Origin of the sequence: Bowdeniella nasicola (assembly GCF_001907295.1) — a bacterium.
In the GTDB taxonomy this organism is placed as follows: Bacteria; Actinomycetota; Actinomycetes; order Actinomycetales; family Actinomycetaceae; genus Bowdeniella; species Bowdeniella nasicola.
This window is the reverse complement of record NZ_MQVR01000006.1, coordinates 1-56,406: the sequence shown is the minus strand read 5'-3', so window position 1 is coordinate 56,406 and position 56,406 is coordinate 1. Positions and strand designations below refer to the sequence as shown.

At 66.8% G+C, this 56,406-nt stretch carries 52 protein-coding genes and 2 tRNA genes; 40 read left to right on the top strand and 14 right to left on the bottom strand.

The window, feature by feature from the left end:
• Positions 1 to 169: 169 nt before the first annotated feature.
• Genes BSZ39_RS02015 through BSZ39_RS02005 form a run of 3 tightly spaced genes read left to right on the top strand, consistent with a single transcriptional unit; the run spans position 170 to position 5,031 of the window.
• Positions 170 to 1,903, top strand: coding sequence for an ABC transporter ATP-binding protein (locus BSZ39_RS02015; protein ID WP_073715723.1), 1,734 nt, complete (start codon positions 170 to 172; stop codon positions 1,901 to 1,903).
• Positions 1,900 to 3,798 carry an ABC transporter ATP-binding protein gene (locus tag BSZ39_RS02010; protein WP_073715722.1) on the top strand — a complete coding sequence of 633 codons (1,899 nt, stop codon included), beginning with the start codon at positions 1,900 to 1,902 and terminating at the stop codon, positions 3,796 to 3,798. Before BSZ39_RS02015 ends, BSZ39_RS02010 begins: the two co-directional genes overlap by 4 nt.
• Positions 3,799 to 3,843: 45 nt before the next feature.
• Positions 3,844 to 5,031 carry an MFS transporter gene (locus BSZ39_RS02005; RefSeq protein ID WP_158025066.1) on the top strand — a complete coding sequence of 396 codons (1,188 nt, stop codon included), beginning with the start codon at positions 3,844 to 3,846 and terminating at the stop codon, positions 5,029 to 5,031.
• On the opposite strand, the gene BSZ39_RS02000 is transcribed toward BSZ39_RS02005, so the two are convergent.
• The 5 genes from BSZ39_RS02000 to BSZ39_RS01985 form a co-directional block, all read right to left on the bottom strand.
• Entirely contained in the window at positions 5,006 to 7,048 is a 2,043-nt protein-coding gene (locus BSZ39_RS02000; RefSeq protein ID WP_222842837.1) for a M3 family metallopeptidase, read from the bottom strand. The genes BSZ39_RS02005 and BSZ39_RS02000 overlap by 26 nt on opposite strands.
• Before the next feature lie 25 nt (positions 7,049 to 7,073).
• On the bottom strand, positions 7,074 to 8,084 hold the full coding sequence (locus tag BSZ39_RS01995; RefSeq protein WP_073715719.1) for a GNAT family N-acetyltransferase: 1,011 nt from the start codon (positions 8,082 to 8,084) through the stop codon (positions 7,074 to 7,076).
• Between the two features lie 60 nt (positions 8,085 to 8,144).
• Complete coding sequence (locus tag BSZ39_RS13815; protein WP_158025065.1) at positions 8,145 to 8,303, bottom strand: hypothetical protein; 159 nt, start codon at positions 8,301 to 8,303, stop codon at positions 8,145 to 8,147.
• 188 nt (positions 8,304 to 8,491) lie between these two features.
• On the bottom strand, positions 8,492 to 9,370 hold the full coding sequence (locus BSZ39_RS01990) for a DNA-3-methyladenine glycosylase family protein (RefSeq protein WP_083602861.1): 879 nt from the start codon (positions 9,368 to 9,370) through the stop codon (positions 8,492 to 8,494).
• Between the two features lie 88 nt (positions 9,371 to 9,458).
• Positions 9,459 to 9,544, bottom strand: a tRNA-Leu gene (locus BSZ39_RS01985).
• A gap of 111 nt (positions 9,545 to 9,655) precedes the next feature.
• Here BSZ39_RS01985 and BSZ39_RS01980 point away from each other — a divergent pair.
• Entirely contained in the window at positions 9,656 to 10,984 is a 1,329-nt protein-coding gene (locus BSZ39_RS01980) for a M20/M25/M40 family metallo-hydrolase (protein WP_073715717.1), read from the top strand.
• A gap of 49 nt (positions 10,985 to 11,033) precedes the next feature.
• The gene (locus tag BSZ39_RS14020; protein ID WP_083602860.1) at positions 11,034 to 11,393 is read left to right on the top strand and encodes a hypothetical protein; all 360 of its coding nucleotides are present in this window, start codon (positions 11,034 to 11,036) and stop codon (positions 11,391 to 11,393) included.
• On the opposite strand, the gene BSZ39_RS01970 is transcribed toward BSZ39_RS14020, so the two are convergent.
• Positions 11,390 to 12,322: an aldo/keto reductase gene (locus BSZ39_RS01970; RefSeq protein ID WP_073715716.1), complete on the bottom strand. Its 933-nt coding sequence runs from the start codon at positions 12,320 to 12,322 to the stop codon at positions 11,390 to 11,392. The two genes, BSZ39_RS14020 and BSZ39_RS01970, sit on opposite strands and share 4 nt — an antisense overlap.
• Before the next feature lie 57 nt (positions 12,323 to 12,379).
• On the opposite strand from BSZ39_RS01970, the gene BSZ39_RS01965 reads away from it, so the two are divergent.
• On the top strand, positions 12,380 to 13,231 hold the full coding sequence (locus BSZ39_RS01965; RefSeq protein WP_073715715.1) for an undecaprenyl-diphosphate phosphatase: 852 nt from the start codon (positions 12,380 to 12,382) through the stop codon (positions 13,229 to 13,231).
• A gap of 4 nt (positions 13,232 to 13,235) precedes the next feature.
• Complete coding sequence (mshC, locus tag BSZ39_RS01960) at positions 13,236 to 14,501, top strand: cysteine--1-D-myo-inosityl 2-amino-2-deoxy-alpha-D-glucopyranoside ligase (RefSeq protein ID WP_073715714.1); 1,266 nt, start codon at positions 13,236 to 13,238, stop codon at positions 14,499 to 14,501.
• Here mshC and BSZ39_RS01955 read toward each other — a convergent pair.
• Positions 14,415 to 15,326, bottom strand: a complete 912-nt coding sequence (locus tag BSZ39_RS01955; RefSeq protein WP_083602859.1) for a RecB family exonuclease — start codon at positions 15,324 to 15,326, stop codon at positions 14,415 to 14,417. The genes mshC and BSZ39_RS01955 overlap by 87 nt on opposite strands.
• Positions 15,327 to 15,384: 58 nt before the next feature.
• On the opposite strand from BSZ39_RS01955, the gene BSZ39_RS01950 reads away from it, so the two are divergent.
• The 6 genes from BSZ39_RS01950 to BSZ39_RS01925 all read left to right on the top strand — a co-directional run bounded on the left by BSZ39_RS01950 (position 15,385) and on the right by BSZ39_RS01925 (position 22,021).
• Positions 15,385 to 16,389, top strand: a complete 1,005-nt coding sequence (locus BSZ39_RS01950; RefSeq protein ID WP_342741792.1) for a tRNA (adenine-N1)-methyltransferase — start codon at positions 15,385 to 15,387, stop codon at positions 16,387 to 16,389.
• Positions 16,390 to 16,481: 92 nt separating this feature from the next.
• On the top strand, positions 16,482 to 18,035 hold the full coding sequence (arc, locus tag BSZ39_RS01945) for a proteasome ATPase (RefSeq protein WP_073715712.1): 1,554 nt from the start codon (positions 16,482 to 16,484) through the stop codon (positions 18,033 to 18,035).
• A 7-nt stretch (positions 18,036 to 18,042) separates the two neighbouring features.
• Positions 18,043 to 19,584, top strand: coding sequence for a depupylase/deamidase Dop (gene dop / locus BSZ39_RS01940; protein WP_073715711.1), 1,542 nt, complete (start codon positions 18,043 to 18,045; stop codon positions 19,582 to 19,584).
• A 9-nt stretch (positions 19,585 to 19,593) separates the two neighbouring features.
• A complete protein-coding gene (locus BSZ39_RS01935) occupies positions 19,594 to 19,773 on the top strand; it encodes a ubiquitin-like protein Pup (protein ID WP_073715710.1) in 180 nt (59 codons plus the stop codon).
• Complete coding sequence (pafA, locus tag BSZ39_RS01930) at positions 19,770 to 21,152, top strand: Pup--protein ligase (RefSeq protein ID WP_073715709.1); 1,383 nt, start codon at positions 19,770 to 19,772, stop codon at positions 21,150 to 21,152. The genes BSZ39_RS01935 and pafA overlap by 4 nt, the downstream gene beginning before the upstream one ends.
• Positions 21,143 to 22,021 (top strand): FKBP-type peptidyl-prolyl cis-trans isomerase, encoded by an 879-nt coding sequence (locus tag BSZ39_RS01925; RefSeq protein ID WP_073715708.1) that lies wholly within the window; start codon positions 21,143 to 21,145, stop codon positions 22,019 to 22,021. Before pafA ends, BSZ39_RS01925 begins: the two co-directional genes overlap by 10 nt.
• Here BSZ39_RS01925 and BSZ39_RS01920 read toward each other — a convergent pair.
• Positions 22,018 to 22,521, bottom strand: coding sequence for a uridine kinase family protein (locus BSZ39_RS01920; protein ID WP_073715707.1), 504 nt, complete (start codon positions 22,519 to 22,521; stop codon positions 22,018 to 22,020). The two genes, BSZ39_RS01925 and BSZ39_RS01920, sit on opposite strands and share 4 nt — an antisense overlap.
• A 39-nt stretch (positions 22,522 to 22,560) precedes the next feature.
• Between BSZ39_RS01920 and hisF the strand changes: the two genes are divergently transcribed.
• The 11 genes from hisF (at position 22,561) to BSZ39_RS01865 (ending at position 31,280) form a co-directional block, all read left to right on the top strand.
• Complete coding sequence (gene hisF / locus BSZ39_RS01915; RefSeq protein ID WP_073715706.1) at positions 22,561 to 23,325, top strand: imidazole glycerol phosphate synthase subunit HisF; 765 nt, start codon at positions 22,561 to 22,563, stop codon at positions 23,323 to 23,325.
• Positions 23,322 to 23,654, top strand: coding sequence for a phosphoribosyl-AMP cyclohydrolase (gene hisI, locus BSZ39_RS01910; protein WP_073715705.1), 333 nt, complete (start codon positions 23,322 to 23,324; stop codon positions 23,652 to 23,654). Before hisF ends, hisI begins: the two co-directional genes overlap by 4 nt.
• Positions 23,651 to 25,177 (top strand): chorismate-binding protein, encoded by a 1,527-nt coding sequence (locus BSZ39_RS01905; RefSeq protein ID WP_073715704.1) that lies wholly within the window; start codon positions 23,651 to 23,653, stop codon positions 25,175 to 25,177. Before hisI ends, BSZ39_RS01905 begins: the two co-directional genes overlap by 4 nt.
• A complete protein-coding gene (locus BSZ39_RS01900) occupies positions 25,174 to 25,749 on the top strand; it encodes a Trp biosynthesis-associated membrane protein (protein ID WP_083602857.1) in 576 nt (191 codons plus the stop codon). Before BSZ39_RS01905 ends, BSZ39_RS01900 begins: the two co-directional genes overlap by 4 nt.
• 29 nt (positions 25,750 to 25,778) lie before the next feature.
• Positions 25,779 to 26,033 (top strand): HGxxPAAW family protein, encoded by a 255-nt coding sequence (locus BSZ39_RS01895; RefSeq protein ID WP_073715702.1) that lies wholly within the window; start codon positions 25,779 to 25,781, stop codon positions 26,031 to 26,033.
• Between the two features lie 30 nt (positions 26,034 to 26,063).
• Complete coding sequence (trpC, locus tag BSZ39_RS01890) at positions 26,064 to 26,879, top strand: indole-3-glycerol phosphate synthase TrpC (protein ID WP_073715701.1); 816 nt, start codon at positions 26,064 to 26,066, stop codon at positions 26,877 to 26,879.
• 17 nt (positions 26,880 to 26,896) lie between these two features.
• Positions 26,897 to 28,138: a tryptophan synthase subunit beta gene (gene trpB, locus BSZ39_RS01885; protein WP_073715700.1), complete on the top strand. Its 1,242-nt coding sequence runs from the start codon at positions 26,897 to 26,899 to the stop codon at positions 28,136 to 28,138.
• A gap of 4 nt (positions 28,139 to 28,142) precedes the next feature.
• Positions 28,143 to 28,937, top strand: a complete 795-nt coding sequence (gene trpA, locus BSZ39_RS01880) for a tryptophan synthase subunit alpha (protein ID WP_073715699.1) — start codon at positions 28,143 to 28,145, stop codon at positions 28,935 to 28,937.
• 41 nt (positions 28,938 to 28,978) lie between these two features.
• Positions 28,979 to 30,409: a pyruvate kinase gene (gene pyk, locus BSZ39_RS01875; RefSeq protein ID WP_073715698.1), complete on the top strand. Its 1,431-nt coding sequence runs from the start codon at positions 28,979 to 28,981 to the stop codon at positions 30,407 to 30,409.
• Between the two features lie 74 nt (positions 30,410 to 30,483).
• A tRNA-Leu gene (locus BSZ39_RS01870) sits at positions 30,484 to 30,565 on the top strand.
• A 34-nt stretch (positions 30,566 to 30,599) separates the two neighbouring features.
• The gene (locus BSZ39_RS01865) at positions 30,600 to 31,280 is read left to right on the top strand and encodes an ANTAR domain-containing response regulator (protein ID WP_083602863.1); all 681 of its coding nucleotides are present in this window, start codon (positions 30,600 to 30,602) and stop codon (positions 31,278 to 31,280) included.
• A 28-nt stretch (positions 31,281 to 31,308) separates the two neighbouring features.
• Here BSZ39_RS01865 and BSZ39_RS01860 read toward each other — a convergent pair whose 3' ends face one another.
• Positions 31,309 to 31,773 (bottom strand): PaaI family thioesterase, encoded by a 465-nt coding sequence (locus tag BSZ39_RS01860; protein ID WP_143180325.1) that lies wholly within the window; start codon positions 31,771 to 31,773, stop codon positions 31,309 to 31,311.
• Between BSZ39_RS01860 and polA the strand changes: the two genes are divergently transcribed.
• Positions 31,763 to 34,438: a DNA polymerase I gene (gene polA, locus BSZ39_RS01855; protein WP_073715697.1), complete on the top strand. Its 2,676-nt coding sequence runs from the start codon at positions 31,763 to 31,765 to the stop codon at positions 34,436 to 34,438. The genes BSZ39_RS01860 and polA overlap by 11 nt on opposite strands.
• On the opposite strand, the gene BSZ39_RS01850 is transcribed toward polA, so the two are convergent.
• A complete protein-coding gene (locus BSZ39_RS01850) occupies positions 34,435 to 35,235 on the bottom strand; it encodes a class I SAM-dependent methyltransferase (RefSeq protein WP_073715696.1) in 801 nt (266 codons plus the stop codon). The two genes, polA and BSZ39_RS01850, sit on opposite strands and share 4 nt — an antisense overlap.
• Positions 35,236 to 35,409: 174 nt before the next feature.
• Here BSZ39_RS01850 and rpsA point away from each other — a divergent pair, with 174 nt between their 5' ends.
• The 6 genes from rpsA to rarD all read left to right on the top strand — a co-directional run bounded on the left by rpsA (position 35,410) and on the right by rarD (position 42,548).
• On the top strand, positions 35,410 to 36,876 hold the full coding sequence (rpsA, locus tag BSZ39_RS01845) for a 30S ribosomal protein S1 (protein ID WP_073715695.1): 1,467 nt from the start codon (positions 35,410 to 35,412) through the stop codon (positions 36,874 to 36,876).
• Between the two features lie 65 nt (positions 36,877 to 36,941).
• Complete coding sequence (locus BSZ39_RS01840; protein ID WP_073715694.1) at positions 36,942 to 37,769, top strand: siderophore-interacting protein; 828 nt, start codon at positions 36,942 to 36,944, stop codon at positions 37,767 to 37,769.
• A gap of 2 nt (positions 37,770 to 37,771) precedes the next feature.
• Positions 37,772 to 38,404: a dephospho-CoA kinase gene (gene coaE / locus BSZ39_RS01835; protein ID WP_073715693.1), complete on the top strand. Its 633-nt coding sequence runs from the start codon at positions 37,772 to 37,774 to the stop codon at positions 38,402 to 38,404.
• Positions 38,405 to 38,502: 98 nt separating this feature from the next.
• The gene (locus BSZ39_RS01830) at positions 38,503 to 39,504 is read left to right on the top strand and encodes a TerC/Alx family metal homeostasis membrane protein (protein WP_245792399.1); all 1,002 of its coding nucleotides are present in this window, start codon (positions 38,503 to 38,505) and stop codon (positions 39,502 to 39,504) included.
• 27 nt (positions 39,505 to 39,531) lie between these two features.
• Positions 39,532 to 41,625 carry an excinuclease ABC subunit UvrB gene (gene uvrB / locus BSZ39_RS01825; RefSeq protein WP_073715692.1) on the top strand — a complete coding sequence of 698 codons (2,094 nt, stop codon included), beginning with the start codon at positions 39,532 to 39,534 and terminating at the stop codon, positions 41,623 to 41,625.
• Positions 41,622 to 42,548 carry an EamA family transporter RarD gene (gene rarD, locus BSZ39_RS01820; protein WP_083602856.1) on the top strand — a complete coding sequence of 309 codons (927 nt, stop codon included), beginning with the start codon at positions 41,622 to 41,624 and terminating at the stop codon, positions 42,546 to 42,548. Before uvrB ends, rarD begins: the two co-directional genes overlap by 4 nt.
• On the opposite strand, the gene BSZ39_RS01815 is transcribed toward rarD, so the two are convergent.
• Positions 42,549 to 43,187, bottom strand: a complete 639-nt coding sequence (locus BSZ39_RS01815) for an MBL fold metallo-hydrolase (protein ID WP_073715691.1) — start codon at positions 43,185 to 43,187, stop codon at positions 42,549 to 42,551.
• 94 nt (positions 43,188 to 43,281) lie between these two features.
• On the opposite strand from BSZ39_RS01815, the gene BSZ39_RS01810 reads away from it, so the two are divergent.
• The 6 genes from BSZ39_RS01810 to BSZ39_RS01785 are packed head-to-tail and all read left to right on the top strand — an operon-like array spanning position 43,282 to position 52,214.
• Entirely contained in the window at positions 43,282 to 45,675 is a 2,394-nt protein-coding gene (locus tag BSZ39_RS01810; RefSeq protein ID WP_083602855.1) for a cation-translocating P-type ATPase, read from the top strand.
• On the top strand, positions 45,675 to 48,515 hold the full coding sequence (gene uvrA, locus BSZ39_RS01805) for an excinuclease ABC subunit UvrA (protein ID WP_073715690.1): 2,841 nt from the start codon (positions 45,675 to 45,677) through the stop codon (positions 48,513 to 48,515). Before BSZ39_RS01810 ends, uvrA begins: the two co-directional genes overlap by 1 nt.
• Before the next feature lie 44 nt (positions 48,516 to 48,559).
• Positions 48,560 to 49,441 carry an ABC transporter substrate-binding protein gene (locus BSZ39_RS01800; protein ID WP_073715689.1) on the top strand — a complete coding sequence of 294 codons (882 nt, stop codon included), beginning with the start codon at positions 48,560 to 48,562 and terminating at the stop codon, positions 49,439 to 49,441.
• Complete coding sequence (locus tag BSZ39_RS01795; protein ID WP_083602854.1) at positions 49,442 to 50,437, top strand: FecCD family ABC transporter permease; 996 nt, start codon at positions 49,442 to 49,444, stop codon at positions 50,435 to 50,437.
• Positions 50,434 to 51,429 (top strand): FecCD family ABC transporter permease, encoded by a 996-nt coding sequence (locus BSZ39_RS01790; RefSeq protein ID WP_073715688.1) that lies wholly within the window; start codon positions 50,434 to 50,436, stop codon positions 51,427 to 51,429. Before BSZ39_RS01795 ends, BSZ39_RS01790 begins: the two co-directional genes overlap by 4 nt.
• A complete protein-coding gene (locus tag BSZ39_RS01785; RefSeq protein WP_073715687.1) occupies positions 51,426 to 52,214 on the top strand; it encodes an ABC transporter ATP-binding protein in 789 nt (262 codons plus the stop codon). Before BSZ39_RS01790 ends, BSZ39_RS01785 begins: the two co-directional genes overlap by 4 nt.
• A 3-nt stretch (positions 52,215 to 52,217) precedes the next feature.
• Here BSZ39_RS01785 and BSZ39_RS01780 read toward each other — a convergent pair whose 3' ends face one another.
• Genes BSZ39_RS01780 through BSZ39_RS01770 form a run of 3 tightly spaced genes read right to left on the bottom strand, consistent with a single transcriptional unit; the run spans position 52,218 to position 55,056 of the window.
• Positions 52,218 to 53,306: an ABC transporter permease gene (locus BSZ39_RS01780; protein WP_073715686.1), complete on the bottom strand. Its 1,089-nt coding sequence runs from the start codon at positions 53,304 to 53,306 to the stop codon at positions 52,218 to 52,220.
• Positions 53,303 to 53,950 carry an ABC transporter ATP-binding protein gene (locus BSZ39_RS01775; protein ID WP_073715685.1) on the bottom strand — a complete coding sequence of 216 codons (648 nt, stop codon included), beginning with the start codon at positions 53,948 to 53,950 and terminating at the stop codon, positions 53,303 to 53,305. Before BSZ39_RS01775 ends, BSZ39_RS01780 begins: the two co-directional genes overlap by 4 nt.
• Positions 53,947 to 55,056 (bottom strand): peptidoglycan-binding domain-containing protein, encoded by a 1,110-nt coding sequence (locus tag BSZ39_RS01770; RefSeq protein WP_073715684.1) that lies wholly within the window; start codon positions 55,054 to 55,056, stop codon positions 53,947 to 53,949. The genes BSZ39_RS01775 and BSZ39_RS01770 overlap by 4 nt, the downstream gene beginning before the upstream one ends.
• A gap of 61 nt (positions 55,057 to 55,117) precedes the next feature.
• Between BSZ39_RS01770 and BSZ39_RS01765 the strand changes: the two genes are divergently transcribed.
• The 3 genes from BSZ39_RS01765 (at position 55,118) to BSZ39_RS14950 (ending at position 56,340) form a co-directional block, all read left to right on the top strand.
• Entirely contained in the window at positions 55,118 to 55,690 is a 573-nt protein-coding gene (locus tag BSZ39_RS01765; protein WP_073715683.1) for a hypothetical protein, read from the top strand.
• Positions 55,691 to 55,723: 33 nt separating this feature from the next.
• Entirely contained in the window at positions 55,724 to 56,008 is a 285-nt protein-coding gene (locus BSZ39_RS14955; RefSeq protein WP_073715682.1) for a transposase, read from the top strand.
• A gap of 140 nt (positions 56,009 to 56,148) precedes the next feature.
• Positions 56,149 to 56,340: a helix-turn-helix domain-containing protein gene (locus tag BSZ39_RS14950; protein WP_073715681.1), complete on the top strand. Its 192-nt coding sequence runs from the start codon at positions 56,149 to 56,151 to the stop codon at positions 56,338 to 56,340.
• The last annotated feature ends 66 nt before the right edge of the window (positions 56,341 to 56,406 follow it).

The window sequence follows — 56,406 nt, the reverse complement described above, 5'->3', positions numbered from 1 at the left end:
AACACCGGTGGTCGTCCCATGGTCAGGTCCTCCTGCTCTCAGACGCCGATCATGCCCTCATAACCGGTCTGCCAGAAAGCATGACGCGGGACAATGTCACCTTATCGAGCATGTGGGTTTAGACTGAGTCGACCTCCCTAATAGACATTTCAGAGAGTTCTTGTTGCGCATGCTCCTCAAGCTTTATCGCAGATATTTGGCCGAGCACCGTAACGCGTTGATCTTTATCGTCATCTTCCAACTGCTGCAGACGGCCTCCGCCCTCATGTTGCCCACGCTCAGCGCTGACATCATCGATAACGGTGTCCTGCAGGGCGATGTCGGCTATATCTGGCGAATCGGCGCCTGGATGCTTGCACTGTCGGCCGTGCAGATCGTCGCGACGGTCCTCGCGGTTCGGCTCGGCGCGCGCACCGCGGCCGAGGCTGGCCGGTCCACCCGGCGCGACGTCTTTGGGCACGTACAGAATTTTGCGACGCCCGATATCTCCGTCTTCGGCGCGCCCTCGCTGGTCACGCGCGCCACGAACGACGTCCAGCAGGTCCAGATGCTGCTGAACTTCCTGCTCTCGATCGTCGTCATGGCTCCGGTCATGGCGATCGGCGGCGTCATCATGGCGGTCCGGCAGGATGCGACGCTCTCCCTGCTGCTCGTCGTCGCCGTGCCGCTGCTCGCCGTCGTCATGGTCATCGGCATGATCAAGCTGCGCCCGATGTTCCAGGTGATGCAAAAGAAGATCGACGGAGTCAACCGCATCATGCGCGAACAGCTCACGGGCGTGCGCGTCATCCGCGCCTTCGTCCAGCAGCGCGAAGAGCACCAACGTTTCATGGGCGTGAACACCGAACTGCGCGACGTCGCGCTGAAGACCGGCTACGTCATGGCCTGGCTGTTCCCGTCGGTCAACGTCGTGATCGGGATTTCCTCGGTCGCCGTCGTCTGGTTCGGCGGGCTGCGGATCGACTCGGGCGATATGCAGATCGGTTCGCTCGTCGCGTTCCTGTCCTACATCATGCAGATCTTCATGGCCGTCATGCTCGGCTCCTTCATCCTCATGATGGCCCCGCGCGGCGAAGTCTCCGCCGGACGCATCCTTCAGGTGCTCGAGCACGAACCCGCGATCCACAACCCGAAGCAGACGAGGCCGCTGCCCGCTAAGCGGCTCACCTTCGAGCTCGCCGACGTCTCCGTGCGCTACCCGGACGCGCAACGCCGGGTCCTCGGCAATATTGATCTGACGCTCAAACCTGGCACGACGACCGCCGTCATCGGGGCGACGGGTTCGGGCAAGTCGACGCTCGTCAACCTCTTCCCGCGCCTCATGGACATCACCGCGGGGCGGATCTCGGCCGGCGGCATCAGCTACGCCGATCTCGACCTCGCCGAGCTGCGGCAGCGGATCGCGCTCGTGCCCCAAAAGGCATACTTGTTCTCCGGCACCGTGCGCTCCACGCTCAAACTCGCGAACCCCAATGCCAGCGACGAACAGCTCTGGGAGGCGCTGCGCATCGCGCAGGCCGATGACTTCATCGCCGCAAACGATGCGGGCCTCGACGCCGAAGTCGACCAGGGCGGCTACAACTTCTCCGGCGGCCAGCGCCAGCGCCTGACGATCGCGAGGGCGCTCGTGCGAGACGCCGACCTGTATATCTTCGACGACTCCTTCTCCGCGCTCGATACCGCGACCGAGGCGCGGCTGCACACGGCGCTGCGAGGCGCGATCGGCGATGCGGCCCAGCTCATCGTCGCGCAGCGCGTCTCCTCGGTGCGCACCGCCGATGCGATCGTCGTCCTCGATGAGGGGCACATCGTCGGCTACGGCACGCACGATGAGCTCATCGAGACCTGCGAGACCTACCAAGAGATCGCCAGTTCCCAGCACGCGATGGAGGAAAGCGCATGAGAGCCGTCGTCGACCCCATGCGCCGCTCGCGCGATGTGCGCGGCGCCGTCAAACGCACCGTCGCCTACCTGCGTCCCGAACGCGCGAAGCTGATCGTCGTCGTCGCCATCATGGTGGTCTCGGTGACCGCGCAAGTCCTTGGCCCGAAGATCCTCGGGCAGGCGACGAATATCGTCGTCGCGGGCATGATCGGCCGGCAGCTGCCGAAGGGAATGACCGCCGATCAGGTCATCGCGGGACTGCGCGGCGCGGGCCAAGACCGCATGGCCGACACCCTGTCGACGATGGACTTCACACCTGGCGTCGGGGTGGATACGAGCGCGCTCGGGCGCACGCTCCTGCTTGCGCTCGCCCTGTACGTCATCTCGGCGCTGCTCATGTGGCTCTCCTCGCGCCTCATCGCGCAGATCGTCCAAAACTCGGGCTTTCGGCTGCGTGCCGAGGTCAATCAGACGATCGACGAGCTGCCGCTGGCTTACCTCGATTCGCATGCGCGCGGCGACATGCTCTCGCGCGTGACGAACGATATCGACAACCTCACGCAGACGCTGCAGCAGTCGCTCAGCCAGGTCATCAATTCCCTTCTCGCGGTCGTCGGGATCCTGTCGATGATGCTCTGGATCAGCTGGGAGCTCTCACTGGTCGCGCTCGTCGTCGTGCCGCTTGCCATCATCTCCACGGCGATCATCGCCAAGCGTGCCCAGCCGCATTTCGGCACCCAGTGGCGCGCCACCGGCGAGGTCGGCGCAACGGTCGAAGAGTCCTTCACGGGCCACGAGATCATCGCCGCCTACGGTCTGCAGGCCGCCTCGGAGGCGGACTTTGCGAAGCACAACGACGAGCTCGGTCACGCGGTCTACCGCTCGCAGTTCATCTCCGGCACGATCATGCCGACAATGAGCCTGCTGTCGAACCTGTCCTACGTCCTCATCGCCGTCGTCGGCGGCATTAGGATCGCGAACGGGCAGATGAGCGTCGGCGACATTCAGGCGTTCTTGCAATACTCGCGCCAGTTCAACCAGCCGCTCGCGCAGCTCGGCTCGATGGTCAGCCTCATCCAGTCCGGCGCCGCATCGGCCGAACGCATCTTCGACCTGCTCGACGCTAAGCGGCAGCGACCCGACACCCACGCGGCACACCTGGCCGAGAACGCCCGCGGCGTCGAATTCGACCACGTGCGGTTTTCCTACGTGCCCGGCCGCGAGGTCATCCGCGACCTGTCGCTGTCCGTGTCGCCGGGCCAGACCGTCGCTATCGTCGGGCCGACCGGCGCGGGCAAGACGACGCTCGTCAACCTGCTCATGCGGTTCTACGAGGTCGACTCCGGCGAGATCCGGATCGACGACGTCAACATCGCCGACGTCGACCGCGACGAGCTGCGCGGCCGCTTCGGCATGGTGTTGCAGGACACGTGGCTGTTCGAGGGCACGGTCGCGGACAATATCGCCTTCGGCAAGGCCGGGGCGAGCCGCGCCGACGTCGAAGAGGCGGCCCGCAACACCGGCGTCGACGCGATGATCCGCACCCTGCCGGAGGGCTATGACACCGTCATCTCCGAGGAAGCCGAGACGATCTCGACGGGCGAAAAGCAGCTCATCACGATCGCGCGCGCGTTCCCCGCCGACCCGCAGATCCTCATCCTCGACGAGGCGACCAGCTCGGTCGATACGCGCACCGAGATGCTCGTCCAGCAGGCGATGACGACGCTGCGCCAGGGGCGCACGGGCTTCATCATCGCGCACCGCCTGTCGACGATCCGCGACGCCGATGTCATCGTCGTGATGAAAGACGGCGACGTCGTCGAGGCCGGCAACCACGACTCGCTGGTGAAGCAGGGCGGCCACTACGCCGCGCTCTACCAGGCGCAGTTCGCGGGCACCGGGGCCGACGAGTAGCACAGGCGGCCTGCCCCTCGAGGGCGGGTGTGCCAAGCTAAAGACGTGAGTTCACTAGGGTTGCGGCCGGGGCATTCAGATTACGCCCGCGCGACCCTCGCCCTGTTTTGCCTCGGGATCGCGGCCTTCGCGCAGCTGTACACCGTCCAGCCGCTGCTCGTGCCGATCGGTGAAGAGTTCGGCGTCGGCGCCGCGAATACGTCGTGGCTGATGTCGGCGGCGACCGCGGGCATCGCGCTCGCCGTCTTACCGATCGGGCACTATTCGGGCCGGTGGGGGCGCCGGCGCACAATGCTCATCGGCCTCGCCCTGGCCACGCTTGCCGGCCTCGGGCTCGTCCTGTCCCAGAACTTTCCGCTGCTCACCGCGATCCGTGCGCTGCAGGGTGCGGCGCTATCGACCGTGCTCGTCTCCGCAATGGCGTGGGTCATCGCGTCGGCGCATCCGTTTGCCGTCACCCGGCTCGGCGGGCTGTATATCGCGGGCACGACGGTCGGGGGCATGACGGGCCGACTCGTCGCGGGCTACGTCGCCGAGTTGGGCACGTGGCGCACCGGCGTCATCGCGGCGACGATCGTCGCGGCCGCGGCCGGGGGAGCGGCGCACCTGCTGCTGCCCGGCGGTGAGGTCTATGAGGATACGGGTGCCGTGGCCGACCAACCGGATCCGTATCGGCGCGCCCGGTTCGCGATGTATGCGATCGGCGGGCTCGGCATGGCGACCTTCGTCGGGATTTTCAACGTCATGGGCTACCGGCTCGCCGGGCCGCCATTCTTCGTCGGAACCGCGGTGACGTCGACGCTGTTTCTCACTTATCTCGCGGGAACCGCGACGTCGGCGGTCGCGGGTCGGGTGGCGGGGCGCATCGGGCTAAAGCCCGCTGTGCTCGTGGGGCTCGCTGTTGCGGCCGGTGGCGTCGCGCTCACGCTGGTCGACTCCATCGTCGTGATGTTTGCGGGGATGCTCGTCCTGTGCGCGGGATTCTTCCTCGCGCATGCGCTCGCGTCGTCGAACGCGGCGCGCTATTCGCTGCGGCCCGCGGCCGCATCATCGCGCTATTCGCTGTCGTATTACGCCGGATCCTCGATCGGTGGCGTGCTGCTCGGGTATGCGTGGGAGGGCGGCGGCTGGGTCGGAACCGTTGCGGGTGCCGCCGCCCTCCTAGCGCTCGCTGCGCTGATCGTCGTGGCTACCCCGAGGGCGGAGCCTAGTTCAGACCGCGCCGCGTCATAAGCGGGCCGACCTCGGGGTCGCGGCCGCGGAAGGCGAGGAAGGACTCGCGCGGGTCGCGGCTGTAGCCCCGGGAGAGGACCTCGCGACGCAACTGCTCGCCGGCTTCGGCGTTCAGGCCGCCGTCACCGTCCTTGTCGGCTTCGGTGCGGAACCACTCGTCGGTGTCGGCGTCGAGGACCTCGGCCCAGACGTAGGAGTAGTAGCCGGCGTCGTAGCCGCCACCGAACGTGTGATTGAAGAAGGCCGTGCGGTAGCGCGGCGGAACGACGTCGATCCCGAACTCGGAAAGGACACGCTCTTCGAAGGCCGCGACGTCCTCGACGCTCGTGGGGACCTCGTCGGGCGAGAGCCGGTGCCATGCCTGGTCGAGCAGGGCAGCGCCGAGGTATTCGCTCGTTCCGAAGCCCTCGCCGTAGGCGCCCATCGAGGTGAGCGTCTCGATGTATTCGGCCGGAATCTGCTCGCCGGTCTCGTAGTGGCGCGCGAAGTTTGCGATGACGTGCGGGTTGACCATCCACATCTCGTTCAGCTGCGAGGGGTATTCGACGAAATCGGCGGGGACCGACGTGCCGGACTGGCTCGGCCAGTGGACCTTCGACAGCAGGCCATGCAGGGCGTGGCCGAACTCGTGGAAGCAGGTGCGGACCTCATCCCAGGTCAGCAGCGTCGGGCCTTCCTTCGGCTTTTTCACGTTGAGGTCGTTCGTCACGACCGCGCAGTTATCGAGCAGCTCGGACTGGGAGACGAAGCCGCTCATCCACGCGCCGCCGCGTTTGCCATCGCGGGCGTAGTAGTCGGCGCTGAACATACCGATGCCGCTGCCATCGCGGTCGAAGACCTCCCACACCTTCGCGTCCGGCGTGTGGCCGGTGATATCCTCGCGCGGCGTGAACGTGAGGCCGTAGAGCTTGTTGGCGGCGAAGAAGACGCCCTTGTCGATGACGTTGTCCAGCAGCAGGTAGGGCTTGAGTGCCGCGTCATCGAGATTGAACTTTTCGGCGCGCAGCTTCTCCGAGTAATACGACCAGTCCGACGGCGCGAAGGCGCGGTCGGTATCGCGGGCCATGAGCTCGGCGAGTTCGGCGGCTTCCGCCTTGGCGTTACGGGCGGCGGGAGCGGCCATCGCGGTCAGGCGCTCCATGATCGCATCCGACCTGCCGGCGGCCGCGTCCTCGGCGTAATAGTCAGCGTGGTGCGCATAGCCGAGCAGCTGGGCACGCTCGGCGCGGGCGCGAGCGAGATCGAGGACGACCTGGCGCGTGTCGGTCTCCGCGTCGCCACCCCAGTTGCGGGTCGCCGAGGCTTCGAAGATCCGTGCGCGCGTCTCGGGGTTGTCGAGAGAGGCTGCGATCGGCTGCTGCGTCGTCGAGACGAGCGAAACCTTGTAGCTGCCATCGTCCTGTTTCAGTGCGGCGAGCTCAGCCTCGCTCAGGCCCGCGAGTTCGGCGGCGTCGGAGAACGTCGGGGCATGCGACTGGATGGCCTTGACGACCTTCTGGCCGAAGGCGGTCTGGAGCTTCGCGATCTGCGAGTTGAGTTCGCGTAGGCGGTCCTGGTCGGCGGCCTCGAGTTCGACGCCGTGGCGGCGGAAGCGCTTGAGGTAGGTGTTAAGCAGCCAGGAGGTTTCCAGGTCGAGGTCAGCGCCGGAGTCCGCGAGTTCCTCCAGGCGGGCGTAGATGCGCTTGTCCAGGTAGAACGCGTCCTGGTGGGAGCTCAGTTGCGGGAAGAATTCTTCTTCGAGCGCGTCGAAGGCATCGCCGCCGATGGATGATGCCTGGGAGAACAGGACGCCGAGGGCGCGCTCCAATAGCTGACCGGAGGCCTCAACCGGTTCCAGCACGCTTTCAACCGTCGCAGGCGACGTGTCGGTCGCGATTTTTTCCCATTCGGCGCGCTGCTCGGCGAAGCCTTCGGTGATCGCGGGAGCGATGTGCTCGATGCGGATCGCGGAAAAGTCGGGCATGCCGTACGGCAGCGAGGACGGTTGGGCGAGTGGATTCTCAGCAGAAAGTGACATGGGTCCCATCCTGGCATGCCACAGCTCACCGATCGAATAGCGCGCGTGGGTGTTCGCCCTCAGAGTGAAGAATCGCCGCGAGGTTCGGCGGCGTGAAGTTCGGCCCCTTGCCGACCTTGCCGTCGGAGCGCAGCATAGGCTTGCCGTCGGCGCCGAGTTTCGTGAGGTTGGAGCGGTGGATCTCGGCGATGACGTCATCGAGCGGGATATTGGCGAGGATCGCCATCCCGTAGATGACATAGGTGAGGTCGCCGAGCGCATCAGCGGTCGCGATGAGGTCGGCGTTCGTCGGGCCGATATCGATTGACTCGAAGGCCTCGCGTACCTTCTCACCGGCTTCGCGGCCCCGCACGGCCTCCACGAGTTCCGCGAACTCTTCGGCAATCAGGCGTAGCCGCATTGCCATATCGGGGTGGGTGACGGCCGGGGAGCCCGAGCCGATCACCATGGAGTAGACCTTGTGGAACTGGAGCACCATGTCGTACACCGTCGTCGGCATCGGTGGGTTCGTGGACGAAAAACTTTCCGGCGTGATCGATCCGATCCACGCGTCGAACTGCTGGTCCTTCAACGTCAGCAAGCCAGGGACGATCGCATGCATGGTGAACCCGAGCTTTTCGGCGACGCGGATCGACCCGACGTTTTCGGGGTTCACCTGGATGTGGACGTGGCTCAAGTTAAGTTCATCGAACGCGTGGGCGAGCAGGGCCCGGCCGGCTTCGACAACGTAGCCCTGGCCGCGAAAGTCGCGGTGACACCAGTACCCGATGCTGGCCGTCGAGCCGACCCGGTTGTGCAAATCGATCGCACACACGAGGTCGCCGTTGTTTGTGAACGCTAGAAATCCCGGTAGACCTTGGGCTTCGTTTTGCGGCACGAGCTCGCTAATGAAGTAGACCGCATCGTCCCGGGTGTAAGGATCGGGTACTTGAGTAAAACGTGCGATGGCCGGATCAGAGCAGGCATCGACGATCGCATCGACGTCATCAAGCGTCGGAGGACGTAGGGTCAATCGTTCGGTGCGTAGCTCGGTCATGAACCGAGCGTAGAGGAGATACGCAAAAGCGCGGACGATTTCTCGCCCGCGCTTCTTGCCTTAGGCCGCGACGGTCTTGATCTCGACGGCGTCGAGGTCCTCCCAGTCGAGGCCCAGCGGTTCACGCCATCCGCGTACCGCGTCCCGGATCGCCTGGTAGGCGATTCCCGAGGCGCGACGTCCGGTCGCGTGGTCAACGATTTGCACTGTGTTCGTCATCTTCATCATTCCTTCTGAGTCTTCGAGTCACACCACCGTGGTGTGCAGTGCGACAGGTACCGTCTTGTGGTGACGGGGGAGCCGGTCAGCCCGTTGTCCTCGGCTGCGCGGTGGGCTTCCGAACTAGCCAAATCGGCGCCAAGACAACTGTGACAATTTACCAGACCCTGCCGGTATCCGCAAGAGGGTCACGCCGACCACAGATGCGTCGAGAGATAGCTGCGCCACGGAGCGCATCGCTCAGCCCAGGCAGTGAGGCCTTTGGCGTCGTGCGGGAGACCAAGCCGCCTCGCCCCGGCTCTCAGTGCGCTATCACCGGCGAGGAGCACATCGGGCTCGCCAAGGACTCGCATCCGTACGTAGTCGGCGGTCCATGGTCCGATTCCCCGGCGATTCAGCAGCCGCGCGCGCAGGTCGTGGCTGTCATCGTCGCGCGTGATCGTGAGCGAGCCATCTGCAAGGGCGCGAGCGCTGTCAATGACTGCGTCGATCCGTGCGCGAGGCCCGCGAAGAACCTCGCTGCCTCGCTCCGCGATCGCCTCCATGGTCGGAAACATCCGGTGGAGATCGTCGTCCGCACCGGTCATGGGCTCTCCTAGGTGCGTTACTAGCGTGGTGAGGGTTGAGCGCGCTTGGGCGACCGAAATTTGCTGCCCGATGATGGTGCGGATCAGGAGCTCGTGTGGATCCACCGTGCCGGATAGCCGAATGCCGGGGCACCGGGAGATCAGGGGAGCGATCTCGGGTTGGGAACGAAGAGCGTAGTCGATGACGCGCGAGTCGGCATCGAGGTCGAACAGTCGGCGCACGCGAGTGATGAGTTCGGCTGTGTCGTGCGAATCCGACAGTACGGCGTCCAGTACCAGGTGGGTGGGAGACGAGGGGAGGACGCGCACCTCAAACCAGGCTGGCCCGCCTGGAAGCCGCACGGTTCGGCTGTAACGAGTCTGGCCGGCCTTCTCCATTCCTGTGATGGCACGATACGCGAGCCACTGGAACACGCCCCGGGAATCAGAGGGGGTGTGGGTCTGTAGCGTGCGCCGCACACGGATCGATGGTGGGCTCATACGTGGACACTACTTAATCCGCTGGGGCGGTGGTGAGAGGAGAAACACAAAAGGCCCGGAGTCAAATTCCGAGCCTTTTGTCGTGCTGTGCGCGAGGGGGGACTTGAACCCCCACCTTCTAATACGAAGACTAGCACCTCAAGCTAGCGCGTCTACCTATTCCGCCACCCGCGCGGGTTGCTTTGTTGCTTCAACAGCGTGATCGAATCTAGCACGTTATCGAGCCCGAAACGAAATCGAGTCCGCGTGATGCCCGCCACGACTTCGGGCGGCTAGGCTAACCGCATGACACACGCGAGTGAGCCGGTAGCGCGGCCCGAGGATGAAGTCGTCGAGATTTGCCGCCATCTCATCCAGATCGACACGTCGAACTATGGCGACAACGCCGGGATCGTCGAGCGGCCCGCTGCGGAATATGTCGCAGAGCTCCTCGAAGAGGTCGGACTGGAAACGACGGTCTACGAATCCTCCAAGGGGCGTACCTCCGTCTTTACCCGTTTCGAGGGCACGGACTCGTCGCGTCCAGCGCTCGTGCTGCACGGTCATACCGACGTCGTGCCCGCAGCCGCCGAGGACTGGCAGGTCCACCCGTTTTCCGGCGAGGTCAAAGACGGCCTGATCTGGGGCCGCGGCGCCGTCGACATGAAAAACATGGTCGCGATCATGCTCGCGGTCGTGCGATACATGAAGCGCACCGGCATCAAGCCCAAGCGCGATGTGATCCTCGCGTTCTTCGCCGACGAAGAGGCCGGTTCGAAGTGGGGCGGGCACTGGATCGTTGACCACCACCCGGAGATCTTCGACGGCGCGACCGAAGCGATCGGTGAAGTCGGCGGGTATTCGACGATGGTCGCGGGCAAACGCGTCTACCTGCTGCAAACGGCCGAAAAAGGTCTGCAGTGGCTGAACCTCATCGCGTCCGGCAGGGCGGGCCACGGCTCGCAGATCAACGAAGACAATGCGATCACCCGCCTCGCGGGCGCTATCCACCGCATCGGCAACCACGCGTGGCCCCTGCACCTGACAGACACCGTGCGCCAACTGCTCGATGGCGTCGCGGACCTCACCGGCATGACGTGGGATGAGGAAGATGAAGAGACGATCTGGCCGCTCATCGAGGCGCTCGGACCCGCAAAAACTTTTGTGGGCGCAACGCTTCGCACCGGGTCCAACCCGACGCAACTGTCGGCCGGGTACAAGGCCAACGTCATCCCGACCGCCGCGCAGGCCACCATTGATGTCCGGCCGATCCCCGGCACCGAAGAAGAGATGATGGCGACGCTCAAAAACCTCGCGGGCCCGGGCATCGATATCGTGCCCGAGACGCAAGACATCGGCCTCGAGGTGCCGTTCAGCGGCGAGCTCGTCGACACGATGGTCGACATGATCGGCCGACATGACCCGGACGCGACCGTCCTGCCGTACATGCTCTCGGCGGGAACGGACAACAAGTCGCTGTCGCTGCTCGGAATCCGGGGTTATGGCTTCACTCCGCTGCAGCTACCCGCCGACCTCGATTTTCCGGCGATGTTCCACGGCGTTGACGAGCGCGTGCCGATCTCGGCGCTGGAGTTCGGCTGCCGCGTCCTGCTGGATCTGCTGCAGGAAGCGTAAGCCAAGTAAAGCTCTCGCATTTCGCTTGCTGCCCGGATAGGCTCGGGTTATGGCTACAGATCCTCGCGCAGCACTAGATCGGCTCATCGCCGCCTTCGAATCGCACTTCCAGGCTGCTGCCGCAGCGCAGGACCCGGACGCAGCATCCGTCACCAGCGCAGCGAACACGTTGGAAGACGCGTTCCTCACCTACGACGATGCCCTCATGACGACGTTCGACGTCGACGTGCCGCTCGATACCTACAGCGACGCGGACGACTTCGACGATGATGACGACGATGATGACGATGATGACTTCGACGACGACGAAGACTTCGACGATGATGACCTCGACGATCTCGATTTCGACGACGAGGACCTAGTCGAAGAGGACTACGAGGACGATCAGTCTAAGGCGAAGAACCGCTAGAGTTCGGACGCCTCCGACAGCGCTTCGCGGATCTGATTGGGTAGCTCGAAATCTCCCGCCAACAGCGGACGCAACTGCGCTGCCGTGCGCGGTCCCACCAGGATCGAGGAGACGGCCTCGTGTGCCTGCGCCCACGCGGCAGCAACCTGCAGGGGCGGCACATCAAGGCCCTGCGCCGCCGTCGCCACTGCCTCGATAATTCCGGAATACCGCTGCGATAGGTACGGCTCGACATAGGCGGCCAGGTGCGCCGTCGCCGCCCGCGAATCTGCCGGCACCGTGTGACGGTACTTGCCCGTCAGCACGCCGCGGCCAAGGCCCGCCCACCCGATGAACCCGGCGCCAAGCGCCTGACACGCGGGCAGCAGCTCATCTTCCGCGGCGCGGTGCACGAGCGAGTATTCCGACTGGACGAGCGCGAGCGGGGTCGATAGCGCGCCGGCGAGGTATCCCACCTGCCACGCCGCAAAATTCGAGAGCCCGACGTAATGCGCGCGGCCCGAGGCAACAATATGCTCCAGGGCGCCCGCCACCTCGTCGAGCTCGGTGTACGGGTCCGGCGCCTGGACGAGGAACAGGTCGACGGTCGAGGTCCCGAGGCGCTGCAGGGAATCGTCGAGCGAATCGATGAGCGTTCGGCGGGAGGCATCGAGGCGGACCTTGCCCGAGCGGTCGACGCTCACCCCGCCCTTTGTCATAAGGATGACGTCGCGCCGGTCGACGACCTTACCGATGAGTTCACCGATGAGATCTTCCGCACCGCCCTGGCCGTAGCCGGGCGCGGTATCGAGCAGCGACCCGCCGACGTCGAGGAACTCGGTCAGCAGGTCCTTTGCCTCATGTTCGTCGGTATCCGAACCCCACGTCATCGTCCCCAGACCGAGGGCAGACAGATGTAATCCCGTGCGACCAAGTCGGCGATGTTCCATACCTTGTACGGTAGCGGGTGCGCGGCAATGCGGGGTAGCTGGCGTACCCTGAACTCCATGAGTTGGTTCGAAGCCATCATTCTTGGCCTGGTCCAGGGCCTCACGGAATTCCTCCCGATCTCCTCATCCGCGCACCTGCGGATCGTCGGCGACCTCATGGGCGGACGCGATCCCGGCGCGGCCTTCACCGCGATCACGCAGATCGGGACGGAGGCAGCCGTCGTGCTGTATTTCCGGCACAAGATCTGGGCCGTCATCAAGGCCTGGTTCGGGGCGCTGCCAATCGGGCCGTGGAAGAACACGGTTTCGCGCACCGATCCCGACGCCAAGATGGGCTGGTATGTCATCTTCGGCTCGATCCCGATCGTCGTCCTTGGCGTGCTGCTCGAGTCCTTCATCGACACCAACTTCCGCAACCTGTACATCACCGCGGCGATGCTCGCGATCTTCGGCATCTTCATGGGGCTCGCCGATAAGTTTTCGCGACGCGAAAAAGAACTGACGCAGCTGAACGCCAAGGACGCGACGATCTTCGGTTTCGCGCAGGCGCTCGCCCTCGTGCCCGGCGTATCACGCTCCGGCGGCACCATCACCGCAGGCCTGCTCATGGGCTATAACCGCAAGGCAGCCGCCGACTACTCCTTCCTCCTCGCGATCCCCGCAGTGCTCGGCTCGGGCTTTTACAAGCTGTTCAAAGACGGCCTATCCGAGGATGCGGCCGTCGGCCTTGGGCCGACGCTGGTGGCAACACTCGTGGCGTTCGTCGTCGCCTACGTCGTGATCGTCTGGTTCTTGAAGCTCATCCAAACGCACTCGTTCCAGCCGTTCGTCATCTACCGCGTCGTCCTCGCGATTGTCGTCGTGGTCCTCATCCTGGCAGGAGTCGTGCACGCCTACCCGGTAGGCTGAGGGCGTGGAATCTTGGCGCTCTCCTCACGTCCCTGACCTCGCCCATGAGGCACCCGCACCCGTCCGGCTCGGCCCGGATGGCGAAATCCCCGAGACGCAGGTGCGACTGTACGTCTGTGGCATCACGCCCTATGACGCGACGCATCTCGGGCATGCGGCCACGTATCTGACCTTTGACTCGCTCGTGCGGACGCTGCGCGCGGGCGGGCACGAGGTCACCTACGTCCAAAACGTCACCGATATCGACGACCCGCTGCTGGAGCGGGCCGAGAAGATTGGCGTCGACTGGCGCGAGCTCGCGACGAGTCAGATTGATTTGTTCCGCTCCGACATGACGAACCTGCGGGTGCTCGCGCCCGACCACTACGTTGGCGCCGTCGAGTCGATCGACCTCGTCGTGCAGGCCGTCGAACGGATGGGGGATACCTACCGCCTCGCCGATGCGGCCGCGGGATCCGATGACGTCTACGCCGATGTGAGCGCCGACGAGCGCTTCGGCGAGGTCTCGGGTTTCAGCCGCGAGGAGATGCTCGACGTCTTCGCCAAGCGCGGCGGCGATCCCGAGCGCGCCGGCAAGCGCGACGCGCTCGACCCGCTGTTGTGGCGCGGCAAGCGCGAGGGCGAACCCGACTGGGATGGACAGAGCCTTGTCGCGGGCCGGCCCGGCTGGCATATCGAATGTGCCGCGATCGGCGAGCACTACCTCGGCGGCGCGCCGACGATCGTCGGCGGCGGCTCCGACCTCCTGTTCCCGCACCACGAGATGAGCGCGATGCACCTGCGCTCGATGGGATACGAGGACAGCGCGCTGTACCTGCACGCCGGCATGATCGGCTACGAGGGCGAAAAGATGAGCAAATCGCTCGGCAACCTCGTGCTCGTCTCCAAGCTCGTCGAGCAGGGCGTCGACCCGCGCGTCGTGCGTCTCGCGATGCTTGACCACCACTACGCCGACGACCACCACTGGACGGATGCCGACCTCGAACGCGCCAGCGAGCGGCTCGCCGCCTACCAGCAGGCCGTGAAGGACCGTCGCGAAGGCGGCGCGATGACGGCGCTCGTCGTCCACGACTGTATGACCGACGACCTCGATACCCCGGCCGCCCTGTGGGCGCTCGATGCCTGGGCCGCGGGCGATGCCCCGCGCGTCGCGGGCGGCGATCAGCGCGAGGAAATCGCCGATCTACTCACGACCGTCGACGCGCTCCTCGGCATCTGCCTCATCGGCGGACCGTTCGATACCGCCTGCGGGTGCCTCGAGAGCCTCTGAGCCCGGCACGAGCCGCGCGGTAAGGAGGCGTTCGACGCCGCCCTGCGGCAACGGCAGCATGTCGCTGCCGAACTCGGGGCAGAACCGCTTAAACGAGCACCACGGGCACAGCGGAGTGCGGCGCGGCCGGAACTCGCCGCGCGTCGCCGCATCTTCGATGCTCGCCCAGATCCCGAGGATCTCACGCTCCATCGCCTCGAGATCGTCCTGCCACGGGTCGAGCGTGAGGATCTGGCCGTCAGCGAGGTAAACGAGCTGTAGCCGGGCCGGAATCGTGCCGGTCAGGCGCCAGACCATGAGAGCATAAAACCGCATCTGGAACAGCGCCTCGGACGTGTACTGCGGGCGCGGGGATTTGCCGGACTTATAGTCGACGATGCGCATGCGGCCATCGGGTGCGACGTCGACCCGGTCGATAAAACCGCGCAGCAACACGCCGTCGCCGACCCCGACCTCAAGAAAGCGTTCGCGCGCCGCGGGCGCGAGGTTTTCGGGGCGCTCGATCCGGAAATAGTTTTCCACCAGCGCGCGGGCCTCCGACAGCCACGTCGCGAGCTCATCGGGCGTCGCAAACAGGGCCTCGATGCGCGGGTTACGCGTGCGCAGTTCCTCCCACTGCGTCGGCAGCAGCGAGACCGCGTGGTCGACGGTGCGTTCGGGCGGCGGCGCGTCGTAGAGCCGCTCCAAGACGGCGTGCACGAGGGTGCCTTTGGCCGCGTCCGGTGAGGGCGGCTCGGGCAGGCGGTCGACCGTGCGGTAGCGGAACAGCAGCGGGCACTGCAAGAAATCCTTGGCGCGGGAAGGGGAGAGGGCCGAACGAGACATGCAGCCACCCTAACCCCCGGATGCGGCCAGGGCGGGTGCGATCTAGTAGCGTCGCCTTGTGAATATTTCCGATGCTCTCGATATGGCAGGCCGCCGCGGCCCGATCCGCGCCGGTGAACGCGTCCAGCTGACCGACTATAAGGGCAAGGTCCACACGATCGTCTTGCACGAAGATGGACACTTCCACTCCCACCGCGGGAGCTTCGCCCACGCGGAGATCATCGGCTGTGAGGACGGGTCGGTCATCACGACGTCGATCGGCTACGACTACCTCGTGCTGCGTCCGCTGCTCACCGACTATGTCCTCGGGATGCCGCGCGGCGCGGCCGTCATCTATCCGAAGGATGCGGCGCTCATCATCGGGCAGGCCGATATTTTCCCGGGCGCGACCGTCGTCGAAGCCGGCGTCGGCTCGGGCGCCCTGTCGATGAGCCTGCTGCGCGCGATCGGGGAGGGCGGGCGCCTCATCTCGGTCGAGCGACGCGCCGACTTCGCCGAGATCGCACGCCTGAACGTCGACCAGTGGTTCGGGCGGCGCCACCCGGCGTGGGACGTGCGCGAAGGCGACCTCGCCGACGTGCTCTTTGAGCTCGAGGAGCGCAGCGTCGACCGGATCGTGCTCGACATGCTCGCGCCGTGGGAGAACATCGACGCGGCCTCACACGCGCTCATCGCGGGCGGCCTCATCCTCGCCTATGTCGCGACGACGACGCAGCTATCGCGCTTCGTCGAAGAGCTGCGCGATACCGAGGGCTACACCGAGCCGCGCGCCTTCGAGACGATGCTACGCACGTGGCACCTGGAGGGCCTTGCCGTGCGGCCTGATCACCGCATGGTCGGCCACACCGGCTTCCTCGTCACCGCGCGCAAGCTCGCGCCCGGCACACTCACGCCCCGCCGCCACCGTCGACCCGCGAAGGGCGCGTATGCGGGCGAGGGCGTGTGGGATCCGGCAGAGCTCGGCGAAAAGCCCGTCGCCGAACGCAAGATCCGACGCGTCACCCGCGACCTGAAGGCACGCGGCGAGTTCCTCGAGTCGCTGCGTCGGGCCGACGAGACATAACCAACAGCCGCGAGCCGAGTAAGCCCGCGAAACGCCCACGGCCGCCGACTAGGATTGGACGTGGGGGAGTTTGACGCAGAATCGGAGGCGGCATGGCTGACTTTACGGAAGCGAAGGTACAAGAGCTCCAGCAGGAGGCGATCTCGCTCGCGCACAAAAACGAGCGACTCTCCGCCGCGCTTGCGACGGCCCGCCGCCGCCTCGAAGAACTCCAGGAGCAGATCGACACGCTCACCCGCCCGCCGGGCACCTACGGCACGTTCCTCGAAGGGGATATGGCGAGCCGCGAGGCCGACGTCATGGTTGGTGGTCGCCGGATGTGCCTGCCCGTCGTCCCGACGCTGCCGCTCGGCGCGATGCGGCGCGGCCAGCTCGTCCGCCTCAACGAACAGATGCTCGTGATCTCGGCGGCCGACTATGAGCAGACCGGCGCGCTAGTCTACGTCAAGGAAGTGCTTGCCGACGGCCGGATCGTCGCCACGGGCCGTTCCGATGACTCCATCGTGCTGCTGCCCGCCGGCGCGCTGCGCGGTCAGCGCATCCGCATAGGCGATGTCCTGCTCGCCGACCTGAAAAGCTCGACGGCCCTCGAGATCATCCAGCTGTCCGAGCTCGACGACCTGCTGCTAGAAGAAGAGCCCGACGTCGACTATTCGGACATCGGTGGCCTGAACGACCAGATCGTCGAGATTCGCGACGCGATCGAGCTGCCGTTCGCGCACCCCGAGACCTTCCGCGAACACGGGCTGCGCCCGCCCAAGGGAGTGCTGCTGTACGGCCCGCCCGGCTGCGGCAAGACCCTCATCGCGAAGGCCGTCGCGACCTCACTCGCGCGCAGCAAGGGCAGCGAAGGCGATAAGGCCTACTTCCTCAACATCAAGGGCCCGGAACTGCTCGATAAGTACGTCGGCGAAACCGAGCGGCACATCCGCACGATCTTCGCCCGCGCCCGCGAAAAGGCCACGTCGGGCATGCCCGTCGTCGTGTTCTTCGACGAGATGGAATCGCTCTTCCGCACCCGCGGCTCGGGCGTCTCCTCCGATGTGGAGACGACGATCGTGCCGCAGCTGCTGGCCGAAATCGACGGCGTGGAACAGCTCGCGAACGTCATCGTCATCGGTGCCTCCAACCGTGAGGACATGATCGACCCCGCGATCCTGCGGCCCGGCCGCCTCGACGTGAAGATCCGCATCAACCGGCCCGACCGCGAGGGCACGATCGACATCTTCCACAAGTACCTCACCGATAAGCTGCCCTACCACGAGGACGAAATCGCCCGCTACGGCGGCGTCGGCGGGGTCATCGAACACCTCATCACGCATGCGGTGACCGCGATCTTCGCGACCGACGATTCGGACCGGATGTTCATCGTGACATTCGCCGACGGGTCGCAGCACACGCTGTACTTCTCGGACTTCGTCTCCGGCGCTCTCGTCGCCAACATCGTCGACCGGGTCAAGACCGTCGCCGTGAAGGACTACCTCGCGCTCGGCGAGCGCGGCATCCGCACCGCGCACATGACGCAGGCGATCGCTCAGGAACGCCGCGAACACGAGAATCTGCGCGCGACCACCGACCCGGAGGAATGGGCCCGCGTGCTCGGCCGGGCCGGGGCCCGCGTCGTCGACGTCGCCGCCATCGATTAGGAGCCACATGTCCGTTATCCGCCCGATGGGGACCGAAACCGAATACGGTATCCTCGAGCGCGGCGCCGCCACGAACCCGATCGAGCTGTCGAACGCGATCGTGCGCGCCTACGCTGAGCAAGTCCCGCATGTGCCGTGGGACTACCGCGGTGAGGACCCGCTCGCCGATGCGCGCGGCTACCGGCTCCCGCGCGCCGCCGCCGACCCCTCGATGCTGACCGACGATCCGGAGCGGCATGCGCCGTCGGGCCCCGGCACGAATGTCGCGCCGCAGGCCCCGCACCTGGAGCGCTCCGGGCCCGCCAACGCCGTGCTCACCAACGGCGCGCGGCTGTACGTCGATCACGCCCACCCCGAATACTCCGGCCCCGAGGTGCTGACGCCGCTTGAGGCCGTGCGCTTTGACCGCGCGGGCGATGCCATCATGACGCGTGCGGCCGCGAACCTGAAAGCACAGGGGCGCGACGTCGGGATCTACAAGAACAACGTCGACGGCAAGGGCGCGAGCTACGGTACGCACGAGAACTACCTCATCGACCGCGACGTCGCCTTCGGCGATGTCGTCACGCACCTGACGACATTCTTCGCCGTGCGCCCGCTCATTTGCGGCGCGGGCCGCGTCGGCATAGGGCAGCGCAGCGAGGAGGCCGCATTCCAGATCTCCCAGCGCGCCGACTACATCGAAAACGAGGTCGGCCTCGAGACGACGTTCAACCGGCCGATCATCAACACGCGCGACGAGCCACACGCCGACGCGAGGCGCTGGCGCCGCCTGCACGTCATCGTCGGCGATGCCAACACGTTCGACGTCTCGACCTACGTCAAGCTCGGCGTCACCTCGCTCGTGCTGTGGTTCATCGAACGCGGCGAGGTCCCGCTCGACCTCGACGCGCTCAGCCTGTCCGCGCCCGTCTTCGACTGCTACGGCGTCTCGCGCGACCCGCTCACGCACACGCTGTCGACGGCCTCGGGGCGCCACACCGCGCTCGATATCCACTCGATCTTCCGCGACCTGATCGCCGACGCGCTCGCCGCCGACGGGATCACCGACGTGGCCACCGTCGACGTTATGGAGACCTGGAGCCGGCTGCTCGACGGGCTACGCACCGACCTCACGCGCGTCGAGACCGACATCGAATGGGTCGGCAAGCTCCACCTGCTTGAGCGGCTGCGCGAACGCGGGGGACTGGCCTGGGATGACCCGAAGCTCGCCGCCGCCGACCTGCAGTTCAGCGACCTCGATCCCGCCCGCTCGCTCTCGGGCGCGCTTGACCGCTCCGGCAAGGTGCGCCGCCTCGTCACCGAGGCAGAGATCAGTAGCGCGATCGAGGCCGCGCCGACGGACACGCGCGCCTACCTGCGCGGCCACTTCATCGCTTCCTATCCGCGCGATGTCGCCGCCGCGTCGTGGACGTCGCTGACGGTGCGCGATCCGGATAGCGAGGCGCTCGTGCGCATCGGCCTGCCCGACCCGTACGGTGGTAGCAAAAGCCGCTGCGGTGAGCTCCCGACTGATGATTTGTCGGCCAGCCTCGCGGCAGTGCAGTAGGAGGTAGTAATGAGGCGAGAACAGATCCGGCCGCAGTCCGCGAGCCAGGAAGTCGAAGAAGAAGAAATCGAGATCAGCGCGACGACCCAGACGTCGAGCGTTGACGACCTGCTCGACGAGATCGACGCCGTGCTGGAGACCAATGCCGAGTCCTTCGTCCAAGGATTCGTGCAAAAAGGCGGCCAGTGAGCCAGCGACGCATCTACGGGATCGAGACCGAGTACGGCATCACCTGCGCTAACACGGGCGTCGGCGAGCCGCCACTCGGTGCCGAGGAGGCAGCCCACGAGCTGTTTCGGCCGGTGCAGGCCTCCTCCCGATCCACCAATGCGTTCCTGACTAACGGCGGCCGGCTCTATCTCGACGTCGGCGCGCACCCCGAGTACGCGACCGCCGAATGCGATAACCTGCCCGACCTGCTCGCACAGGACCGCGCCGGCTCGATGATGATGGCCGACCTCGCCGCGCAGGCGAACAAGCGGCTGCGCCAGCGCGGGATCAGCGGCGCGATCCACCTGTTTCGCAATAACGCCGACTCGCGCGGCAACTCCTATGGCTGCCACGAGAACTACCTCGTGCGTCGCACGCCGCGCTTTCGACAGATGGTCGACTCGCTCATCCCGTATTTCGTCACGCGCCAGGTCGTCGTCGGCTCCGGCTATTTAAAACTCAAGCGCCGCCGCGCGAGCTACGGGTTTTCCCAGCGCGCCGACCAGACCTGGGATGCGATCTCCTCGGCGACTACGCGCTCACGCCCGATCGTCAACACGCGCGATGAGCCGCACGCCGATGCCGACAAGTACCGCCGCCTGCACGTCATCGTCGGCGACACGAACGTCTCGGAAGCGGCGACGCTCGCGAAGGTCGCCGTCACCGAACTGCTCCTCACGCTCGCCGAACGCGGCGAGCTACCCCGCTTCTGCCTCATCGACCCGATGCGCGCGATCCGCGAGGTCTGCCAGGACATTTCGGGCACGGTGCGCTGCGATCTCGACGACGGGCGGGCGCTCACCGCGGTCGATATCCAGCGGCACTACCTCGACGCGATCGCAGGCGCCGATCTCGAGTTCACGGACCTGCACCGCTACTCCCTCGACCTGTGGGAACGCGGCCTGAACGCCGTCGCGAGCCAGGACTCCTCCGCGGTCGATACCGAGCTCGACTGGGCCGTGAAGAAAAAACTCCTCGACTCCCTGAGCGCCCGGGGCTTCGGCCTCGACTCCTTCGAGGCCTCGCGCCTCATGCTCGCCTACCACGACGTGACCAGCGGCGGCATCTGGCAGCGCATGGAGCAGCGCGGCATGCTGCGCCGCTTCACGACCGACGCCGACGTCGATGCCGCGCGCACGACCGCCCCCACGACCACGCGCGCCCATCTGCGCGGCCAGTTCCTTACGCTCGCCGCGAAGTATCGCCGGGATCATACGGTCGATTGGACGCACATCCGGTTAAATGACGCGAACCACCAGGCGATCCGGCTCGACGACCCGTTCAGCGCGTCCGATGACCGCGTCGCCGCACTGTTAGCCGAGATCCCCCCCACGGAAAGCGAGTTGCCATGGGCGTAGCGATTTCCCGCCGCGTTGCGGCCGCCTGCGCCGCCCTCGCTCTGGCCGCCACGGCGCTGGCGGGCTGCAACACCCAGGAGAAGGAAACCGAGGCGAGCCCGCAGGTTCAGTCGGTCGTCGTCGACGGGTCGCTCGGCTCGATCCCGTCCGTCGCCCTGCCCAAGGGCATGTCCGTCACCTCGCGCGAAAAACTCCAGGCGGTCCCCGGCTACGGCCGCCAGCTCACCGAGGGCTCCAGCGCGATCCTCACCGTGACGACCTTCGATGGCGACGGCGCCCTCATCGAGGGCGAAGCACTCGGCGTCCCCAAAATCGTGAAGATCACCGATGAGGGCGTCGGCACGGAACTCGCGAAATCCCTCATCGGCGAACACGAGGGCAGCCGCATCGTCCTGCTCGAGCCGGTCCAGATCAAGAGCAAGGACACGACGCTCGTCACCGTCGTCGATATTTTGCCGACGGTCGCCGAGGGCACTGTCTCCGAGCTTCCCAAGGGCATGCCCGAGGTCAAGCTCGTCAACGAACGCCAGCAGGCGAGCGCGATGGGGGAGGCCGCGCCGCCCGCGAAGCTCGTCATCGCCCCGATGCTCACGGGTCAGGGCGCACAGGTCCTGGAAAACCAGCACGTCATGGTGACATTCACGCAGACGCACTGGTCCTCCGGCGAGCTCGTCGACGCGACGGAGCCGCACACGCCGATCACGCTCAACCTCAACGGCGTCATCCCGGGCCTTCGGGCTGGCATCCTCGACCAGCGCGTCGGCTCGCGCCTGCTGCTCGTCATCCCGCCGGATCAGGCGGCGGGCACCGACACGCTCGTCATGGTCGTCGATATCCTCGCCGCGTTTAACTCCGACGTCCAGAATTAGCCGACGATCACGCTCGGCACGTCGAGCGAGGCGGCGTAGGACAATGCGTCGTGCTGGGCCTGCCACGGCCCGCGGTGCTCGCTCCAGTCGTAGTCATCGCGCGCCGCGATCCGCGCCTCGCGCTCGCGCGTGCTCGCCTGCGCGAACACGACCGCATCCCAGATCGGTCCACCGGCCGCCGCCACGAATTCATCGCTCGCCGCACCACACCCGTCGACAATGAGGACGTGGCCACGCGCCTGAATCGGCGTCTCGCTAACGCGTGCGTTCACCCAGTCGTAGGGGCGATAGCGCAGCTCGCCGCTCGCCTTGAACTCGGCCGCGAGCGCGCCGCCGCGCGCGACTCCACCGGAGAGGTCAACCCAGCCGTGGCACAGCGAATCGAGCGAGAGCACGACGCCTCCCAGCTGGCGGGCGAGCGCGGTCGCGAGCGTCGTTTTCCCGGCGCCGGTCGCGCCATCGACCGCGATGATCGCGCGGGGCGGGTGAGGTCTGGTCACGATCCTCACCCTAGCCCGACCGCCGGTAGGCTAAGGCCCATGGCGCCTGCAATCCGGATTATTCCCTGCCTCGATGTCCTCGATGGCCGCGTCGTCAAAGGTGTGAACTTCACGAACCTGAAAGACGCCGGCGACCCCGTCGAACTCGCGCGCGCATACGACGCGGCCGGGGCCGATGAGATCACGTTCCTCGACATCTCCGCCTCCGCCGAAGGACGCGGCACGACCCGCGAGGTCGTGAAGCGCACCGCCGAAGAGGTCTTCGTGCCGCTCACCGTCGGCGGGGGAGTACGCAGCATCGACGACGTGGCCGAACTGCTCGCCTGCGGGGCCGACAAAATCAGCATCAACACGGCCGCGATCGCGCGTCCGGAACTCATCAGCGAGATCGCGCAGCGCTTCGGTTCGCAGGTCATCACGCTCTCGCTCGACGCGCGCGCCTGCGCGGACCAGCCCTCCGGTTATGAGGTGACGACCCACGGCGGCCGCAAGTCCGCCGGACTCGACGCGATCGCGTGGGCGACGCAAGCGGCCGACCGCGGCGTCGGCGAGATCCTGCTCAACTCGATGGACGCCGACGGCACGCGTGCGGGCTTCGACCTCGACATGCTCGCCGCCGTGCGCGACGCGGTGAACCTTCCACTGATCGCCTCGGGCGGCGCCGGCAGCGTCGAGCATTGCGTTGCGGCAGCGCGCGCGGGCGCGAACGCGATCCTGGCCGCCTCCGTCTTCCACTACGGCACGCTCAGCATCGCCGACGTGAAGGCCGGCCTCGCCGACGCCGGTTTCGAGGTCCGGTCGTGAATCCGGCGTTCAACGAGGCGGGCCTGCTGCCCGCGATCATCCAGGACGCGGCCGACGGACGCGTCCTCATGCTCGGCTATATGGACGCCGAGGCGTTCCACCGCACGTGCACGACGGGCCGCGTCTGGTTCTGGTCGCGTTCCCGGCGCGAATACTGGCGCAAGGGCGATACCTCCGGCAACGTCCAGTACGTCAAATCCGTCGCGCTCGACTGCGACGGCGATACCGCGCTCGTCACCGTCACCCAGGTCGGGCCATCCTGCCACACGGGCACGCCCACCTGCTTCACCGGCCGCGAGCTCGACGTCACCGTGGGAGGCCCCGCATGACCTGGGGAGAAACGACGCCCGACCTTGCTGGTTTCCGTCGGCTCGCCCAGGGCAGCCGGGCCGTGCCGATTACTCGGCGCCTGCTCGCCGAAGATCTCACCCCGGGGGCCGCCTACCGTACGTTCGTGAACGCACCCGGCTCCTTCATCCTCGAATCCGCCGAACACGGCGAATGGGGCCGCTGGTCCTTCGTCGGCGCCAACTGCCGCACCTTCCTCATCTCCGAGCCCGACGGCGAAGCCTACTGGCACGGCCAGGTCCCCGCGGGATTCACCGTCTCCGGCCCGGCGCTGGACCTCGCGCGCGAGGCCGCGGAACTCCTACGCCACGGTCCAGTCGGCGAGGACTGTCCGCCCTTTACCGGCGGTCTCGTGGGCGCGCTCGGCTGGGAGATCGTGCGCAGCCTCGAACACCTGCCGCCGCGCGTCGCCCCCGATGTCCCCGTGCCCGACGTTGCGATGGCGCTCGCCACCGACATCCTCGCCTTCGACCACCGCAGCGGCGACGTGTGGCTCATCGCCTCGGCCATTAACTATGACGGCAGCGACGAGCGTGTCGATGACGCCTACCGCGACGCGCTCGCCCGGCTGGATCAGATGGAGGCCGCGCTCGAGGACATCCCGACGCGCGGCATCGCCCGCCGCGAGGCGCCCGCCGAGTGCGCCGAGCCGACGTTCAATATGGCGCCCGAGGAGTTTATGGCCATCGTCGCGCGTGCGAAGGACGCGATCCGCGACGGCGAGGTCTTCCAGATCGTGCTCTCGCAGCGCGCCGAGCTCGCGTGCAGCGCCGAGGCGCTCGACGTCTACCGCGTCCTGCGCGCGACCAACCCGTCGCCCTACATGTTCTTGCTGCACCTGCCGACGGGAGAGGGCGAGTCCTTCCACATCGTCGGCTCCTCGCCCGAGACGCTCGTGGAGGTGCGCGAGCGCGCCGTGCGCACGTTCCCGATCGCGGGCTCCCGCCCCCGCGGCGCCACCCCAACAGCCGACGCCCGCATCGCCGACGAACTGCTCGCCGACCCAAAGGAGCGCGCCGAGCACGTCATGCTCGTCGACCTCGCCCGCAACGACCTGTCGCGCGTGTGCACCCCCGGCAGCGTGACGGTCCCGGACTATATGGCGATCAAGCGCTATTCCCACATCATGCACATCACCTCGACGGTGACCGGCACGCTCGCGGATGAGTGTGAGGCGCTCGACGCGCTCGCCGCGGCCTTCCCCGCGGGGACCCTGTCGGGCGCGCCCAAGGTGCGGGCGATGGAGCTGATCGACGAGCTCGAACCGACGCGCCGCGGCATCTACGGCGGCGTCGTCGGCTACCTCGACTGGCAGGGCAACCTCGACATGGCGATCGCGATCCGCACCGCCGTCATCGCACGCGGCCGCGCCTACGTTCAGGCCGGGGCCGGGATCGTGGCCGATTCCGACCCGCAAAGCGAACTGCACGAGTCGCGCACCAAGGCTGCCGCCGCGCTCGCCGCGGTCGCCCGCGCGAACCAACTGAGGGGAGAGGCCCAATGAGACTAAGCCGAAAACAGGTCGCGACGTTCTTGACGGTCCTCGGGGTCCTGCTCCTTGGCACGAGCGTCCTCGGCTGGCTGCAGGCCGACGTCACCTCGGTTGCGGGCACGACGAAAACGACGCTCACCGGCGTCCAGCTCGCGCCCGCCGGCGCCGCCGGGGCCCTCGCCCTCATCGCCGCGTCGATCGCGCTCGTATTCACGACGCGCCTCGGCTCGCGCATCGTGTGCCTCATCGCGGCCCTCGCCGCGGGCGTCAGCCTGTGGGCGTTATCGACACTGCTGTTCGCGACGCCGCGCGACCTCACCGAAACGTTCACATCGCTCACGTCGGGCACCGCAGAGATTTCCGCGATCCACACGCTGCCGACGATCTGGGTCGGCTCGCTGCTCGCGCTCCTCGCGATCGCGATCGCCCTGTTCAGCGCCGCGATCGCCGGCCATTGGACCACGACCGTCAGCCGCTACGACATCCGGACGATCCCCACGGACTCGCCGGTGTCGCCCGATCCGCGAGGCCAAGCAATCGACGATTGGGACGCTCTGGGACGCGGGGAAGACCCCACCAAATAATTCGGTAAGCTTGCCGCCAGGAGGACACCATGAACATTCAGTATTCCCTGCCCCCCGCCTCGCCTTACGAGAACCACGGTCGCACGCGCGCGTCGTGGATCTTCGTCTGGCTCACGATCCTCGGCTCGGCCGTGATCGCCGCTGGAATGGTGCTGTATTCCGTGCCGACGCAGATCGCCGGAGTCGCGCTCCTCGTCATCGGCGCCCTGACTGGAATCGGCCTGCGCGCCGCGGGGCAGGGCCAACCGCGGACAGTTGCCGTACGCGACTGGTACGAGGACTAGGCTGACGCTCAGCACGTGCTGGGAGGAAGAATGTCCGTACTCGATGAGATCGTCGGCGGCGTCCGCTTAGACGTCGCCAAACGAGAGGCGCGCGTCAGCCTCGATGAGTTAAAAGAGCGCGCCGAGCGCCGAGATAGCGCCATCGATGTGATCGCCTGTTTCCAGCAGCGCGACGCGGTCGTCTCCCTCATCGCGGAAGTCAAACGCCGCAGCCCCTCCAAGGGTGCGCTCGCCACCATTCCCGACCCAGCCGAACTCGCCCGCGCCTACGAAGCGGGCGGTGCCACCGCGATCTCGGTGCTGACCGAACAGCGGCATTTCGGCGGCTCGCTGCAGGACTTCGAAGCCGTGCGCAAGGCGGTCGACGTGCCGCTGCTGCGCAAGGACTTCATCGTCACGCCCTACCAAATCTGGGAGGCGCGCGCCTACGGCGCCGACATGGTCCTCCTCATCGTCGCCGCACTCGACCAGGTCGTCCTCACCTCGCTCATCGAACGTATCCATTCCCTCGGGATGACCGCGCTCGTCGAGGTCCATGACCGCGTCGAAGCGATGCGCGCCGTCAACGCGGGCGCGCGCCTCATCGGCGTCAACGCCCGCAACCTCCACACGCTCGACGTCGACCGATCGGTCTTCACCGACGTCGTCGAAGTCATCCCGTCCTCGGTGATCCGCGTCGCCGAATCTGGCGTGCGCGGCCCGCGCGACGTGTGGACGTATGCGAAGGCCGGCGCCGATGCCGTCCTCGTCGGCGAAGCCCTCGTGCGCGATGGCGACCCCCGCAAAGCCGTGGCCGACATGGTCTCGATTACCAAACATCCCGCGACGCATCAGCAGTGGGAGTAAGTGAGGAAGGAGGGGACGTGCCTCACCGTTCCCTGGCGAACCAGACCGGGCCGTACTTCGGGCCGTTCGGTGGCCGATTTGTGCCCGAAGCGCTCATTGCCGCGCTCGACGATCTCACGGTCGCGTGGGAAAAAGCGAAAGACGACCCGACGTTTCGCATCGAGCTTTCCGACCTGCACCGCGACTACGTCCACCGCCCCTCGCTGCTGACCGAAGTCCCGCGCTTTGCCAAGCACTGCGGCCCGGCCCGCGTCTTTTTGAAACGCGAAGATCTCAACCACACGGGCAGCCACAAGATCAACAACGTTCTCGGCCAAGCCCTGCTGACGCGCGCGATCGGCAAGACCCGCGTCATCGCGGAGACCGGCGCCGGCCAGCACGGCGTCGCGACCGCGACCGCGGCCGCGCTGCTCGGCCTGAAGTGCGTCATTTACATGGGCCGCGAAGACATGCGCCGCCAGGCCCTGAATGTCGCCCGGATGCGCCTGCTCGGCGCAGAGGTCGTGAGCGTCGATGCCGGCAGCGCCACCTTGAAAGATGCCATCAACGAGGCGTTCCGGGACTGGGTGACGAACGTCGAGACGACGAACTATATCTTCGGCACCGCCGCGGGGCCGCACCCGTTCCCGGCGATGGTGCGCGACCTGCAAAAGATCATCGGCGAGGAGGCGCGCGAGCAAATCCAGGACCGCATCGGCCGCCTGCCTGATGCTGTCGTCGCCTGCATTGGCGGCGGCTCGAACGCGATCGGCATGTTCCACGCCTTCCTCGACGACGAGGACGTCACGCTGCTCGGTATCGAAGCGGCGGGTGACGGCGTCGACACCGACCGTCACGCGGCCTCGATCGCGGGCGGCTCACTCGGCATCCTGCACGGCGCGAAGATGTACCTCATGCAAGACGAGTTCGGCCAGACGATCGAATCGCATTCCATCTCCGCCGGCCTGGACTATCCGGGCGTTGGCCCCGAACACGCCTACCTGCACTCGATCGGCCGCGCGACCTACTGGCCCGCCACCGATGCCGAAGCGATGGAAGCCTTCCAGCTGCTGTCGCGCACCGAGGGCATCATCCCCGCGATCGAATCCGCGCACGCGCTTGCCGGCGCGATGCGCTGGGGCCGCGAGAACGCCAACGGGATCTATGACGACGGCGACGAGCCCGTCATCATCGTGAACCTCTCGGGTCGCGGCGATAAGGACGTGGCCACCGCGGCCGCGTATTTCGACCTCGTCGACCCCGACCTCAGGCAGGAGTAAGCCCGTGACCTCACGCACCGAAGCGGCCATCGACGCCCGGCTCGCCCGCGGCGACGCCGCCCTCATCGGCTACCTGACCGCGGGCTATCCCGACGTCGATACGACCGTCGCCGCAGGCAAGCTCCTGCTCGAGCACGGCTTCGACATGCTCGAGATCGGCCTACCGTACTCCGACCCCGGCGTGGACGGCGCCGTCATCCAGCACACCGGAGCTGCCGCACTCGCCGCCGGCACCCGCACCCCGCACGTCTTTTCCATCGTGGAGCAACTCGCCGCGACGGGCGCGCCGATCCTCGTCATGACGTACTACAATCCGATCTTCCGTTACGGCGAACAGCGCTTCGCCCGCGACCTCGCGGCCGCCGGGGGAGCGGGCACGATCACGCCCGATCTCATCCCCGACGAAGCCGAGGACTGGATCGGCGCCGCCACGGACTTCGACCTCGACCGCGTCTTCCTCGTCGCCCCGTCCTCGACGAACGAGCGCCTCGCGATGACGGCCGCCGCCTGCCGCGGTTTCGTCTACGCCGCCTCGACGATGGGCGTGACCGGGGAGCGCCGCGAAGTCGACTCGACGGCCGAGACGCTCGTAGCCCGCACGCGCGAGGTCTCCGAGCAACGCGTGTGTGTCGGCCTCGGAGTGTCCTCGGGCACCCAGGCCCGCGAGATCGGATCGTTCGCTGACGGCGTGATCGTGGGCTCCGCGCTGCTGCGCGCGCTCGATGACGGCATGGATCGCCTCGCCCGTCTCGCGACCGAACTCGCGGCCGGGTGCGAGGGTGCCCGCGCGGGGGGCTAAGATCAGTCTCGAGAAAGCCCCCCACCCCGTAGACTGGAAACATGCGTAGAGCCAAAATCGTTTGCACGATTGGTCCGGCGACTGAAACCCCGGAAAAAGTCCAAGAACTCGTCGATGCCGGAATGGACGTGGCGCGAATCAACCGCTCCCACGGAACCGCCGAAGAACACGAACTCGTATACGCCAATGTGCGTGCCGCGGCCCAAACCTCCGGGCGCGCCGTCGCGGTCCTCGTCGACCTGCAGGGTCCGAAGATCCGCCTCGGCACGTTCGAATCCGGCCCCGTGTTTTTGGAAGAAGGCGCGACCTTCACCATCACCACGCGCGATGTCGTCGGCACGAAGGATCTGTGCTCGACGACGTTCAAGGGCCTGCCCGGCGACTGCCGCACCGGTGACCCCCTCCTGATCGACGACGGCAAGGTCGCCCTGCGAGTCCTTGACGTCACCGACACCGACGTCGTCACCCGCGTGGAGGTGCCCGGCCCGGTCTCCAACCACAAGGGCATCAACCTGCCCGGCGTCGCCGTGTCCGTTCCCGCACTGAGCGAAAAGGACAAGGAAGACCTGCGCTGGGCGCTTCAGATCGGCGCCGACTTCATCGCCCTGTCCTTCGTGCGCTCCGCACGCGATATCGAAGACGTCCACGAGATCATGGACGAGGTCGGCCACCGCGTGCCCGTCCTCGCGAAGATCGAAAAGCCGCAGGCCGTCCAGAACCTCACGGAAATCGTCGACGCGTTCGACGGCATCATGGTCGCCCGCGGCGACCTCGGCGTCGAGCTCCCGCTCGAGCAGGTGCCGCTCGTCCAAAAGCGCGCGATCGAGCTCGCGCGCCGCTTCGCCAAGCCGGTCATCGTCGCGACCCAGGTCCTCGAATCGATGATCACCAACCCGCGCCCGACGCGCGCCGAGGCCTCCGACTGCGCCAACGCCATCCTCGATGGCGCCGACGCCGTCATGCTCTCGGGCGAAACCTCGGTCGGTGAATACCCGATCGAAGCCGTGCGCACCATGAGCCGTATCATCGAAAACACCGAGGAAAACGGTGGCGACCGCATCGCCCCGCTCACCTCGGCTCCGCACACCCGCTCCGGCGTCATCACGAAGGCCGCCGCGGAAATCGGCGAAATGATCGAGTGCAAGTACCTCGTGACGTTCACCCAGTCGGGCGATACGGCCCGCCGCATGTCGCGGCTGCGTTCGCCCATCCCGCTGCTCGCCTTTACGCCGCTGGAAGCGACCCGCAACTCGCTCGCCCTGTCGTGGGGCGTGCACACCTATAAGGTGCCGGCCGTCTCCCACACCGACGACATGGTCGAGCAGGTCGACTACTACCTGCAGGAGTCGGGACTTGGCGAAAACGGCGACCGCGTCGTCATCGTCGCTGGCATGCCTCCGGGCACCGTCGGTTCAACCAACTCGATCCGCGTCCACAAGATCGGAGAGGTCCACCTCCCCGTCGAACGCTGAGTGATGGATCACGCTCTCAGATGTATCGGAGCACCACAACGCCGGTGGTACCGTAAAAGCTGCATCTGAAGCGAGCTCCTGTGGTGGAATCGGTAGACACACTGCACTCAAAATGCAGCGCTGAAAGGCGTGAGGGTTCGAGTCCCTCCGGGAGCACTTAGCCAAGGCCAACCGCGTGAAAGAAGCGAACATGAGCGAACAGAACGAGGTGACCGAAGACAAGGATTCGGCGCCCATCGAACTCGATGACATTGCGAGCGAATCGGCGAAGGAACCGACCGGTAAGCGCGCCGCCCGCCGCGTCGTCGTGGCTGAAGATGAGCCGCTGATCCGCCTCGACATCGTGGAATGCCTGACCGATTCGGGCTACGACGTTGTCGGCGAAGCTGGCGATGGACTCAAGGCCGTCGAACTCGTCACCGAGCTCGAGCCCGACGTCGTCATCATGGACATCAAGATGCCGGAAATGGACGGCATCACCGCCGCCGAACGCATCATCAAGGAAGGCATCTGCGCGGTCGTCATGCTCACGGCGTTCTCGCAGACCGAACTGGTCGAGCGCGCCCGCGATGCCGGCGCGATGGCCTACGTCGTAAAGCCGTTCAACCCCTCCGACCTGCTGCCCGCGATCGAGATCGCGGTCTCGCGCTTTAACGAGATCCAGTCGCTCGAGGCCGAGGTCGCCGACCTCACCGACCGCTTCGAGACCCGCAAGCGCGTCGACCGCGCCAAGGGCCTGCTCATGAGCAAGATGGGCCTGACCGAGCCGGAATCCTTCCGCTGGATCCAAAAGACCTCGATGGACCGTCGCCTCACGATGCGCGAGGTCGCCGACGCCGTCATCGAGCAGATCGGCACCAAGAAGTCCTAGCGACGTCCTAGCAACGGCGTCCCGCGAACTACTCGCGGGGCGTTGTCGTATCCGGGTTCGTGAAGACGACGGTGAGCTGCGCGGTCGCGACGATATCCCCGGGAGCAGCCAGATCGTCGCCGACGCGGCGCACCTCGATGCGGTAGGTCGCGAGCCGACGCGAGACGGCGAGCTGATAGACGTAACCGCCGACCATGCCCTCGCGCGCGCCGCTCACATGTTTGATCGAAAGGTCGACGCCGGCGGGGCGCCTACCCGGATGATCGATGAACGCCGCGACGCTGCCCGCCTGCTCGGCAAGGGCCGCGCTCGCACCGCCGTGTAAGAGCCCGAACGGCTGCGTATTGCCCGCGACCGGCATCGTCATAACGCAACGCAGGTCGCTTGCGTGATCCACAGCAACGCCCACTAGGCGCATCTCGAGGCGATCGGCGAGCGCACCCAGGTCGATCGAGTCCGAGGGGGGCTCTAGGCTGTATTCCATGAGCGACATGCGCAGACTCCTCCTCATTGACGGGCATTCGATGGCGTTTCGGGCTTTTTATGCCCTACCCGTCGACAATTTTGCCACGTCGACCGGCCAGCACACGAACGCGGTCCACGGCTTTACCTCGATGCTCCTCAAGCTCATCGCAGAGGAGAAGCCCACCCACGTGGCGGTCGCCTTCGACGTCGGCTCGGAGACCTTCCGCACCCGTGAATACTCCGATTACAAGGGCACCCGCGATAAGGCGCCCGAGGAATTTGCGAGCCAGATCCCGCTCATTAAAGAGGTGCTCGACGCGCTGCGCATCCGCCACCTCGAGGCGCCCGATTTTGAGGCCGACGATATCGTCGCGACGCTGAAGACCTCCGCCGAGGACTCCGGCTTCGACGATGTCCTCATCTGCTCCGGCGACCGCGACACCCTGCAGCTCGTCACGGACACGACGACGGTGCTCTACCCGACGAAGGGCGTCTCGGTCCTCAAGCGCTTCACGCCGGGAGCGGTGGAAGAAAAGTACGGCGTGCCGCCGGCACGCTACCCCGAACTCGCGGCGCTCGTGGGGGAGACCTCCGATAACCTGCCGGGCGTCCCCGGCGTCGGTCCGAAGACGGCCGCGAAATGGATCGGCCAGTACGACGGACTCGACAACGTCATCGCACGCGCGGACGAGATCGGCGGCAAGGCCGGCCAGTCATTCCGGGACAACCTCGAAAACGTCCTGCGCAACCGCAAGCTAAACCACCTGCTGGCCGACATGGATCTCGGCGTCGGCTTCGACGAGCTCATCGTCGAACCGGTCGACCGGGAAGCCGTCCACACCGTGTTCGACGCACTCGAATTCAACACGCTGCGCGACCGCGTCTTTGCCACCCTCGATGCTGATGCCTCCGCAAGTGCGAGCGATAAGCCGGACCTGTCCTTCGATATCGCCTCCTGGTCCGACGACGGTGACCTCGCCGCGTTCCTGCAGACGCACGCCGAAGACGAAAACGCGCAACGAATCGCTCTCGCGATATCGGAGGGCGCGACGGATGTCGACCGCTTCGCGCTCGCCACGCGCAGCCACGCCCTCGTGCTCAACCTGTCGGCCCTGCCCGAAGGCGAGGACGCGGTCCTCTCGGCCTTCCTTTCGGGCCCGGCGCCGAAGATCGCCCACGATGCAAAGCAGCTGTGGCACCGCCTGCGCGCCCTCGGCTATGAACTCGACTCCGTCGTGTTCGATACCGATATCGCGGCCTACCTCATCCACCCCGACCAGCGCCGCCATAGCCTCATCGACCTCGCCCAGCGCTACCTCGACCGCGACGTCGCCGCGAGCGATGCCGAGAGCGGGCAGCTCGCCTTCGAACTCGACTCCGATGCCGCGATCGATACGCTTGCCCAGCAGGCCCTCGCGATCGCCGAACTCGAAGTCCAGCTCACCGGCGAACTCGAAGATCGCGCCCTGTCCCACCTCATGACCAAGCTCGAGCTGCCGGTCCAGCGCATCTTGCAGGACATGGAATCAACCGGCATCGCCGTCTCGGCCACCGTCTTTAACGAGCTCTTCGACGAACTCGATGCCGACGTCAAGCAGGCCGCCGCCGACGCCTACGCCGCCATCGGCGAAGAGATCAACCTCTCGAGCCCAAAGCAGTTGCAGCGAGTCCTGTTCGAGGATCTGCAGATGCCCAAGACCAAGCGCACGAAGACCGGCTGGACCACCGACGCCGAAGCCCTGTCCGACCTGTTCGATAAGACCGGCCATCCGTTCCTCGCCGCACTCCTCGCGCACCGCGACCGCATCAAGCTGCGCCAGATCGTCGAGACGCTCCGCTCGGCGACGGCCGACGACGGCCGCATCCACACGACGTTCCAGCAGACCGTCGCCGCCACGGGCCGCCTGTCCTCGACGGACCCGAACCTGCAAAACATCCCCGCCCGCTCCGAAGCGGGCCTGCGCATCCGCGAGGCCTTCGTCGTCGGCGAGGGCTTCGAGACCCTCATGACCGTCGACTACTCGCAGATCGAAATGCGCATCATGGCGCACCTGTCGGGAGATGCCGGACTCATCGAAGCCTTCCGCAAGGGCGAAGATCTCCACAACTTCGTCGGCGCCCGCGTCTTCGACGTCGCGATCGACGAGGTCACGCCCCAGATGCGTAGCCGCGTCAAAGCCATGAGCTACGGCCTGGCCTACGGGCTGTCCTCCTTCGGCCTCTCGCGCCAGCTCGGCATCGAGGTCGGCGAAGCCAAGTCCCTCATGGACGAGTACTTCGACCGCTTCGGCCGAGTACGCGACTACCTGCGCACCGTCGTCGAACAAGCCCGCCGCACCGGCTTCACCGAGACGATGTTCGGCCGCCGCCGCTACCTGCCCGACCTCACGAGCGATAACCGGCAGCGCCGCGAAATGGCCGAGCGTGCCGCCCTCAACGCGCCGATCCAGGGCAGCGCCGCCGACATCATCAAGGTCGCGATGATCTCGATCGACGACGCCCTCACCCAAACCGGCCTCGCCTCGCGCATGCTGTTGCAGGTGCACGACGAACTCGTCTTAGAGATCGCGCCCGGCGAGCTCGAACAGGTCGAAGCACTCGTGCGTGAGCACATGGCGGGCGCCGCGAAGCTCAACGTGCCGCTCGACGTTTCCGTCGGCGTGGGCGAATCCTGGCGGGCCGCCGGCCACTAACGCCGGCGCGCCTGCACCACCATCGTCCCCGGGAACAGCCGCGAGCGTTCGGCCGACCAGCCGCCCCACGTCGTCTCGACGCCGGGCGCGAACTGCGGCTCACGCAAGGACTCGATTACGAACCCGCTCGCGGCCAGCGCCGCCACGTGGTCTTCGAGCGTGTGGTGGAACTCGGCGTAGCTGACCTGATCGCCGTGCCCCTCGAGATAGGGCGTGCGGTCAAAATACGACCGGATCAGCTCGGGCTCGACGTCGACCGGATCATCGGAAAACACCCAACGCATCGGATGTGGTGCCGAAAATACCCAGCGCCCACCGGGCCGCAGCACGCGCGCGACCTCGGCATACAGCGGCGCGACATCGGGCACGAACGCGATCGCACCGAACGCCGAAAACGCGAGGTCAACCACCTGATCGGCGAGCGGCAGCGCGCACGCATCGGCGGCGAGTAGCGGAAGGGGAGCGCGGCCCAGCTCGGCATCGATCCGGTGGGCCTCGCCCAGCATGCCGGGCGCGATATCGATCCCGACGACGTGCGCCCCCAGCGAGGCCAGATACCGCGCGCCCTGCGCGAGCCCGCACCCGACCTCGAGCACGCGCAAACCCGCGAGATCCTCGGGCGTCCCGAGCCACTGGACATCGGCTTCATCCCAGCCCTCCGGCCCCCAGATCAGGCGGTTCCGCGTGAGGAAGTCGACATGCTCATCGGCATAGTCTCTCGCGCCCCGATCCCAGTACTCGTGGGTGAGGTGGCTGCCTGCCGCAAGTGGCCGGTAACCAAAAAATTCGTCACCCATGAATCCCACGTTAAGCGAATCGTGACCGAAACGTGATCGGGCTATCGCGTAAAACCTGGCAAAATTGGTTGCTCCGGCTTGGTAAGGGTGAGTAGACTTGCCTACGGCGACGACTGCGTTGCCAACAACCTGTCCATCAATACCTACAATTGTCCGTATCGGAGTCATCACTCAATGACCACCACCTCCACCACCCCTTCGACCCCCCAGGTCGCTGTTAATGACATCGGCTCGGAAGAGGAACTCCTCTCTGAGATCGACAAGACCATCAAGTACTTCAATGACGGGGATATCGTCGAAGGCACGGTCGTCAAGGTCGACCGCGACGAGGTTCTCCTCGACATCGGCTACAAGACCGAAGGTGTTATCCTCTCCCGCGAACTCTCGATCAAGCACGACATCGACCCGGATGAGGTCGTTGAGGTCGGAGACAAGATCGAAGCCCTGGTCCTCCAGAAGGAAGATAAGGAAGGCCGTCTCCTGCTGTCCAAGAAGCGCGCTCAGTACGAGCGTGCCTGGGGCACCATCGAAAAGGTCAAGGAAGAAAACGGCGTCGTCACCGGCACCGTCATCGAGGTCGTCAAGGGCGGCCTGATCCTCGATATCGGCCTGCGTGGCTTCCTGCCCGCCTCCCTCGTGGAGATGCGTCGCGTGCGCGATCTGCAGCCCTACATCGGCCGCGAGATCGAAGCCAAGATCATTGAGCTCGACAAGAACCGCAACAACGTGGTCCTCTCGCGTCGCGCCTGGCTCGAGCAGACCCAGTCCGAGGTGCGTTCGCACTTCCTGCAGACCCTGCAGAAGGGCCAGGTTCGCTCCGGTGTGGTCTCCTCGATCGTCAACTTCGGTGCGTTCGTGGACCTCGGCGGCGTCGACGGTCTCGTCCACGTCTCCGAACTGTCCTGGAAGCACATCGACCACCCGAACGAGGTCGTCGAGGTCGGCCAGGAAGTCACTGTCGAGGTGCTCGACGTCGACATGGATCGCGAGCGCGTCTCCCTGTCGCTGAAGTCGACCCAGGAAGATCCGTGGCGTCTGTTCGCCCGCACCCACGCCATCGGCCAGGTCGTGCCCGGCAAGGTCACCAAGCTCGTCCCGTTCGGTGCGTTCGTGCGCGTCGAAGACGGCATCGAGGGCCTCGTGCACATCTCCGAACTGGCCGTGCGCCACGTCGAGGTGCCCGAGCAGGTCGCGAAGGTCGGCGACGAACTCTTCGTCAAGGTCATCGACATTGACCTCGACCGCCGCCGCATCTCGCTGTCTCTCAAGCAGGCCAACGAGGGCGTCGACCCGAACTCCGACGACTTCGATCCGTCGCTGTACGGCATGGCCGCCGAGTACGACGAGCAGGGCAACTACAAGTACCCCGAAGGCTTCGACCCCGAGACCAACGAATGGCTCGAAGGCTACGAAGCACAGCGCGAGGAATGGGAAGGCCAGTACGTCCAGGCCCAGGCCCGTTGGGAAGCCCACAAGGCTCAGGTCGCGAAGGCCATGGAAGATGACGCCGAGGCTTCGGCCGAGGGCGACACCTCCGTGCCCGCCCCCGCGTCTTACACCGCGGCTCCGGCTGACGCCGGCGGCACCCTCGCCTCCGATGAGGCGCTGGCTGCTCTCCGTGAGAAGCTCACCGGTCACTAAGACCCCATAAAGCTCCGCCCGTCCCGATCAAGGGGCGGGCGGAGCTTTTTTGATAGTCTGTGCCCATGACGCCTTCTCCGATCACGCGCGAGCGGATCCGCCACGATCTGAAAGCCCGACGGGTTCGCGTCGCCGACGTACAGCACGTGACGACGAACCTCATTCGCGTGACCTTCGAAAGTGAAGACCTCCTCGACTTCGTCTCCGCCGGCCCCACCGACCACGTCAAACTCGTGATCCCCGACGACGGCGTTGCGCCCGAACCCGTCGTGCGCGAGGACCGGCTCGTGCGCCCGTATGACGGCATCCTGCGTGATTACACGCCGCGGTGGTATTCGACGGCGATGCGCCCACCGCAGCTCATGATCGACTTCTTCGACCACGACGATCCCGGCCCTGCGACCGCCTGGGCCAGGCGTGTGCGCCCTGGCGAGGTGACGTGGATCCTCGGGCCGCGTGGCAGCAAGCCGGTCCCCAACGGCGCCGAATCGCTCATCCTGTTCGCCGACGAAACCGCGCTGCCTTCGGTCGCGCGCTGGATCGAGATGGGCCCGGGCCTTGCCATCAGCGCCCACCTCATCGCGCGCGGGGGAGACCGCGCCTACCTCGACTACCTGACCGGCGCCGCCGACCCCACCTGCGCGGCGAACCCCGACGCACCCGGTGCGCCGCGCCTGACCTGGCACGACGATGGCGACGCGCTGCTCGCCGCGGCCCGCGCGATCGACACCATCGCGCCCGACACGTTCGTGTGGGCCGGGGGAGAGGCGATGCTCCTCGCCCAGCTGCGCCGCCACCTCAAGCCCCGATGCGACCGCGAGCAGGCCGCCTTCGAGGGCTATTGGCGTAGCGGCGAAGCGAACTACGATCACCACGCGCCCCTGCCGGACTAGCCATGCCACGATTCCGCATCGCCCTGACCGGAGGCATCGCCGCCGGCAAGTCGACCGTCGCTGCCCACCTTGCCGAACTTGGCGCGCACGTCATCGACTATGACTCGCTCGCCCGTGAGGTCGTCGCCCCGGGAAGCGTGGGTAGCGAAAAAGTTTTTGCGCGCTTCCCCCCGGTACGCGCCGCCGACGGCAGCATCGACCGGGCAGCCCTTGCCGCGATCGTGTTCGCCGACGACGATGCCCGCGCCGACCTCGAAGCCATCACGCACCCACTCATCTGCGAGCGGGCCGCCGCGCTCGACGCAGCCGCGCCCGGCGTCGTCGTCCACGACATCCCGCTGCTCGCCGAAATCGGCGCCGGAAACCTGCCCTTCGACGCCATCCTCACCGTCGAGGCCGACGAAGACACGCGCATCGCGCGCCTCATCGAAAGCCGCGGCATGAGCCGGGCCGACGCCACCGCCCGCATGCGCGCGCAGGCAAGCGATGAGCACCGCCGCGCCATCGCCACCCACGTCATCGACGCCAACGTGCCGCGAGCCCAGATGGTCGCGAACGTCACCCAGCTCTATCGCGAGCTGGCCGATTCAACGGGTTATGATGACCTGCGAGGGGAGTATTCCCGCGATCGGTAACCCGCCATCACAGCGCCTAACGGTGGGGGCTCGGGTCCGATGCCCTCCGGGCGGAAGAGACCTCGGTCCCTTCACCGTCCCCGCATGAAAGGTCGCCCGTGGGTTCTGCACACCTGTCCTACACCTTTGAGGCCATCGCCCTTGGCATCATGTGCGCCGTCATCGTCTTCGACCTGCTGTGGGTCGTGCACCGGCCGCACATCCCGACGATGCGTGAGTGCACGATCTGGGTCGGCATCTACGTCACCGCTGCGCTGATCTTCGGTGGCGTCCTAGCCCTCGTCGCCAACGGCCAGGTCGCGACCGAGTTCTATGCCGGCTGGCTGACCGAGTATTCGCTGTCGGTTGATAACCTCTTCATCTTCGTCATCATCCTGTCGCGTTTTAGGGTGCCGCCGAACCGCCAGCAGGAAGTCCTGATGATCGGCATCATCATCGCGCTCGTGCTGCGCGGCATCATGATTCTCATCGGCGCGGGCCTCATCGCGCGCTTCTCGTGGATCTTCTTCCTCTTCGGCTTCTTCCTCATCTGGACCGCGATCTCGCTGATCCGCTCGCATGGCGAAGACGAAGAATACAAGGAAAACTTCGCCATCCGCGCACTGCGCAAGGTGTTGCCCATCCACAACGAGTACGACGGCATGAAGCTGCGCACCGTGATCGACGGCAAGAAGATGTGGACGCCGATGCTCGTCGTCATCCTCGCGCTCGGCTCGACGGACCTGCTCTTCGCCCTCGACTCGATCCCGGCGATCTTCGGCCTGACGAAGGACCCGTTCGTCGTGTTCTCGACGAACCTCTTCGCGCTCATGGGCCTGCGCCAGCTCTACTTCCTGCTCGGTGGCCTGCTCGACCGCCTCGTCTACCTGCCCTACGGCCTCGCGGTCATCCTCGCGTTCATCGGCATGAAGCTCATCTTCGAAGCGATGCACACGAACTCGCTGCCGTTCATCAACGGTGGCAAGCCGATCGAGTGGGCGCCGCACGTACCGATTGCGGTCTCGCTCGGCGTGATCGCGGGCGTCTTGCTCATCACGACGGTCGCCTCGCTCATCGCTTCGCGGCGCGAAAAGCATGTTCCATCGCTCTCGGATCGCTAAGTCCGCGCACTGAACTACCCTGGGAGCATGCGCCCCGAAACCGACCTTGTCCGCGCCGCCAATCGGCTCGAAGTCATCTCCGAATTCACGCCGTCCGGTGACCAGCCGACGGCGATCGCAGAGCTCACGAACCGCATCAACGCGGGCGAAAAAGACATGGTCCTGCTCGGGGCGACGGGCACCGGTAAATCGGCGACGGCCGCGTGGCTGATCGAGCAGGTGCAGCGTCCGACGCTCATCATGGCGCCGAACAAGACGCTCGCCGCTCAGCTCGCGGCCGAACTGCGCGAACTCATGCCGAATAACGCGGTCGAGTACTTCGTGTCCTATTACGACTACTACCAGCCGGAAGCTTACGTCCCGCAGACCGATACCTATATCGAGAAGGACTCCTCGATTAACGACGAGGTCGAGCGGCTGCGGCATAGCGCGACGAACTCGCTGCTCACGCGCCGCGACTGCGTCGTCGTCGCATCCGTGTCCTGTATCTATGGCCTGGGTACGCCGCAGGAGTACGTCGACCGCATGGTGCCGCTGCACGTCGGGATGCAGATCGATCGCGACGACCTGCTGCGCCAGTTCGTCGGCATGCAATACACCCGCAACGACCTCGCCTTCACGCGTGGCACGTTCCGGGTGCGCGGCGACACGATCGAGATCATCCCCGTGTATGAGGAACTCGCGATCCGGATCGAAATGTTCGGCGACGAGATCGACGCGCTCGCCACGCTCCACCCGGTCACGGGCGACGTTGTCGAATCCACCGAGCAGGTCTTCTTGTTCCCGGCCTCCCACTACGTCGCGGGCCCAAAGCGCATGGAACGCGCGATGAAGGACATCGAAGACGAGCTCACCGAGCGCCTCAAGGAACTCGAGACCCAGGGCAAACTGCTCGAGGCCCAGCGGCTGCGCATGCGCACCACCTATGACCTCGAGATGATGCGCACCGTCGGCACATGCGCCGGCATCGAAAATTACTCGCGCCACATCGACGGCCGCGGCCCCGGCACGCCGCCGCACACGCTGCTCGACTACTTCCCAGAGGACTTCCTCCTCGTCATCGACGAATCTCACGTGACCGTCCCGCAGATCGGGGCGATGCACGAGGGCGACGCCTCCCGCAAACGTACGCTCGTCGACCACGGCTTTCGGCTGCCGAGCGCGCTCGATAACCGGCCGCTGCGCTGGGACGAGTTTTTGGAGCGCATCGGGCAGACCGTCTACATGTCGGCGACGCCGGGCGACTATGAGCTCGGGCAGGCCGACGGCGTCGTCGAACAGATCATTCGCCCGACGGGCCTGGTCGACCCGAAGGTCGTCGTCAAACCCACCGAGGGCCAGATCGATGATCTGCTCGGCGAGATCAGCGCGCGCGTCGAGCGCGACGAACGCGTCCTTGTGACGACCCTGACGAAGAAGATGGCCGAGGACCTCACCGACTATCTGCTCGACAAGGGCGTGAAGGTCCAATACCTGCACTCCGACGTTGACACGCTGCGGCGCGTCGAACTGCTGCGCGAGCTGCGGCTCGGCCAGTTCGACGTGCTCGTCGGCATCAACCTGCTGCGCGAGGGCCTCGACCTGCCCGAGGTCAGCCTCGTCGCGATCCTCGACGCGGATAAAGAGGGGTTCTTGCGCTCCTCGAAATCGCTCATCCAGACGATCGGGCGCGCCGCCCGTAATGTCACGGGCGAAGTCCACATGTACGCCGATAAGGTCACCGAGGCGATGCGGATCGCGATCGACGAGACCGAACGTCGCCGCGCCAAGCAGATCGCCTACAACACCGAACACGGCATCGACCCCACGCCGCTGCGCAAGAAGATCGCCGACGTCACCGACATGCTCGCCCGCGAGGACATCGACACCGAGGAACTGCTCAAGGGCGGCTACCGCGGCGCCGGCAGCGGGCCGAGCGCGGCCGAGCGCAAGAAGGCGTGCGCGCGCGTGCGCGAGCAGGTCGCGACCGAATCCGAGGGCGAACTCGTCACTCTCATCGAGGACCTCTCCGAGCAGATGCGCGGCGCCGCCGCCGAACTGCAGTTCGAGCTCGCGGCCCGACTCCGCGACGAAATTTCCGACCTAAAGAAGGAGTTGCGCCAAATGAGAGCGGCGCAGTGAGCAGCTCCAACCTCATGACGCGCGGCATCGCCGCGTCGCTCGCCGCCTCTGTCCTGTTCGCGTTCCTCGCGTTCTACTCCGACATCCTCGCGCGCACCTTCGGCGGCTGGGAGATCTTCGGCTGGCGCCTCCTGCTCACGTTCCCGGCGCTCACGCTTGCGATGGTGGCAACCGGCCGCTGGCCGCGCGTCATCCGGTTTGTCACGACGCTCACCCACTCCTGGTGGCGGATCCCCGTTCTGCTGACCAACGCGAGCCTGCTCGCCGCACAGATGATGCTCTTCACCTGGGCGCCCGGCGCGGGCCGCGCCGCCGAACTCTCACTCGGCTACTTCCTCATGCCGCTCGTCATGATCGTCATCGGGCGCGTCGGATTCTGCGAGTCGATCACGCGCGGCCAAGGCATCGCGACGGTCCTCGCGCTCCTCGGCGTCGCCTACGAGGCCGTCCGTGCCGGCAGCCTCACGTGGGTGACGCTCGTCGTCGCGATCGGCTACCCGGCCTATTTCGTCTGCCGCCGCCTCGCCGACATGGCCTCCTCGTCCGCGCTCTGGGCGGAGATGGCGCTCATGGTGCCGCTCTCGCTCGCTGTCGTCGGTAACCCGACCGCGCTGCGTCACGCGGCAAGCGGCAGCGCGCTCGCGCTCATCATTGGCCTCGGCATCCTGTCCGCGGGCGCCATGGCCGTCTATACGGGCGCGCAGACCTGGCTGCCATTCGCCCTGTTCGGCCTGCTGAGCTACCTCGAGCCTGTCCTGCTCGTCATCGTCGCGTTCACGCTGCTTGGGGAGAGCATCACGGCCGCCGAGATGCCGACCTACGGCCTCATCTGGCTCGCCGTGCTCGTCCTCGCCGCCGAGGGCGCCTGGCGCGTGCTGCGCCGCAAGCGCCGCCACGACCTGTGGTGGCCCGAGATGAGCTAACTACCAGCCGCGCTCGCGCCACTGCTGAAGCGAACCCCGCTCGGCCCCGAGCGTCGTCGCATCCCCGTGTCCCGGCAGGACGACGGTCTCGTCGGGCAGCGCGTCGAAGAGCTTGCGCTCGACATCGCCGAGCAACTGCGTGAAGTCCTCGGGACTATGCGTCTTGCCGACGCCGCCGGGAAAGAGCGAATCGCCCGAGATCACGACGGGCGGATGCTCCTTCGGGCGCAAGATCAGCGCGATCCCGCCGGGGGTGTGGCCGACGAGCTCGACGATAGTGATCCGCACGTTGCCGAGAGCCACGAGGTCGCCGTCGGCGAGCGGATGCTGCGGCACGCCCGTCGCGTCCTGGATCGCCTGCGCGTCGTTGACCCCGGAGTAGGCCTTCACCGCCGACCGCGCCGCGACGTCGCCGAGCGCCTGCACGTGGTCGGCGTGGCGGTGCGTCGTGATGATGCGGTCGATGCGGACGTTGCCGAACTCGTCCTGGCCGGCCTCGAGGATCGCGTCGGCGTCGGCGGCGGCATCGACGACGATGACGCGGCCGCTGTCTGTCTCCCTGATGAGGTAGACCTTGTTGTCCATATCGCCGACGGTGAGGCGGGTGATGGTGAGCTCGCTGCTGCGCACAATATCCATGGCCCCATTGTGGCCGACCTCACCGCCGTGCGCGAGGCGTCCTCCACCGTTAGACGGAACCGCGTGAGGGCCCTTGCCAACTACGCTGGAGAACGTGACCACACCTACGACGACCCCTGAGCAGCTGACCGCCGATAACGGCCTTACTGCCGCGGAAGTCCAGCAGCGAATCGAAGCGGGACAAACCAACCGCGCCCCGACGCCGCGCGGACGCAGCACGCTCGATATCCTGCGCGCGAATATCTTCACGGTCTTTAACGCGATCCTCGCGACGGCCGTCGTCATCGTGCTGCTCGTCGGCCAGTGGCAAGACGCGGTCTTCGGGATCGTCCTCATCGTCAACACTCTCATCGGCACCATCGCCGAAATCCGCGCCAAGCGCGTCCTCGCGGACGTCGCGATCCTCGACGCGCCCAGTGCCCGCGTGACGCGCGGCGGCGACACGTACGATATCGCCGCGAAAGACATCGTCCTTGGCGACCTCGTCCACCTCTCGCTCGGAGACCAGATCCCCGTCGACGGCATCGTCCGCCAGGTGGGCGGGATCAGCATCGACGAATCGATCCTCACCGGCGAGTCCGACCCGCAGAAGAAGGCCGTCGGAGACTCGGTCATGTCCGGCACGTCCGTCATCGCGGGCTCGGCGCTCATCCAGGCGACGGCCGTCGGACCCGACTCGTATGCCAATACGCTCGGGGCGCAGGTGAAGAGCTATCGGAAGGTGCACAGCGAACTCGCCGACGGAATCGACTACATCCTGACGCGCCTGTCGTGGGTGATCGTCCCGCTCGCGCTGCTCGTCATGTGGGCCCAACTGCGCACGCACGGCGGGATCGACGGCGCGCTCGAATCCGGGCGTTGGAAGGTCGCCGTCGTCCTCGGCGTCGCGGCCGTCGTCGGGATGATTCCGCAGGGCCTCGTGCTGCTCACCTCGATGAACTTCGCCGTCGCGGGCGCGAAACTTGCGCGTCGCGGCGCGATCATCCAGGAGCTACCTGCCGTCGAGGTGCTAGCCCGGGTCGACACGCTCTGCCTCGACAAAACCGGCACCCTGACGACCGGCAATATGGCGGTGCGCCGAATCGACGCCGCCACGCCGCTCAGTAGCGAAGAAGAAGCCGCCCTCGCCGCGCTGTGCTGCGACCGGGCGAACGCGACCGCCGCCGCGATCGACGACTACCTGGCGGTCGGACGCGGAGGCGAGATGCGTACGCCCGAGGCTGAAGTCTCGCCGTTTAACTCCTCGCGCAAATACGGCACGGCCCGGATTGGCTCGACACTCTATGCGCTCGGCGCACCCGACGTGCTGCTGCGCGACGACGAAGTCGAGGCGGCGCGCGAGATTGCGGCCGAAGGCCTGCGCGTCGTGGCCTTCGCGGCCGGCACCAGCGAGCACGATCTCACCTCGCGAGCGCTCGTCGTGATCGGCGAAGAACTGCGCTCCGATGCCTCAGAGACCTTCGACTACCTGCACGAGCAGGGCATCCGCCTCCTCGTGATCTCCGGCGACCACGCCGCCACCGCGGGCGCCGTCGCGGGCCAGGTCGGCATCGCTGGCGGCAACCCCCGCGTCGGCGACGCGCGCGAACTGCCGAGCGAACCCGCAGCCCTCGTCGACCGCCTCGAAGGGGTCGACGTCCTCGGCCGCGTCACCCCGGAACAAAAACGCGATATTGTCCTCGCACTCAAATCCCGCGAGCACGTCGTCGGCATGACCGGCGACGGCGTGAACGACGCCCTCGCGCTCAAAGAGGCCGACCTCGGCATCGCGATGGATAACGGCGCGCGCGCCACGAAGGCCGTTGCCCGCCTCGTGTTGCTCTCCGGCAAGTTCTCAGTCCTGCCGCATGTCCTCGCCGAGGGCCGCCGCGTCATGGCAAACATGGAGCGCGTCTCCGTCCTGTTCCTCACCAAGACGATGTATGCGATCCTGCTCGCGGTCGCGACTTCGGGCCTCGCGTTCATGTACCCGTTTTTGCCGCGCCACCTCACGATCATCGGCTCGCTGTCGATCGGCATCCCCGCCTTCGCGCTTGCCATCGCGCCGAACACGCGCCGCTACCGCGAAGGCTTCCTGAAGCGCGTCCTGCGCGTCGCCGTCCCCGCGGGCATCGTCATCGCACTCGCCGTGCTGCTCGTTCAGGGCCTGGCGATCTCCGGCATCTTCCGCTTCACAATCGAGCAGTCCCAGGCGGCGACGACGCTCACCGCGCTCATCATTGCCCTCACGCTGCTCGCGAACTTCTCCCAGCCGCTCATGCGCGATGGGAAACCGACGTGGCGCGCGGGCCTGCTCGCCTCGATGATTGGTATCGTCCTCGCGATTGTCGCGATCCCGCCGCTGCGCCGCTTCGCCGCCCTCGAGCTGCCGACCCCCGCCGGTTGGGCGCTCATTCTCGGCGTCGGCGTCCTCGGCGCGGCCATCGTGTGGCGACTCTCCCATAGAACACGTGTGCGAAATGGGGAGGACGCGCATACCATCGAGTAGTGAGTGATCGACTAATCGTTAAGGGCGCACGAGAGCATAACCTCACCGGCGTCGACCTCGACCTCCCGCGCGACGAGCTCATCGTCTTTACCGGCCTGTCCGGCTCGGGCAAGTCCTCGCTCGCCTTCGACACGATCTTCGCCGAGGGCCAGCGCCGCTACGTCGAGTCGCTATCGAGCTACGCGCGCCAGTTCCTTGGGCAGATGGATAAGCCCGACGTAGACTTCATCGAGGGCCTGTCGCCCGCGGTGTCGATCGACCAAAAATCGACGAGCCGCAACCCGCGCTCGACCGTCGGCACCATCACCGAGGTCTACGACTACCTGCGCCTGCTGTTCGCGCGCGCAGGCACCCAGCACTGCCCGCAGTGCGGCGAGAAGATCGTCGCGCAAACCCCGCAGCAGATCGTCGACCGGCTCCTCACCGAAGAGGCCGGCACCCGCTTCCAGGTCATCGCGCCGGTGATCCGCGGCCGCAAAGGCGAATACTCCGAACTGTTCCGCGAACTCCAGTCGCGCGGGTTCGCCCGCGCCATCGTCGACGGGGAAGCGGTCCGCCTCGATAATCCGCCGACGCTCGAAAAGAAGCTCAAGCACGATATCGACGTCGTCATCGACCGGCTCGCGGTCAAGGACGGCATCAAGAACCGCCTGACGGACTCGGTGGAGACCGCGCTCGAACTCGCCGACGGCCTCGTCGTCGCCGATTTCGTCGACCGTGACGACGCCGACCCGGAGCGCCGCCGCCGCTTTTCCGAAAAGCGCGCCTGCCCGAACGACCACGTCCTCAGCCTGGAGGAGATCGAGCCGCGCACGTTCTCCTTCAACGCGCCCTACGGCGCCTGCCCGGACTGCACCGGCATCGGCAGCCGGCTCGAGGTCGACGCGGAACTCGTCGTGCCCGACCCGGAGGTCTCACTCGCCGACGGCGCGATCGTGCCGTGGACGCGCGGCAGCAGCGAATACCACCTGCGCCTCATGCGCGCGCTCGGCGAGGAGATGGGCTTTTCCGTCGACGTGCCCTGGCGCGAACTGCCGAAAAAGGCGCAGACTGCGCTACTGAAGGGTCGCAACCACAAGGTTCACGTGCGTTACCGCAACCGGTGGGGCCGCGAGCGGCAGTACTCGACAGGCTTCGAAGGCGTCATCTCGTTTATCGAACGCAAGCACGCCGAGACCGAATCTGACACCTCGCGCGAGCGCTACGAGGGCTTCATGCGCGAGGTCCCGTGCCCGACGTGCGGCGGTGCGCGCCTCAAGCCCGAGGTCCTCGCCGTGACGATCAACGACAAGTCGATCGCCGACGTCACCGCGATGTCGATCGAGAAGGCGCGTGACTTCCTCGCCACGCTCGAGCTCACAGGCCGCGAGGCCGCGATCGCGGGCCAGGTGCTCAAGGAGATCAACGCGCGCCTCGGCTTCCTCGTCGACGTGGGCCTCACCTACCTCACGCTCTCGCGCGCGGCGGGCACGCTGTCCGGCGGCGAGGCGCAGCGCATCCGGCTCGCCACGCAGATCGGCTCGGGCCTCGTCGGCGTCCTGTACGTCCTCGACGAACCCTCGATCGGCCTGCACCAGCGCGATAACCGCAAACTCATCGACACGCTCACGCGGCTGCGCGACCTCGGCAACACGCTCATCGTCGTCGAGCATGACGAGGACACCATCCGCACCGCCGACTGGGTCGTCGACATCGGCCCCGGCGCCGGCGAGCACGGCGGGCGCATCGTCCACTCCGGCACGTATGCGGGCCTGCTGAAGGCCAAAGAGTCGCTGACGGGGGACTACCTCGCGGGCCGGCGCGCGATCGAAACCCCGACGAAGCGCCGCCCGGTCGATAAGGACCGCCAGCTGACGGTCACCGGCGCGCGCGAAAACAACTTGAAGGACGTGACGGTCTCCTTCCCGCTGTCCACGCTGATTGCGATCACGGGCGTATCCGGCTCCGGCAAGTCGACCCTCATCAACTCGATCCTCTACCGCGTCCTCGCGCGCGAACTCAACCGCAACCGCACACCCGCCGGACGCCACACGCGCGTCACGGGCCTAGAGCACCTCGACAAGGTCGTCCACGTCGACCAGTCGCCGATCGGCCGCACGCCGCGCTCCAACCCCGCGACGTACACGGGGGTGTGGGATCACGTGCGCAAGCTGTTCGCGCAGACGCCGGAAGCGCAGATGCGTGGCTACGGGCCGGGGCTGTTCTCGTTCAACGTCAAGGGCGGCCGCTGCGAGGCCTGCAGCGGCGACGGCACGATCAAGATCGAGATGAACTTCCTGCCCGACGTCTACGTCCCGTGCGAGGTCTGCAACGGCGCGCGCTACAACCGCGAAACCCTCGAGATCCGCTTCAAAGGCAAGAACGTCGCCGAGGTCCTCGACATGCCGATCTCCGAGGCGGCGGACTTCTTCGCCAACGTGCCCGCGATCGCGCGCCATCTCACGACGCTCACCGATGTCGGCCTCGGCTACGTCCGGCTCGGCCAGTCCGCCCCGACGCTGTCGGGCGGCGAGGCGCAGCGCGTCAAACTTGCCTCCGAACTGCACCGCCGAAGCAACGGCCGCTCGATCTACGTGCTCGACGAGCCGACGACGGGCCTACATTTTGAGGATATTCGCAAGCTGCTGCTCGTCTTGCAGTCGCTTGTCGATAAGGGCAATACGGTCATCGTCATCGAGCACAATCTCGACGTCATCAAAAACGCCGACTGGGTGATCGACATGGGACCCGAGGGCGGCGACGGCGGCGGACAGGTCATCGCCCAGGGCACCCCCGAGGACGTCGCAAAGGTGAAGAAGTCGTACACGGGACTTTATTTGAAGGAGATTTTTCCTACCTAACCTCACCTTGTGAAAACCGTCGTCCGTCCTTTGTAATTAAGGTTATGCAAACCTACCTTTCCGGGCGCGGCCGCATCGCGGCCCTGCTCGCATCCCTTGTCTCACTCACGCTCACCCTCGCGGCGTGCGGCTCCTCGACGACGAAACCCGCGGCCGAGACGAGCGCCACCGCGGAGACGGCGACGCGCATCGTCGCCCTCGACTGGCGCTACGAAGAAATCCTTGAAGCGCTCGGCGTCAAGCCCGTCGGCATCGTCGAGATCGGCAAATCGAAAGAGCCCGAAACCCTAGCGGGCAAGCTCGAGGGGATCACCTCCGTCGGGCAGGCCAAGCAGCCCAACCTCGAGGTCATCCAGTCGCTCAAGCCGGACCTCATCCTCGCGAGCCCGACGCGGCACTCGGCGATCATGACACAGCTCGAGCAGATCGCGCCGACCGCGAGCTACTCCGATGCGACCTACACCGATGTCCTCGACGCGATGGACGATATCGCCGCGAAGGTCGGTGCCACCGATAAGGCCAAGGAGGTCCGCGCGCGGATCGAGGCGAAGATCGCCGACGCCAAGAAGGTCGTCAAGCCCGGCACCCGTGTCGCACTCGTCGGCTGGTCCAAAGAGACGCTGTACACGTGGATCGCCGCATCCTTCCCCGGCTCGCTGCTCAAGGCCGTCGGCTATGAATACGGCTACGACGGGGAGCGCAGCGCGATCGAATCCAAGACCGACGTCGCCGAGCTGACCGGCGATAAGCTGCCCGACCTCAAACTCGACGTCCTGTACCTGTACAACGACCAGAAGGGCTTCCGGGCCAGCCCCTACGCGTCCGTCGTGCCGACGGTTATTGACGTCTCGCAAGACACGTGGTCGCGCTCGCGCGGACCGCTCGCCGCCGAAGCGATCCTCGATCAGATCATCGCCGCGAAATAGATGACCGCCCCGCCGTCCCTGCCGCGGCGCGCGCTGCTCGCGTGCGCGGTGCCGCTCGTCGTGCTCGCCGCGCTGATCGCGTGGCGCGTCGCGACGCTGAGCTATCCCGCCAACGCGCCGGAGCTCGCCGCCGAGATCCGCTCGGTGCTTGCCGACCGGCTCGCGGCGGCGGTGCTCATCGGCGCGGTGCTCGGGATCAGCGGCGTCCTGCTGCGGTCGGCGACGCGCAACCCGCTCGCCGACGCGGAGATCACCGGCGTGAACTCGGGGGCGGCATTTGGGGCGGTCGCGGCGACGTCGCTGCTCGGCGCCCGCGGGGGAGCGGCGCTCCTGCCGGGCGCCCTCATCGGAGCGACGTGCGCCGTCACGCTCACCCTCGTCTTCTCGCTGCGCGGGGCGAACCGGGCGGGCTCGGCCCTCGCGATCCAAAAGCTCGTGCTGCTCGGGATCGCGATCTCCGCGCTCTTTAGCGCCCTGACGTCGATCACGCTGGTGCTTGACGAAGCCCAGCTCGCCACCGTCTTGTCCTGGCTGTCCGGCAAGCTCGGCGGCGTGCGGATGGCCGATCTTATCCCGACGCTGCTCGCGGCGCTGCTCATCGTGCCTGCCGTCGTCATCGGGGCGCGGCGCCTCGACGCGCTGGCCGCCGATGACGCCGTGACGAGCGCCGTCGGCGCGAACCCGGGCGCGGTCCGCCTGTTCGCCGTGGCGAGCGCGGTCGGCCTCGTCGCGCCCGCGGTGGCGGCGGCCGGGCCCGTCGGCTTCCTCGGACTCATGTCGGCGGCGCTCGCCCATCGCGTCGTCGGCAACCGCCATCGCTACCTGCTGATCGTCGCCGCGTGCACGGGGGCGGGAGTGCTGCTCGCGGCCGACACCATCGCCCAGGCGCTGTGGGCCCCGGCCGAGACGCCCGTCGGGATCGTCACCGCGCTCGCCGGCGTGCCCGTGCTGCTGTGGGGCATCGGCCACCTGCGCGCCAAGCGGGTGAGTGCATGAGCACCCGCAGCTCCATCCGGCGCACGAGCCTCGTCGCGATTATGCTCGGCGGCGCCTACGCGATCGCCGTCGTCCTCGCGCTGGGCATCGGCGCCGTGACCGTCCCGCCCGCTGACGTCGTGCGCGACCTGCTCAGCGGCGACGGCCTCATCTGGAGTTTTCGCATGCCGCGCGTCCTCGTCGGCACCCTCGCCGGCGCCGGCATGGCGATCTCCGGCTGCCTACTGCAGGTGAGCCTGCGCAACCCGCTCGCCGCGCCCGACACGATCGGGATCACCGCCGGCGGCGGACTGGCCGCCGTTGCGGCGCTGCTCGGCGTCGGCGTGCTGCCCGCCCAGGCGCTCACGCCGATCGCCTTCGTCGGCGCGCTGCTCGGCGCGGGCCTCGTCCTGCTCGTCGCGGGCCGCGGCATCACCGACCCGATCCGCCTGGCGCTCACTGGCGTCGCCGTCTCGGTGGGCCTCGCCGCGCTCACGCACCTGCTGCTCGTGCGGGCCGCGCCCGAAGCCGGCGCTGCCATGACCTGGCTGAAGGGCTCGCTGTATGCGCGTACGCTGTCCGACGCGGCCGTCGCGGGACCGACCCTCGCCGCAACGCTCCTCGCCGTGCTGCTCGCGAGCCGCCATCTGGACGCGCTCAACCTCGACGACCCGCTCACGGCGGGCGTTGGCGTGCGCGCGACGCGGTGGCGCATCTTCGCCGTCGTCCTCGCGGCCATCAGCGGCGCCGCGGCGGTGGGAGCCGCGGGCGTCCTCGGCTTCGCGGGCCTCATTATCCCGCACCTGTCGCGGCTGCTCGTCGGGCGCGTCATGATCCGCCACCTGCCGATCGCCGCCCTCGCGGGAGCGACGCTCGTCGTCGCCTGCGATGCGCTCGGCCGCTGGGCCTTCGCCCCCACGGAGATCCCCGTCGGCGCCCTCATCGCGATCGTCGGCGCCCCCTACTTCGTCTTCCTCCTCATCCGTATGACCTCCCTAGGAGAGCGCCCATGACTACGCGCGCACCCGCCACGCTAGCGGGGCATGACATTACCGCAGGTTACGGCGGCGTGCCCGTGCTGTCGGGCGTGTCGGTGTCGATTCCGCCCGGGCGCATTACGGCGCTAATCGGGCCGAACGGCTGCGGCAAATCGACGCTGCTGCGCGTCCTGGCGCGCCAGCTACCCCCGAGCTGCGGGGTGGCCACGCTCGACGGCGCCGACTGCTACGGGCTCGCGCCGCGCACGTTCGCGGCGCAGGTCTCCTTCCTGCCGCAGCAGCCCACGGCGCCCGATGGCCTCACGGTCCGCGAACTCATCAGCTTCGGGCGCTACCCCTATACCGGCGTGCTCGGCACGCTCACGCCGCGCGATATCGAGGCGGTCGAACAGGCCGCGGAACGCACCGGCATTGCCGACCTGCTCGAGCGCGACGCCTTGGCCCTCTCGGGCGGGCAGCGCCAGCGCGTGTGGATCGCGATGGCGATCGCCCAAGACTCTGAGATCCTCTTGCTCGATGAGCCGACGTCGTTCCTCGATCCGGCCCATCAGCTCGCCGTCATGCGCCTGATCACCCAGCTGCATCGCGACGGCAAAACGATCGCGATGGTGCTGCACGACATGACACAGGCGGCGCGCTTTGCCGACCACCTCATCGCGATGTCCGACGGCGAGATCATCGCGACGGGCCCCGTCGATAAGCAGCTGACGCCCGAGCTCGTCCGCCGCGTCTTCGCGGTCGGCTGCCTTATGGTGAACGACCCCGAGACGGGCCGCGCACTCCCGGTCCCGTTCGACTGAGCCTTACGGGGTCCGCAGCACGCGGACCGGGTCACGGTGCGCGGCGAAGACCGCGGGCGGCAGGCTCGCGAGGATGCACGTGATCAGCGCGAGGACCGCGACCGCCACGACGAAGGAAACCGGCGGCAGGACGCCGCTGCGCGCGCCGAGCCCCAGCGCGATGAGGCAGCCGATCGCCGCGCCGACGATCCCGGCGGCGACATTGCGCGCGACGACGAGCGCGACGAGCGACGCGCGCGAGCAGCCGAGCGCCCGGCGGCGGCCGAGGTCGCGTCGCCGGACGAGCACGTCGGACAGCACGACGGAGGAGACGAACAGCGCGCCGACGCCAAGGATCAGCAGGAACGTCGCGCGTCCGAACTGGGCGGTCAGGCCCCCGAGGGTGAACGCCTGCTCGACGAGGTCACGCCCGGAGCGCAGCTGCATTTTCGACGCGTCTTGCGGCGCGAGCACTGACACGATGGCGGACTGGGTCGCGCGGACGTTTTCCATTTCGCCGACGACGACGCGCAGCTGCGTCAGGCGGGTATCGTCCTCCGCGCGAATCAGGATACCCTCGTTCAGGTCCTCAAACGGCGCCGTCGCCTGGAACATCCCGACGACCGGGTACTGCGCCCCCGCCTGGGACTGGACGAAGCCCGATGGCGCAGCGAACCGCAGCCGATCGAGCGCACTCACGCCGATGATCGCTTCACCGGGCCCGGGCGCGCGGCCCGCCACGAGGGGTGCGACGTCGGCAATCTCGCCATAGACCGGCCAGAGCGGCGTCGCGGGCGTGCCCGGGATCGCGCCGTTGGTCACGTCCGTCGTCCGCCCGAGGGCTGCGGCCTGCTGCACGCCCCGCAGGTGCGCTACCGTCGCGAGCGTCGCGGGGTTGATGTAGTCCTGCTCGGAAGAGTTGATCACGGTGATCTGGCGGGCGCCGACGCCCTCAAACTCGGCGAGCAGCGCGGCCTCATTGGCGGCGTTTCGCCCGACGGTGGTGAGCGCGATAAAACACGTGGCGCCGACGACGAGCGCGACGAGCAGCGAACTCACCTTGGAACTGATTGCGCTGCGCCACGCCTCGCGCATCAGCTGCCGGGCCCTCATAGCTCGACCTTCGCGTCGCAAAACTCGAGCACGAACGGGTCGTGCGTCGCGATAAGGACGGCGCGCCCGCCCGCGGCCGCGGCATGCAGCGCCTCGAGCACGAGCTGGGCGTTGCCGCGGTCGAGGTTGCCGGTCGGTTCGTCGGCGAGCAGGATCGCGGGGGAGTTGATGAGCGAGCGGCAGACGGCGACGCGCTGGGCCTGCCCACCCGAGATTTCGCCGGGGCGGTGCTGGGCGCGGTGGTCGAGTCCGAACTCGCTGAGCAGCGTGAGCGCCCGCGCCTTCGCCGCGGCCGGATCCGCTCCGGCATACATCGACGGCTCGAGGACGGAATCGAGGATCGTGCGCGTCGGATCGAGCTCGGAGTCCTGGAAGACGAAACCGATCTGGGCGGCCCGAATGCGCGACCGCTCGGCGTCCGGCAGCGCGCTGACGTTCTCACCGCCGAGGTTCACGTGCCCCGCGCTCGGCGTGAGTAGTAGCCCGATGAGGTAGAGCAGCGTCGACTTGCCGCGGCCCGACTCGCCCGTCAGTGCGGTCATCGCGCCCGGCGCGAACTCACGCGTCAGGCCACCGAACAGCTCCTCGCCCTTGGCTGAGTAACGGAAGCGCAGGTCCGCGACGGCGAGCTGCGTACCGTTCACGCACCCTCCTTGCTGCCGCCGAAGACCCGGACCTTATCTCCGACCTTCACGCCCTCGACGATCGCGAGCCCGTCTTGCGAGGCGAGCACCTTCACCGGGACCTGCCGCTCCGCCTCGCCCTCGATGACCGTCACCTCGGTCGAGCCACCCGGCTGCGACGTGAGCGCCGAGACCGGAACCGCGGGACCCGTCTGTGGCGGCACCAGCTCGGCCGCCGTCGACAGGTACTGCGTGTCCGTCGCGGGCAGGACGGCGCATTCGGAGCCGCACACGACGCCGCCATCGGGCGCGCGCAGCGTGAGGTCCTTGGTATTGCCGCCTTCACCTTCCCGCGTCTCGGTGATGACCGCGGGCCAGGAGTGGTCTTCGTACTTGACGGTCACGACGGTGTCATTCGGGATGAGCGTGGCCTGCTGGGGGAGGAGCTGCATGACGAACTGCGGATCCCCGCCGGGTGCCTGCAAGAGCCGCTCACCGCCGGCCAGTTGGTTGCCGATGACGGCCGTTTCCTCGTTGAAGGAGATCGCGAGCGGCAGGCTCGGCACGATGATCACCTCCCCACGCGCGACGCTTCCCGTCTGCTCGATGCCGAGCGCCTTCTGCCACGCGCGCACCGCCCGAGCCGTCGCCTGCGTATAGGTCTCGCCCGCCTCCCCGCTCAGGTGCCCCATCGCGATCAACGCGGCGTTTAGCGCCGTCACGTCCGCGCCCTTCGCGCCGGCGGCCAGGTCTCGGTACATCGGGATCGATCCGGCAATAACGCGGACCGGATGGTTGTCGACCCGGTAGACGACGTCGCCTGCCGCGTAGGAGTCCTGCGCGGACAGCGCCGTGAGCGTCCCGGCCATGGTGTTGGGGGCGAGCGGCTGGCGGGGCGTCGTCACGGTCGTATTGACGGTGAGGCTGCGCCCGACGCTTTGCTCGGTGACGTCGACGATGACGGATTCCTTCGGCGCTTCGGTCCGTGCTTGCGGCTTGGCGAGCGTGATCCGGCCCGCCCAAAAGGACAGCGCACACAGCGCGAGCACGACCGCGAGGGCCCCAAGGAGTCTCGCGGGGGAACGAGATGGCCGGGTGCGCGCGACAACGTCGTCTTGACTCTGCATTGTTCAAGTCTAGCGTGACGTGCGCCACGATTAGTCGCGCTACACTCGATGAGCCCGAATCGTGATCAATCTCCGCCTGGTGGCCGCGGCACTGTCGCTGGCGGCAATGGGGCTCGCCGAATGCGCGACGACGCCCTCCGCCCAGCCCACGACCACCGCCGCCGGTCAAGAGTTCGGCCCCTACGCCGTCGTGCCAGCCGATGCGCCTGCCGAGGGGTATCCCAAGGTCGACGGCGTCACCGACGCCCATCTTGGTCTGCCGAAGTCACGGATCCACGGCTGGAAGCCGAAGGAGAAGATTACGCCACCGTCGTGGACCGAGGAGGAAAAGGCCGCCGAAGCGCGCCGAAAAGCAGAGCAATTCTTCCAAGAAAAGGTGCCGAAGGACCTCCCCACGATCGAGCTCGGTCCGTACCTCGGATTCGACGAGGGGATGGCAAAGCAGGCTGAATGCGCCAAAGCGAAAGGTTTCCCCGTCGTCGTGGTGAGCCGCGGTTTTGCCTATGATCCGGGTGTACCGGTAGCACAGGACGATGCCCTCAATATGGCGCATTACGAATGCGCGATGAAGTATCCATACGACCCGGTTTTCGCCCGAGGGAGCCTGGCCCGGTTTACCGGACACCTGTTCTGAGGCGATGATGGCCTTGGGGAAGGAGTCCGTAGTATTCCTGCAGCTAAGCCGCCGGAGTTTCGCCGTCGAGCGCTGGATCTGGTCGCGCAAGGAGAGCCTGTTGCTCACGTCGTGAGGAACCTGGGGGTGAGCGAATCGTGTCTTCGACGCTGGATGGCTCAAGATGACATCGATTCTGGCCGCCGACCAGGGGTCAGTAGCGGTGAGAAGCGAGAGCTTGCCGAGTTGCGTCGCAAGAACAGGGTGCTCGAGATGGACATTGAGATCCTCAAGCGGGCCAGTGCCTATTTTGCCAGGGAGAATATCCTCCCAAAATAGGGTTCCGGTGCGTCCAAGAGCTTGCGGAGGCTGGGTTTCCTGTCTCGGTGACGTGCCGGGTCTTGAAGGTCTCAACGTCAGGGTTTTACGAGTGGCGAAACCGTCAACCCAGCCGTCGCCAGCTCGCTGATCGGGAGCTGATGATTGCGATCCGAGAGATTCACGTCATGTCTCGCGGAACTTATGGCGCGCCGCGTGTCCATGCCGAACTCCAGCTCGGGATGGGGATCAGGTGCGGCCGTAAAGGTGTGGCTCGCCTGATGCGTGTTGATGGGCTGCAGGGCGTGTGTCATCGCCGTAAACGGGCTCTTCACAATCCAGGGTGTAGGTAGCGTTGTTCGGGTTTGCGGCGTGGCGGCTGGTTGAAGGGGTCGAGGCCCTCCGAAGATGAAGGTTTC

Bases quoted from the DNA above. Each gene is read 5' to 3' on its own strand.
- BSZ39_RS02015 (WP_073715723.1), top strand. From the start codon at position 170: ATGCTCCTCAAGCTTTATCGCAGATATTTGGCCGAGCACCGTAACGCG.
- BSZ39_RS02010 (WP_073715722.1), top strand. From the start codon at position 1,900: ATGAGAGCCGTCGTCGACCCCATGCGCCGCTCGCGCGATGTGCGCGGC.
- BSZ39_RS02000 (WP_222842837.1), bottom strand. From the start codon at position 7,048: ATGTCACTTTCTGCTGAGAATCCACTCGCCCAACCGTCCTCGCTGCCG.
- BSZ39_RS01995 (WP_073715719.1), bottom strand. From the start codon at position 8,084: ATGACCGAGCTACGCACCGAACGATTGACCCTACGTCCTCCGACGCTT.
- BSZ39_RS13815 (WP_158025065.1), bottom strand. From the start codon at position 8,303: ATGACGAACACAGTGCAAATCGTTGACCACGCGACCGGACGTCGCGCC.
- BSZ39_RS01990 (WP_083602861.1), bottom strand. From the start codon at position 9,370: ATGAGCCCACCATCGATCCGTGTGCGGCGCACGCTACAGACCCACACC.
- BSZ39_RS01980 (WP_073715717.1), top strand. From the start codon at position 9,656: ATGACACACGCGAGTGAGCCGGTAGCGCGGCCCGAGGATGAAGTCGTC.
- BSZ39_RS14020 (WP_083602860.1), top strand. From the start codon at position 11,034: ATGGCTACAGATCCTCGCGCAGCACTAGATCGGCTCATCGCCGCCTTC.
- BSZ39_RS01970 (WP_073715716.1), bottom strand. From the start codon at position 12,322: ATGGAACATCGCCGACTTGGTCGCACGGGATTACATCTGTCTGCCCTC.
- BSZ39_RS01965 (WP_073715715.1), top strand. From the start codon at position 12,380: ATGAGTTGGTTCGAAGCCATCATTCTTGGCCTGGTCCAGGGCCTCACG.
- BSZ39_RS01955 (WP_083602859.1), bottom strand. From the start codon at position 15,326: ATGTCTCGTTCGGCCCTCTCCCCTTCCCGCGCCAAGGATTTCTTGCAG.
- arc (WP_073715712.1), top strand. From the start codon at position 16,482: ATGGCTGACTTTACGGAAGCGAAGGTACAAGAGCTCCAGCAGGAGGCG.
- dop (WP_073715711.1), top strand. From the start codon at position 18,043: ATGTCCGTTATCCGCCCGATGGGGACCGAAACCGAATACGGTATCCTC.
- BSZ39_RS01935 (WP_073715710.1), top strand. From the start codon at position 19,594: ATGAGGCGAGAACAGATCCGGCCGCAGTCCGCGAGCCAGGAAGTCGAA.
- BSZ39_RS01925 (WP_073715708.1), top strand. From the start codon at position 21,143: ATGGGCGTAGCGATTTCCCGCCGCGTTGCGGCCGCCTGCGCCGCCCTC.
- hisF (WP_073715706.1), top strand. From the start codon at position 22,561: ATGGCGCCTGCAATCCGGATTATTCCCTGCCTCGATGTCCTCGATGGC.
- BSZ39_RS01905 (WP_073715704.1), top strand. From the start codon at position 23,651: ATGACCTGGGGAGAAACGACGCCCGACCTTGCTGGTTTCCGTCGGCTC.
- BSZ39_RS01900 (WP_083602857.1), top strand. From the start codon at position 25,174: ATGAGACTAAGCCGAAAACAGGTCGCGACGTTCTTGACGGTCCTCGGG.
- BSZ39_RS01895 (WP_073715702.1), top strand. From the start codon at position 25,779: ATGAACATTCAGTATTCCCTGCCCCCCGCCTCGCCTTACGAGAACCAC.
- trpC (WP_073715701.1), top strand. From the start codon at position 26,064: ATGTCCGTACTCGATGAGATCGTCGGCGGCGTCCGCTTAGACGTCGCC.
- pyk (WP_073715698.1), top strand. From the start codon at position 28,979: ATGCGTAGAGCCAAAATCGTTTGCACGATTGGTCCGGCGACTGAAACC.
- BSZ39_RS01865 (WP_083602863.1), top strand. From the start codon at position 30,600: ATGAGCGAACAGAACGAGGTGACCGAAGACAAGGATTCGGCGCCCATC.
- polA (WP_073715697.1), top strand. From the start codon at position 31,763: ATGAGCGACATGCGCAGACTCCTCCTCATTGACGGGCATTCGATGGCG.
- BSZ39_RS01860 (WP_143180325.1), bottom strand. From the start codon at position 31,773: ATGTCGCTCATGGAATACAGCCTAGAGCCCCCCTCGGACTCGATCGAC.
- BSZ39_RS01850 (WP_073715696.1), bottom strand. From the start codon at position 35,235: ATGGGTGACGAATTTTTTGGTTACCGGCCACTTGCGGCAGGCAGCCAC.
- rpsA (WP_073715695.1), top strand. From the start codon at position 35,410: ATGACCACCACCTCCACCACCCCTTCGACCCCCCAGGTCGCTGTTAAT.
- BSZ39_RS01840 (WP_073715694.1), top strand. From the start codon at position 36,942: ATGACGCCTTCTCCGATCACGCGCGAGCGGATCCGCCACGATCTGAAA.
- coaE (WP_073715693.1), top strand. From the start codon at position 37,772: ATGCCACGATTCCGCATCGCCCTGACCGGAGGCATCGCCGCCGGCAAG.
- uvrB (WP_073715692.1), top strand. From the start codon at position 39,532: ATGCGCCCCGAAACCGACCTTGTCCGCGCCGCCAATCGGCTCGAAGTC.
- BSZ39_RS01815 (WP_073715691.1), bottom strand. From the start codon at position 43,187: ATGGATATTGTGCGCAGCAGCGAGCTCACCATCACCCGCCTCACCGTC.
- BSZ39_RS01800 (WP_073715689.1), top strand. From the start codon at position 48,560: ATGCAAACCTACCTTTCCGGGCGCGGCCGCATCGCGGCCCTGCTCGCA.
- BSZ39_RS01795 (WP_083602854.1), top strand. From the start codon at position 49,442: ATGACCGCCCCGCCGTCCCTGCCGCGGCGCGCGCTGCTCGCGTGCGCG.
- BSZ39_RS01790 (WP_073715688.1), top strand. From the start codon at position 50,434: ATGAGCACCCGCAGCTCCATCCGGCGCACGAGCCTCGTCGCGATTATG.
- BSZ39_RS01785 (WP_073715687.1), top strand. From the start codon at position 51,426: ATGACTACGCGCGCACCCGCCACGCTAGCGGGGCATGACATTACCGCA.
- BSZ39_RS01780 (WP_073715686.1), bottom strand. From the start codon at position 53,306: ATGAGGGCCCGGCAGCTGATGCGCGAGGCGTGGCGCAGCGCAATCAGT.
- BSZ39_RS01770 (WP_073715684.1), bottom strand. From the start codon at position 55,056: ATGCAGAGTCAAGACGACGTTGTCGCGCGCACCCGGCCATCTCGTTCC.
- BSZ39_RS14950 (WP_073715681.1), top strand. From the start codon at position 56,149: ATGATTGCGATCCGAGAGATTCACGTCATGTCTCGCGGAACTTATGGC.